Source organism: Streptococcus hyointestinalis, assembly GCF_011039275.1.
GTDB classification, from domain to species: domain Bacteria; phylum Bacillota; class Bacilli; order Lactobacillales; family Streptococcaceae; genus Streptococcus; species Streptococcus hyointestinalis_A.
Genome location: NZ_JAAKGB010000001.1, coordinates 457,941 through 515,611, shown reverse-complemented (window position 1 = coordinate 515,611; position 57,671 = coordinate 457,941). Strand labels below are relative to the sequence as shown.

The following is a 57,671-nucleotide window of genomic DNA, read 5'->3' as shown; positions in this document are numbered from 1 at the left end:
GCAACGACCACGCACTGATTGCCAAACTTTTGCGCACAGTCAGCGATGAGCTGAGGATTGTAGACAGCTGAAGAGTTGATAGCGACCTTGTCAGCGCCAGCCCTCAGCATAGCTTGCATATCCGCCACACTGCGAATGCCGCCGCCCACTGTAAAAGGGATAAAGACTTGACTCGCCACACGCTCCACCACATCCACCATCGTAGCTCGATTATCACTGGTTGCTGTAATATCAAGGAAAACCAGCTCATCACAGCCCGCTTCGTAATAAGCACGAGCGCTGTCCACAGGGTCACCAACGTCGGTCAGATTGACAAAATTAACCCCCTTGACCACACGACCGTCCTTGACATCAAGGCAGGGAATGATCCGCTTGGCTAACATGACGTCACCTCCTTAAGCTCGTCAAGGCTGATATTGCCGTTATAGTAAGCTTTGCCGACAATAGTCCCAGCGACACCTAGCTGCGCCAGCTTATCCAAGTCGCTCTTGGCATGAATGCCACCTGAAGCTATGACACGAGCTGTCGTCAACTTATCCACAAGCTGCGTGTAGTGTTCAAAGTTTGGACCTGTCAGCGTGCCATCTCTATCCACATCTGTGTAGACAAACAAGGTCACGCCCAGCTTTTCCATCTCAAGGGCAAGGTCAATAAAATGCACTTGACTGGTCTCAAGCCAGCCTTCCGTTGCCACACGACCAGCTTTAGCGTCAATGCCCACCACAATCTTGTCAGCACCAAAGGTCTCAAGCGCCTGCTTGACAAAATCTGGGCTTTTCACCGCCATAGAACCAATGATGACACGATCAATCCCCACCGCCAGATAATCCTCAATCTGCGACAGCGTGCGAATGCCACCGCCAACCTCGATACCTAGCCCCGTCTCACGCTTGATTTGCGCAATCAAGTCACGATTAGTCGCACGACCGTCCACAGCACCGTCCAAGTCCACCATATGGATAAACTGGATACCTGCTTCCTTAAAGGTCTGTGCCTGCGCTAAAACATCTTGATTGACCACGGTTTCTTGGGCGAAGTCTCCCTTGACCAAGCGCACCGCACGCCCTCCTCTAATATCAATCGCTGGTAAAATTTGCATCCACAACCTCCTTAAATCGCTTCAAAATCATCAAGCCAACCTCGCCAGATTTTTCTGGGTGAAATTGTGCCCCGTAAACCTTACCACGTGAAATCATGGCTGGTACTTCCATGCTGTACTGGCTAGTGGCATTTAAAAACTCGGGCGCCACATCAGTATAGTAACTGTGGACAAAGTAAACCGACTGACCGTCCAAATCTCTAGTCAATGCATTATCCTGCTGAATAGCCAGCTGGTTCCAGCCCATGTGAGGAACAGGATAGCCTGCTTTTTCAGGAATGAGGCGGCAAGTGCCCGCAATCAAGCCCAAGCCCTTAGTTGGTCTGTGCTCCAAGCTCTCATCTAGTAGCAACTGCATGCCTAGACAAATGCCCAGAAGCGGTGTGCCTTGTGCGACAGCCTGCTTGATGACCTCCACCAAGACCCAGTCACTCAAGCGCTCCATTGCCGCTGGAAAAGCACCAACCCCTGGTAAAATCAAACCATCCGCCTGCAAAATGTCTTCTTTGTCTCTTGAGAGCTTGGCTGAAACACCCACCTTATCTAAAGCTCGCAGGACATTTGCGGTATTGCCCGCATCGTAGTCAATGACAATCATCACAGCATTCCTTTCGTTGAGTTGACCCCATGTATCTCTGGGTTGATCGTGACGGCTTCTCTTAGCGCACGCCCTGTGGCTTTAAAAAGGCTTTCTGACTTGTGGTGGTTGTTCTTACCGTGCAAGATTTTCAAGTGCAGGTTCATTTGCAGATTAAAGGCTAGCGCTTGGAAAAATTCCTCCACCAGCTCAGTATCAAAATTACCCAGCCGTGGATTGGTAAACTCACAGTCAAAGACCAGATAGCTGCGCCCAGACAGGTCAAGACTTGTCATGCCCAAGGTCTCATCCATCGGTACAAAACTGGTACCATAGCGGTTAATGCCTGCCTTGTCGCCCAGCGCTTCTCTTAGCGCCTGCCCTAGGACAATGCCCACATCCTCAACAGTGTGGTGACTGTCCACCCAAAGGTCGCCATCCACTGCCACCTCCAGGCTCAGACGCCCATGACGGGCAAACAGCGTCAGCATATGGTCAAAAAAACCGACACCTGTCTGAATATCCACAGGCTCTTGGCTGTCTAGATTGACCTTGAGTTTGATTTTAGTTTCTGCAGTGTTGCGTTCGATACTGGCTTGTCTCATGATGTCTCCTTTTCTTGTCTGATTTCAATGGCTCGTGCATGAGCGGCTAAGCCCTCAGCGTAGGCTAGTAGGGTGATGTCGGTGCTGGCTTTTCTGACAGCTTCCTTACTGTACTGGGTGTATTGCATGCGCTTGACAAAGTCATGCACTCCAAGCGCTGAGTAGAAGCGAGCGGTGCCTGATGTCGGCAGGACATGATTGGTCCCCGCATAGTAGTCCCCAATCGGCTCACTGGTGTAGTGACCAAGGAAAATGGAACCCGCATGCTCAATCAAGTCCAGATAATCGTAAGCATCGTCCAGTGCCACCTCCAAGTGCTCTGGCGCCACCTCATTCATGAGGGCAAACATCTCCTCTACCGTTTCTGTGATGATGATACAGCCGTGATTGTCCAGCGCTTTTTGGGCAATGTCCCTGCGTGGCAGAGTGGCTAGCTGCCTCTCCAGCTCTTTTTCCACCGCATCCGCAAAGGTTTCAGAATTGGTCACTAAAATGGCACGCGCTAGCACATCATGCTCCGCTTGAGACAGCAAGTCTGCTGCGACAAATCGAGCATTGGCTGAATCGTCCGCAATAACGCCAATCTCAGACGGACCAGCAATCATGTCAATCCCGACCAGACCAAAGACCTGCTTTTTAGCGGTCGCTACAAAGATATTTCCAGGACCTGTGATTTTATCAACCTTGGGAATCGTCTCCGTCCCAAAGGCAAGCGCTGCGATACCTTGCGCCCCACCGACTTGGAAAATCTTGTCCACACCAGCTAGACTCGCTGCCACCAAGATAGCAGGATTAAAGTGCTTTTGCGGTGGTGTAATCATGATAATCTCCTTGACACCTGCAATCTTGGCTGGCAGGACATTCATGAGGACAGACGATGGATAGGCAGCCGTACCACCTGGGACGTAAACACCCACACGTGATAGTGGACGCACCAGCTGACCACGGATAACACCGTCACTTGGGCGGTCCTCAAAGCCTGTCTCAAGCTGCTGTCTGTGATAGCTTTCGATATTAGCTTTGGCGTTTTTGAGAGCGCCTAGAACCGCTGGGGCAACTTCGTCAAAAGCTTGTTGGATTTGCTTTTCTCCTACCTCAAGACTGGTCAAAGTCATCTTGTCAAACTGCTGGCTGTAGGCATAGAGCGCCTCATCTCCCTTTTCACGCACAGAGGCAAGGATGTCTGCCACAGCTTCATCCACTTTTGTCTGATTTTCTTGACTTTTGAGGCGGTCTGCTACCAACTGCGCTACAATGTCATCTTGTTTTCCGACTAAACGTTTCATCAAATGCTTGCTCCTTTCTGCCAACGATACTTTCAATCTTCTTGATAAATGCAATCACTTCTGGCTTGTTTTTGATAGCCGCTTGATTGGCAATCAACCGTGCGGAGATACGGCAAATGTCCTCAAACTCCACCAAGCCATTTGCCACAAGGGTCGAGCCCGTCTCCACAATATCCACAATAGCATCTGCAAGACCTAGAACAGGGGCAATTTCCACCGACCCTTGAATGGCGATGATTTCCACATCTTCTCCTTTTTTATGGAAATGCTGGCGCGCCACCTGTGGATATTTGGTAGCAATGCGCTTGCGCTTATGGTCTTGCGGATTGTAGCTAGGCACTGAAGCTACTGCAAATTTACACAATCCAAAGTTGAGATCCAGCACTTCTAGCACCCCTGTCGCATACTCAATCAGCAAGTCCTTGCCCACAATGCCCAAATCCGCCACCCCGTGGCGCACATAAGTCGCCACATCAGGCGCTTTGACCAAAAGAAAGCGAAAGGCTTGATCAGGGCTTTCAAAGATGAGGTGCCGTCCCTTATCTTGCATAAAAGACATGTCAAAGCCCACCTGAGTCAGCAAATCCACCGTACTTTTTTCAATCCGCCCTTTCGTCAGAGCAATCGTAATCGTCATCTCAATCTCCTTTCTCAAAAGTCAGCTGGTCATGAATGGCTTGATAAACAGCGTCAATGTCAATCGCCCAGCCCACCGCTGTTAGCTCTGTCGCCCCAAAGCGCTCAAAGAGATGGTCATACCTCCCACCAGACAAAAAAGCATGGGGCACATGAGCGTCAAAGACCCGAAACATCAAGCCATTATAGTAAGGCATGCTAGCCACCTGCGCCAAATCAAGCGCCACACTTGCTAAGTCGTCCTCCTGCCTTAAAACCTGCTCCAGCTCATCAAAGACAGCAAGCAAGGTCTCATCGTCTGTCAACTGTCGTGCCGTCTCAAGCACCACATGGCCTTTTCCAAACAGATAAGGCAACTCACGGATAAAAGCGTCAAAAGGACTAGGATTGTCCACTGTAAAACCATAAAGCCCTGTGATATTTTTATTGGCAATCAAGTTTTTTAGTTCAGCCGTCTTTACCTCATCTAATTGCAAAGTGGTAAAAAGGTGTTGTAAAATCTTAGCATGTGAAAATTCAAATGTGTAGTTAGTGACACCTGTAGCACGCAGAGCTGCGTTGGCGGTCTCAATCGCCTCACGCACCGCTAAGCTCGCCTCGTAGCCCACAAGCTCAATCCCTGCCTGCGTGCTTTCATTTTCAAGCCCACGCAAATCCTCATGACGTCTGAAAACCTTGCCCGAATAAGAAAACTTAATCGGTGGCTTAACCTGTGTCGAAGCAATGAGGCGCCCAATCTGACTGGTCACATCAGGACGAAGCGTTAGAAGCGCCCCATCTGCACCAAAAAAGTTGTACTGGTCTGTCGCCACACGGTCAGAAAACACCTCAAAATGCTCAATCGTCGGCGTCTCAATCCGATTGAACCCACGACCAATCAGCAAATCACTAATGGTTCGCTCAATCTCATAAGACGCTCGTGCCCGCTTGAAAAGCTTATCATGCATGCCTATCGGCAAAGTTGTCTTATTCATTCCGTCCTCCTTCTAGCGCATTAAGTACCGCAAGCACCTGCTTCATCTCCTTGTCCGTCCCGATAGAAATCCGCAAGTAATCCCTGATACGCTCCACTTTTGGAAAATAGCGCACATAGATATGCTTACGCTCTAGCGCTTCAAAAACTTCTTTTGCGACTTGCCTTGGCTTTGCGAGGACAAAATTTGCTTGACTAGGCACCACTTTCCAGCCCAAGTCCGCTAAACTTCTGCTAAACCAGTCCCTAGTTCTTGCTATCTGTTGACAAGTCTTTTCATAGTAGCCCCAGTCCTCCACCGCAGCTGTTGCCAAAGCTTCTGCCAAACTATCCACCGCATAAGGATTAACCGAATTTTTGACCGCCTCCATGACGGCTATCAATCGACGACTCCCAATACCATAGCCCACACGAAGCCCTGCTAGACTAGCGTCCTTTGAAAACGTCCGTGTGATAAAGAGATTGTCGTACTTATCCAGTAAGGAAATCGCTGTCTGCCCACCAAAGTTGATATAAGCCTCATCCACAATCACCACCACATCTGGGTGCGCTCTTAGCAAACTCTCTAGCTCATCAAGACCTTTAAACCGTCCAGTCGGAGCATTGGGATTAGCAATGATAACACCGCCACATTCTCCAACATAGTCTGAAAAATCAATCTCAAAGTCATCCGTCAACGGCACTTCTTCATAAGGCACATGATAGAGCTCCCCCCAAACCTTGTAAAAACCATAGGTCAAGTCTGGAAATTTGACAGGCAGGCTACTATTGAAAAAAGACAGGAAAGCTTGCGACAAGATATCATCAGAGCCATTTCCCACGATGAGTTGCTCGCTTGACACCCCCAACTGCTGTGCTAAAGCCCCCTTAAGCTCTGCCTGATCTAAACTAGAATAGCGAGCTAAAGACTTAGCGTCAAAAGCCTGCAAGCTCTCTATTACCCTTGGGCTAGGGGGATAGGCATTTTCATTGGTATTCAGCTTTATCATCTTTTGGTCAGCAGGTTGTTTTCCCGCCACGTAAGGCGCTATCTGTCGTAATCCTCTTATCTCTGTCATAGCCAGCTCCTCTTTCTTCTCTTCATTCAGCGATAGTTTGAAAAAACAAACAAAAACGCCCTCGCAAAAAAACTTTTGCAAGGACGTTTCCACGTGGTCCCACCTCGATTTAGCCAACTGTCACCAGCTGACCCTCTGGAAGTCTATCAACTTCTAGCGTGATAACGACCGCCAACCGTCAAACACTACTCGTATTCTTTCGCATCTGCACTCAAGAATGTGTATCTAAGACTCACATGCACTCTCAGCAACCATGCACTCTCTGTCCAAATCGTCTCAGACGTTTTTCTCTCTTCGCTTTGATTTAGATAATATTTTACCGAAATTTCTGAAAAATGCAAGCTAAAAACAGAATTTTCTCAAAAAATATTATATTTAACAAATGCGTAACTAAAAAACCAAGACTACGAAAGTCCTGGTTTGCCTATCTTTTCTTTAGAGAATATTGCTAAATTTCTCAACAACATCTTTTGGCCACACACTTGATTGCACTTCACCAATGTGTTTTTTACGGAGTAAGAACATCGCCAAACGAGATTGACCGATACCACCACCGATAGTTAGCGGGAAGAACCCTCTAAGGAGTGTACGGTGCCATTCCAACTCTAGTCTGTCCTCATCACCTGTTATAGCGACTTGACGACGAAGTGCGTCCTCATCAACACGGATTCCCATTGAAGAAATCTCAAAAGCAGCTCCTAAGGCATCATTCCATACAAGAATATCACCGTTCAACCCTTTATAACCATTTTCAGATTCACTGGTCCAGTCATCGTAGTCCGGTGCACGACCGTCATGAGGTTTGCCATCAGCAAGCTCACCACCGATACCAATCAAGAAGACAGCTCCGTACTCTTTACAAATAGCATTTTCACGCTCTTTAGGAGTAAGCTCAGGATAGCGCTCTACAAGCTCCTCAGTGTGGATAAAAGTGATTTGTTTTGGCAATACAGACTCAATATCAAAGCGGGCTTCCACAGCCAACTCTGTCAAACGAATAGCTTTGTAAATCTTTTCAACCGTTTCTTTCAAGTAAGTAATATCACGTCTACCATCAGGAATAACCTTTTCCCAATCCCATTGATCAACATAGACAGAGTGCGTTTGGTCAAGAGAATCCTCATCTGGACGAAGCGCCTTCATGTGTACAAAGAGCCCTTCTCCCTCATTAAAACCAAAACGAGCTAAGGTATGACGTTTCCACTTTGCTAGTGAATGCACGACTTCAAACTCAGCATCTGGGATTTGTAAAACCTTGACAGATACTGGATGTTCAACACCTGAAAGATTATCTTGCATACCATCCCCGACTTGGCTGAGAATTGGTCCTTGAACTTCGACCAACTCAAGCTTATCAATCAAATACTGCGTGAACGTATTTTTGACAAAAGAAATCTCCTGTTGTTGATGAATGAAACTTTTTTTCATGCTTTCTGCTCCTTTTCTATCAAGATTCTTAAAGTATTACTAAAATAAGATAAAGCTATTATACACCTATTTGCATAAAATGAAAAGCTATTTTTGGAATTTTTTTGAAAATGACGCAAAAACTAGCGAATATTCTCTAACATCCTAGTTGTCACTACTCAAGAAAACCTTTGAAAACAGCTGCCAAATCCCCTGTCATATGCCGAATGCTGCGCACACTCTTGACACCTTTACTTTGTAAAAAAGCTAAACTATACTCATCATCAGAAAATTGTTTTACCAATTTCAAAGTCAGACAAGAAAGATGATTATCCATCTCTTCTCTAGCAACAACACGGCAAAGATAGCGCAGCGACTTTATAGGAGCAGTCATATAAATCCCAACAATATCACCAACATCAAGCTTGTTTTTTACAGTCCAGTCAATTTGACCCGTTTTTGAAAAATCAGAATCAATGTCATACACTTTAGGATTAGCTGGAATAAGCCAAAATCTATCGTTTCCACAATCCTCCCCGTGCCTAGGCATTACCAATTGACGACTAGCATCTAGAAGCTCAAAAAGCACATCATCTTCTAAACTATCATCCAAAACAATGGAAACCCAACTTTTCTTAGACATATGATAAGCAGGATAAACGCCATTTTTATTGAGGAGGTGCGACATCTGATTAGTAGGGACCTTGATGTTCACAACCTCGACCAGTTTATCTCCTCCTTCACTATCTAATTTGCTAAATGCTAAAGGCAAGAACAAGGCATACCATTTCCCACCAACACGAAACGAAATGTAATCTGGATATTTCTCAAAAGGACAATCAAATACATCACCATAAGTAGAACTTAAATAATCTAAAATACGATTTGCCTGTGCGCTCATAAATAACTCATCCACAAAGCAAGTATCCGCAATCTTTTGTAAAATACCTTGATAATCTTGACGTACCTGACCGACAAATGTCGTATTCTCACTAGCCACACGCAAAGGAAGATAGTCCTCACCTAATTCTAAGTCAAACACCCGCCCACTAACATGCCCACTCCTATCTACTATAACCTGAGCCTCAAACATGTCATCCATAAAGCGTTCGCTATAAATAAAGTCTCCTTCATCCATTTTCACAAACCCTTTATCCACAAGTTTATCAAAGCAAACCTTCTTTTTTGCAAAAACTATATCTTCTATCATTTACTTGTCCTACCTTACTCTCTCCATAATAACATAAAATCATCAATACACAAAAAACGAAGCCAATGTGACTTCGTTTTTTCCTCTATATAGTCCGTACGGGATTCGAACCCGTGTTACCGCCGTGAAAAGGCGGTGTCTTAACCCCTTGACCAACGGACCACAATAACATCGAACGCAAGGTGATGTTCTACCACTGAACTACGTTCGCAAATGCCGGCTACATGACTTGAACACGCGACCCTCTGATTACAAATCAGATGCTCTACCAACTGAGCTAAGCCGGCTACTCTTTCTAATGCGGGTGAAGGGACTTGAACCCCCACGCCGTTAAGCGCCAGATCCTAAATCTGGTGCGTCTGCCAATTCCGCCACACCCGCATATCATGACCCGTACTGGGCTCGAACCAGTGACCCTCTGATTAAAAGTCAGATGCTCTACCAACTGAGCTAACGAGTCTTTTCTCTACGGTCCCGACGGGAATCGAACCCGCGATCTTCGCCGTGACAGGGCGACGTGATAACCGCTACACCACGGGACCTACTTATGGGAGTTAACGGGATCGAACCGCTGACCCTCTGCTTGTAAGGCAGATGCTCTCCCAGCTGAGCTAAACTCCCTATAGCCAAGCGACTACCATATCTAACAGGGGGCAACCCCCAACTACATCAGGCGTTCTAGGGCTTAACTACTGTGTTCGGCATGGGAACAGGTGTATCTCCTAGGCTATCGTCACTTAACTATTGAATAGATCTCTTGTCTACTCAAAATTGAATAACTATCTAAACAAGTTAACCTTACGCTACTTCTTTATGACTCTTTGGATAAGTCCTCGAGCTATTAGTATTAGTCCGCTACATGTGTCACCACACTTACACTCCTAACCTATCTACCTGATCATCTCTCAGGGCTCTTACTGATATAAAATCATGGGAAATCTCATCTTGAGGTGGGCTTCACACTTAGATGCTTTCAGCGTTTATCCCTTCCCTACATAGCTACCCAGCGATGCCCTTGGCAGGACAACTGGTACACCAGCGGTAAGTCCACTCTGGTCCTCTCGTACTAGGAGCAGATCCTCTCAAATTTCCTACGCCCGCGACGGATAGGGACCGAACTGTCTCACGACGTTCTGAACCCAGCTCGCGTGCCGCTTTAATGGGCGAACAGCCCAACCCTTGGGACCGACTACAGCCCCAGGATGCGACGAGCCGACATCGAGGTGCCAAACCTCCCCGTCGATGTGAACTCTTGGGGGAGATAAGCCTGTTATCCCCAGGGTAGCTTTTATCCGTTGAGCGATGGCCCTTCCATACGGAACCACCGGATCACTAAGCCCGACTTTCGTCCCTGCTCGAGTTGTAGCTCTCGCAGTCAAGCTCCCTTATACCTTTACACTCTGCGAATGATTTCCAACCATTCTGAGGGAACCTTTGGGCGCCTCCGTTACCTTTTAGGAGGCGACCGCCCCAGTCAAACTGCCCGTCAGACACTGTCTCCGATAGGGATAACCTATCTAGGTTAGAGTAGCCATAACACAAGGGTAGTATCCCAACAACGCCTCCATTGAGACTGGCGTCCCAATTTCATAGGCTCCTACCTATCCTGTACATGTGGTACAGATACTCAATATCAAACTGCAGTAAAGCTCCATGGGGTCTTTCCGTCCTGTCGCGGGTAACCTGCATCTTCACAGGTACTAAAATTTCACCGAGTCTCTCGTTGAGACAGTGCCCAAATCATTACGCCTTTCGTGCGGGTCGGAACTTACCCGACAAGGAATTTCGCTACCTTAGGACCGTTATAGTTACGGCCGCCGTTTACTGGGGCTTCAATTCAGATCTTCGCTAAAAGCTAAACCCTCCTCTTAACCTTCCAGCACCGGGCAGGCGTCACCCCCTATACATCATCTTACGATTTAGCAGAGAGCTGTGTTTTTGATAAACAGTTGCTTGGGCCTATTCACTGCGGCTGACTTAAAGCCAGCGCCCCTTCTCCCGAAGTTACGGGGCCATTTTGCCGAGTTCCTTAACGAGAGTTCTCTCGCTCACCTGAGGCTACTCGCCTCGACTACCTGTGTCGGTTTGCGGTACGGGTAGTGTATGATTAACGCTAGAAGCTTTTCTTGGCAGTGTGACATCACTCACTTCGCTACTAAACTTCGCTCCCCATCACAGCTTGGTGTTATAGATATAAGCATTTGACTCATATCACACCTCACTGCTTAGCCCAGCACTTCCAATCGCTGGGACAAGTTAGCCTACTGCGTCCCTCCATCACTTCATACACTAGTACAGGAATATCAACCTGTTGGCCATCGGATACACCTTTCGGTCTCTCCTTAGGTCCCGACTAACCCAGGGCGGACGAGCCTTCCCCTGGAAACCTTAGTCTTACGGTGGATGGGATTCTCACCCATCTTTCGCTACTCATACCGGCATTCTCACTTCTATGCGTTCCAGCGCTCCTCACGGTACACCTTCAACACACATAGAACGCTCTCCTACCATCCCCTAAGGGATCCACAGCTTCGGTAAATTGTTTTAGCCCCGGTACATTTTCGGCGCAGGGTCACTCGACTAGTGAGCTATTACGCACTCTTTGAATGAATAGCTGCTTCTAAGCTAACATCCTAGTTGTCTGTGCAACCCCACATCCTTTTCCACTTAACAATTATTTTGGGACCTTAGCTGGTGGTCTGGGCTGTTTCCCTTTCGACTACGGATCTTAGCACTCGCAGTCTGACTGCCGATTATATCTCATTGGCATTCGGAGTTTATCTGAGATTGGTAATCCGGGATGGACCCCTCACCCAAACAGTGCTCTACCTCCAAGAGACTTAACATCGACGCTAGCCCTAAAGCTATTTCGGAGAGAACCAGCTATCTCCAAGTTCGTTTGGAATTTCTCCGCTACCCACAAGTCATCCAAGCACTTTTCAACGTGCCCTGGTTCGGGCCTCCAGTGAGTTTTACCTCACCTTCACCCTGCTCATGGGTAGGTCACATGGTTTCGGGTCTACGACATGATACTAAGTCGCCCTATTAAGACTCGGTTTCCCTACGGCTCCGTCTCTTCAACTTAACCTCGCATCATATCGTAACTCGCCGGTTCATTCTACAAAAGGCACGCTCTCACCCATTAACGGGCTCGAACTTGTTGTAGGCACACGGTTTCAGGTTCTATTTCACTCCCCTTCCGGGGTACTTTTCACCTTTCCCTCACGGTACTGGTTCACTATCGGTCACTAGAGAGTATTTAGGGTTAGGAGATGGTCCTCCCAGATTCCGACGGGATTTCTCGTGTCCCGCCGTACTCAGGATACTGCTAGGTATAATCACTATTTCGACTACGAGGCTTTTACTCTCTTTGGCTCATCTTTCCAGATGACTCGTCTATAATCATTAAGTCCACATTGCAGTCCTACAACCCCAAAGAGTAAACTCTTTGGTTTGCCCTCTTACCGTTTCGCTCGCCGCTACTAAGGCAATCGCTTTTGCTTTCTCTTCCTGCAGCTACTTAGATGTTTCAGTTCACTGCGTCTTCCCTCCTACACCTTAACAGTGTAGGATACTAACCATTAGTTAGTGGGTTCCCCCATTCGGACATCCCTGGATCAGCGCTTACTTACAGCTCCCCAAAGCATTTCGTCGTTAGTCACGTCCTTCATCGGCTTCTAGTGCCAAGGCATCCACCGTGCGCCCTTATTAACTTAACCTTATTTGGTCTATTGACCTTAAACTCATTAAATCACAGCGTTTCGGTTTATTTTCTTGTTGCTATTTGATAGTTATTCAATTTTCAATGGACAATCTAGAATCTTACGATTCTATGGAGCCTAGCGGGATCGAACCGCTGACCTCCTGCGTGCAAAGCAGGCGCTCTCCCAGCTGAGCTAAGGCCCCACAAGACCTCTCAAAACTAAACAAGACAATGTACAGTTCCGTTTTTTCCTTAGAAAGGAGGTGATCCAGCCGCACCTTCCGATACGGCTACCTTGTTACGACTTCACCCCAATCATCTATCCCACCTTAGGCGGCTGGCTCCTAAAAGGTTACCTCACCGACTTCGGGTGTTACAAACTCTCGTGGTGTGACGGGCGGTGTGTACAAGGCCCGGGAACGTATTCACCGCGGCGTGCTGATCCGCGATTACTAGCGATTCCGACTTCATGTAGGCGAGTTGCAGCCTACAATCCGAACTGAGACTGGCTTTAAGAGATTAGCTTGCCGTCACCGACTTGCGACTCGTTGTACCAGCCATTGTAGCACGTGTGTAGCCCAGGTCATAAGGGGCATGATGATTTGACGTCATCCCCACCTTCCTCCGGTTTATTACCGGCAGTCTCGCTAGAGTGCCCAACTGAATGATGGCAACTAACAATAAGGGTTGCGCTCGTTGCGGGACTTAACCCAACATCTCACGACACGAGCTGACGACAACCATGCACCACCTGTCACCGGTGTGCCGAAGCAAAATCCTATCTCTAGGACGGGCACCGGGATGTCAAGACCTGGTAAGGTTCTTCGCGTTGCTTCGAATTAAACCACATGCTCCACCGCTTGTGCGGGCCCCCGTCAATTCCTTTGAGTTTCAACCTTGCGGTCGTACTCCCCAGGCGGAGTGCTTAATGCGTTAGCTGCGGCACTGAGTCCCGGAAAGGACCCAACACCTAGCACTCATCGTTTACGGCGTGGACTACCAGGGTATCTAATCCTGTTTGCTCCCCACGCTTTCGAGCCTCAGCGTCAGTTACAGACCAGAGAGCCGCTTTCGCCACCGGTGTTCCTCCATATATCTACGCATTTCACCGCTACACATGGAATTCCACTCTCCCCTTCTGCACTCAAGTCTCACAGTTTCCAAAGCGTACAATGGTTAAGCCACTGCCTTTAACTTCAGACTTATGAAACCGCCTGCGCTCGCTTTACGCCCAATAAATCCGGACAACGCTCGGGACCTACGTATTACCGCGGCTGCTGGCACGTAGTTAGCCGTCCCTTTCTGGTAAGATACCGTCACGACATGGATTTTCCACTCCCACATCCGTTCTTCTCTTACAACAGAGCTTTACGATCCGAAAACCTTCTTCACTCACGCGGCGTTGCTCGGTCAGGGTTGCCCCCATTGCCGAAGATTCCCTACTGCTGCCTCCCGTAGGAGTCTGGGCCGTGTCTCAGTCCCAGTGTGGCCGATCACCCTCTCAGGTCGGCTATGTATCGTCGCCTTGGTAAGCCGTTACCTTACCAACTAGCTAATACAACGCAGGTCCATCTGATAGTGGAGCAATTGCCCCTTTTAAACTAATAACATGTGTTATTACCTCTTATGCGGTATTAGCTATCGTTTCCAATAGTTATCCCCCGCTATCAGGCAGGTTACCTACGCGTTACTCACCCGTTCGCAACTCATCCAGAAGAAGCAAGCTTCTCCCTTCAGCGTTCTACTTGCATGTATTAGGCACGCCGCCAGCGTTCGTCCTGAGCCAGGATCAAACTCTCATTTAAATCATGATTTGTTTGAGTCTTCACTCATTCTGTTCTCTGACAGATTTATTTTTGACTTCTTTAAGAAGCCCTGCACATCGTCTTGTTCAGTTCTCAAAGGTCTTTGTCTCTCAAGAGACAACTTCTATATTCTATCAAACTTTTAATAGCTTGTCAACACTTTTTTTGAAGTTTTTTCAACCTCTCGTGTTAACGTCCTCTCGTTTGACAGCTATATTAGTTTATCAAACTTCATCTACACTGTCAATAACTTTTTTAATCTTTTTTATAAAAAAATGAAAAAAGGCCCTAAGGTCTTTTCTCTTAGTCTATCGCGATATAGCGGCGAGCCCCAGAATAACTGATATAGGAAAGCCACTCATAGCCGTCTGAGATGACCGTTTTATCATAGCGGACACTGCTGCCGGCATCGTAATAGGCGATATCGCTGCTGGATTGTTGGGGTGCGTTCTTGATCCCGTGGCGGCTAGTGAAGGTGTAGGTGCCGCTGGTTGAGAGTGTACTTGATGGTGATGGGGTTGACTGCACAGATGGGGATGAGGTTACGGTGCTTGCCCCCAGGTCCTTGAAGTGGATGTAGCCGGACACTTGGCTTTTATGGAAGCTGCGGCGGTAGTATTTCTCGGGACCTTGGCCGCAATCGTAGTTGTACTCCTCAATGGTGACAGTATCGCCATTGACTTCTGCCACCCAGGCCACATGTCCATAGCCTCCTGCGCCGTTAACGCCAGCTGAGAACCAAGCGACGGAACCGACAGCGGGAGTCATGTCTACGCGGTAGCCTTGGCTTCTAGCCACACTGCCCCAACTGATGGCATTGCCATACCCGCCAGGGAGGCTAAAGCCATTAGCGCTGCTTAGTCTGAAGGCGACGAAGGATGTACACTGTCTTAGGTACATGCCCCAGCTATCGGCGCCGTAGCCACTCTTCCACTGGTTCGGGTAGTTATCACCAAGTACTGCGGCTTCGCTAGTAGTGTTTAGGGCTAGGCTACTGCCTAGCAGGCTTAGTAATAATAGGCTTTTGTATTTTGCTTTCATATATCCTCCTCGTATTACTTATTCGAAAAGGAATAGGAAACATAAAGGAAAACACATAAAAAAGCCAACCTAGAGGGTGGCTTTTGGGGGTTAGTCGCTAACAGTGAAACGATTTGTCATTAGGTTGCTAGAGTCAAACAAGACTTTATTTAACAGCTTTTGCGTTTCTTCTTGAATATAGTCGCTCATTGCTTGGTTTTCTGCTTCAAAGTCAACTGTTTCACCTGCAGCTAGCGCAGCATCTACTTTACCAATCATAGCATGACCTTGTGCCATAGTCTTTTCAATATAGTCGTCAAGCTGCCCTTCATGCTGATGGAAGTGAGCGTCTGCTAGACCTGCAATCAAACGGCTTGTCCAGTAAAAGCTATCTGTTGAGACATTTTCACTTGTATTGGCAAAGTAATCTGGCGTTTTAGTGACCTGCGTGAAGAAAGGAACTGAGGTCGCAAATGGCATTGATCCGTAGGAAAGCCATTGGATACCTGTTGTTTCGTGAGGTTGATTGGGACGCAGCTGTAAAATCGCTGTCTGGCTGGTACGATTGATACCAATTGGACGAAAAGCTTTTTGACTAACAGTATCTCCTTCTGGTCCATAAGGATCAAAAATCGTGTCTTGATAGTGGTTGCTGAGCACATACTTGACATCTTCAACGGTCACCTTACGATACGGTTTTTGACACCAAGGAATGAAAAAGCTCTTAGGATCTTGCTCTATTTCTGGGTTCAAAAAGCGCTGAATTGCCCAGCTTCTTGGGGTATTGTAATGTCTGTCTTTGTCACGTTGGCTACCAAAAGCGTAGCGTGGATTAAAGTGCTCATTTGAATAGGTCAAGTCTAAGTGATGTTTGGCAATAAAATCACGAAGATCACTAGAATGAAGGTAGTCGTTAGGATTATTAAACTCAAAATAGTCTATGCCGAGTTGGTTAGAGTTGGTCACATAGGCGTCATCTGGGACACGTCTAGCAATCCAGTGATGTCCACCAATCGTCTCAAGCCACCAAATCTCATCACAATCTGAAAAGGCAATCCCATTACTCTCATAGGTTCCATATTTTTCCAAAATAGAACCAAGAAGCTCAACGCCCTCACGTGCACTATGAATATATGGAAGAACCAGTGTCAGCATATCTTCCTCACCAATTCCTGATGGCACCAAGGGGTCAGCGCCAAGCACTCTAGCATTTGTCGTGATGGTCTCAGTGGCACTCATAGCAACATTCACAGCGTTAATCCCTGCTTCTCCCCAAATACCGTCTTTGCCTAGGGCGTCTGGTACGGAGGTATAGCGCATAGGATTGTCTGGTAAATCCATCTCAAAAGTGGATAAGACTGATTTGTAGTGGCGAGGTTGGTCCTCTGGATTGACTACAATAAATTTTTTAGGCGTAAATTCGCCGTTTTGCGAATCTTCTGTTCTAGCGATAAGGGTTGAGCCGTCATAAGACGCTTTTTTCCCAACTAAAATCGTCGTACAAGCCATACATATATCCTTTCTGTTCTACAATTCTTCTGCAATTTTGTTGATTTTACGCAAGCGGTGATTGACACCACTCTTGGTAATCGCTATGTCCAAGCTATCTGCAATCTGCTGGATGGAGTAATCTGGATGCGCCACCCGCACTTGTGCGACTTGACGCAAATCACTAGGCAAGCTATCAAAACCAATCGTATCCATGATTTTGATGATGTTATTGATGGTTTTCATACTAGCTGTCACCGTTCTAGCGATATTGGCAGTTTCAGCATTATTGGCACGGTTGAGGTCATTTCGTGTTTCACGTAAAATTTTGACTTCCTCAAAAGATTCCTTTGCCTGAAGGGCGCCAACTACCAAGAAAAAATCCATAATGTCCTCAGCTTTTTGAAGATAAGTCACAGCTCCGCTTTTATGGGCAATGACCTTGGCGTCGAGCATGAACTTTTGCATGAGAGAGGCTAAATCCTCCGCATGGTCTTGGTAAACGGAGAAAATCTCCAGCTGATATTTTCCCGAGTCGGGGTCACGCACTGTTCCTGTCGCTAGAAAAGCACCTTTCAAATAACTCCGACCGCTATCATCATCCTCTAAAATATGCGCCTCAATCCCAGTCTCTAAGCCAAAGAAAGAATCCGCCAGCTGCAAATCCGCCAAAATCGTCTCCACATCCTTATCCACAAAAACCGTGTAGACACGATTCTTACGCAAATTGGTCTTGTAGTGGTACTTAATCTCTGGCTGGCTGGTGTAATAATGCTCTAGTAGCTGATAAATATGTCTTGCAATTTTAGCATTTTCACTGGTGATGGATAAGGTCAAGCCCTTGCTAGTCAAGCCAAGGCTTCCTGAAAGCTTGATAATGGCTGAAAGTTCACTTTTATCTTGGATAGGAAGGCTGAGCAATTCTTCTTTGACTGTCGTTGTAAAACTCATAGCTTTTTCCCTACCAAACTCATCAATTCTTCAACCACCAAGTCTCCGTGGTGAAAGGCTCCGCCCTTTTCTAACCGCAAGAAGTTAGAAGAGATAATGCGCTTTGCCTGTTTTTGAAGCCCTGCAAAATCATGGTCTACTTGAACCAAGTACTCATCAAAACTGTTTGAAACCATATAGGCTTCTGGTACTTTTTCGATATTAACCAAAACAGTGTCAATCACATCACGCCCCAAATGACGATTGAGCACCTCAACGTGATTGGCATCTGTGAAATGCTCTGTCTCACCTCTTTGGGTCATGATATTACAAACATAAGCCACCTCAGCAGGTGTCGCAAGAAGTGCTTCCTTAATTTCTGGGATGACGAGATTAGGTAAAATCGAGGTAAATAGCGACCCTGGTCCAAGGACAATCATATCACTTTCCATGATGGCTTTGACCACCTTACGGCTGGCTTTAGGACGCTCATTATTGTAGGTATTGGTGACAAAAACATGGTCAATCATGCCTTGATAATCAGCAATGCGACTCTCACCAACCACCTCATGCCCATCTTGGAAAATAGCGTGAAGCGTCAAAGGTTGCTCACTTGAGGGGTAAATTTTGCCAGAAATGTGGAAAAACTTGGTTAAAATCTGCATGGCGTTATAAGTAGAACCCTGCATTTCTGAAATGCCAGCAATAATGAGATTACCAAGTGGGTGTCCAGCAAAATCACCATCTCCATCTGCAAAGCGGTATTGAAAAATCTTTTCATAGAAACGTGGCATATCACTCATAGCAACAAGCACATTGCGCAAATCACCTGGTGGAGTCAGGCGCATGCTGCCTCGCAATTTACCAGAAGAGCCACCATCGTCAGCAACTGTCACCACTGCTGTAATGTCCGCATCCTCTAACCGCAGGCTGTTCAAGATGACAGGAATACCAGTTCCTCCACCAATCACTGTAATTTTGGGTTTTCTCATGAACGGTTTACCGTCTCCTTCCTACGGTCTTTGTCACGATGACTTTCATTCACAGACCAGTGGGCTTTCAAATCCTCTGCTAAACGATGGGCAAAAGCTGTACTTCGATGCTGACCACCTGTGCAGCCCACAGCAATAGTCAAAATAGCCTTACCTTCCTTTTGATAACCTGGTAAAATCGGCTCAATCAAATCAAGGAGGTGCTGATAAAAGCTTTCTGACTCCTCAAAGCCCATGACATAGTCATAAACATCCTTGTCTAATCCTGTTTTATCTCTTAGTTCTGGCTTGTAGTAGGGATTTGGCAGAAAACGCACATCAAAGACCAAGTCAGCATCCAGCGGCAAGCCGTACTTGAAACCAAAGCTCACCACTTCAATGCGGAAAGAACTTTTATTGTCATCCGATGAAAACTGTTCTGACAAGACTTGGCGCAATTGACGTGGCGTCAGTTCTGTCGTGTCTACGACATTTTGACTCAAACTCTTTAGCGGCGCTAGCAATTCACGCTCTAAAGTAATGCCATCAAGAACACGCCCGTCTGAAGCCAATGGGTGGCTACGTCTGGTCTCTTTGTAGCGTGACACCAGCTCGCCATCAGTCGCATCCAAAAAGAGAATCTTCACCTTGACACGTTCATTTGTCTCAATCTTGTCCAAAATCGCATTGATTTCATTGAAAAAAAGACGACTACGCATGTCCACAACCAAAGCGACCTTGTTTGTCTCGCCCGACTGCTCAACCAGCTTGATAAATTTTGGCAACAAGGTCGGTGGCATATTATCAATGGTAAAATAACCTAAATCCTCAAAGGACTGAATGGCAACGGTTTTCCCAGCTCCACTCATTCCTGTCACGATCACTAACTCAATTGGTTTTGTCATTTTCATCATCCTTTCTCTCAAGCAGCTCTAGGCGAGTTAAGAGTTCTTGATTTCTCTTTTGCAAATCATCCAACTGCTCTGTCATTGACAAAAGCATTTCGGTTTGTAATTTTTGAATAGCCAATAAATCTGACTGGTCTTGCTGCACCAAGTGGTCAAGCTTTTCATGTAAAAGCCTGATTTCTTCTTCAGATTTTTGATTGACCAAAAAGTCATTTCGAGCCTGCAAGCGGTCATAATCTGAAGCACGGTTTTGACTCATCATAATCAAAGGCGCTTGAATCGCTGCAATGGTAGATAAAGCTAAATTCAACAAAATAAAGGGATAAGCATCAAAAACAATGCCAAACGGTTTGATAACATTTAACGCCATCCAGATAATCATCAAGAGCACAAAGCAGATGATAAAGGTCCAAGAACCACCAAAGCGAGCCACAGCATCTGCGATTTTTTGACCAAAGGTCACCTTAGCATTCCACTGCTCACCAACGTCCATCTTGTCTGAGAGTTGGTTTTTACTGACATTGACCACTAGCTCACGGATATTATCATTTTTAGTGTTGGCATTGTCAATAATAGCATTTAGGTAGCGCAAGCGATAGTTGGCTAAGGTTTCATTACTGATAAAAGCATCTGGGCTTAGATTGGGATGGTCTTCTTGAATTAAGTTGATTAAGGGACGCTCTAAATCTTTCAAAAAAACACCTTGATCTTTTGAGAAGTCGTCACCTGTTATTGCATCTTGATAGATTGCATTATTACTCACTGTATCACTCCTTTAGATTATTATACCACATCCACCTCTAAGCGACACTTGAAAGCTAAAGAAAAAGGGCATAGCCCTTTTTAGTCCGCTAGATAAGCAATGACTTCGATTTCTACCTTGACATCCTTAGGAAGACGTGCCACTTCTACACAAGAACGTGCTGGAAAAGTTTCTTTAAAAGCTGTCTCATAGACAGCATTAAAGACTGCAAAGTCATTGATATCACTTAGAAAACAGGTTGTCTTAACCACTTTATCAAAGTCAGCACCAGCTTCTTTTAAAATGGCTTTGACGTTTGATAGCACTTGCTTTGTTTGTTCCTCAATCGTCTCTCCGACAATGTCGCCTGTCTCTGGTGAGAGAGGAACTTGTCCACTTGCAAATAAGAAATCACCGACAACTTTGCCTTGAACGTAAGGTCCGATAGCCTTTGGCGCTTGCTTAGTTTGAATTGTTTTTACCATAATATACCTCCAAAAGATACTAATAGTTTAGCATATTTTTCAGAAAATTAACACAACTTTTTACCATTCTAAAAAACAAGCAGGCAAATGCCCACTTGTTTGTCTTCTATTATTCAAAACCTTCTTGAAGAGCTTCTGCAAAGTTCGCTTCGACAATCTCTGCACAGTGGTCACAGATAGTGGCCTTGTAAGAGCGTTCTTTGACTGTTTCGTCCACACGACGGCAACGGTCACACACCTCACCAGAAGCATGCGCCACGCTAAAGGCAACATCATCAAAGCGAATCACATCACTAGGTGCAGCCTCGTCTGTGATGGTCAATTCTGACACAATCAACAGTTGTGCAATATCGCTATCAAGAGCAGAGAGCAGCATTTTGATTTCTTCAGAAGCATAAACAGTGAGATGAGCTTCTAGAGATTTTCCGATGATTTTAGCATTACGGGCTTCTTCTAAAGCTTTTTGAGCTTGCGTACGGAAGGTCATGAAGGCTTCCCACTCTTCTAAAATCGCTTCTTGACCAGCAAAGTTTTGATAATTTGGCAACTCGGCTAATTGTACAAATTCTTCTGCTTCATGTTCAAGGTAAGACCAGATTTCCTCAGCTGTGTGTGGAAGGATTGGTGTTAATAATTTTGTCAATTTGACAAGGATGTCATAAAAGACTGTTTGCATTTGACGGCGTTCTAAGCTGTTTGCAGCTTCAATATAGACGACATCTTTGGCAAAATCAAGATAAAAGGCAGACAGGTCAACCGTGATAAAATTGATGACTGCTTTGTAAATGCCCATAAAGTCATAAGCTTCATAAGCGTCACGAATTGTTTTAACCAATTGGTTAAATCTGATGGTCATGTATTTATCAACAGGACGAAGGTCTTCGTAAGCCACCGTATCACACTCAGGTTTGAAATCAGAAGTATTTGCAATCAAGAAGCGAAGGGTGTTTCTGATTTTACGGTAGGTTTCAGAGGTTTGCTTGAGGATGTCCATAGAGATACGCACGTCATTACTTGTATCGACACTTGTCACCCAGAGACGTAGAATTTCAGCACCAAATTGTTTTTCCACATCGCTTGGTAAAATCGTATTTCCTAGTGACTTAGACATCTTCTCACCTTTACCATCAAGCGTGAAGCCTTGAGATAAGATAGCCTTGTAAGGAGCATGACCGTTGACAGCGACAGAAGTAATCAGTGATGAGTTAAACCAACCACGGTATTGGTCGCTTCCTTCCAGATAGAGATCAGCTGGGTAAGAAAGTTCCTCACGAGCGTTCATGACACCATTCCAAGAAGATCCTGAGTCAAACCAAACGTCCATGATATCTGTTTCTTTAGTAAAGAGACCGTTTGGTGAACCTGGATGCGTGAAGCCTTCCGGCAAGAGGTCTTTTGCCTCACGTTCCCACCAGATGATTGAGCCGTGTTCTTCAAAGAGGTCTGCGACATGGTCTGTTACTTCTTTAGTCATGATAGCTGTGCCATCCTCAGCGTAGAAGATAGGAAGTGGCACACCCCAAGCACGTTGACGTGAAATGACCCAGTCACCACGGTCACGAATCATGTTGTAGAGACGTTTTTGTCCCCATGCTGGATTAAAGCTTGTCTTTTCAATCTCATCCAAAATATCTTGGCGGAATTTAGAAACAGAAGCAAACCATTGTGGAACGGCACGCCAGATGATTGGTTTTTTAGTACGCCAGTCAAATGGGTAAGAGTGGTTGATGACTTCGCTAGCAAGTAGTAAATCACCTAGTTTTTCTTGAACCAGTGGTGTTACCTTGTCATAAAATTGTCCTTCAAAGTCGCTACCAGCGTTTTCCATCATGAGACCACGCTCATTGACCGTAACAGCAACTTCAAGACCGTATTTGATACCAACATTGTAGTCATCCTCACCAAAACCTGGAGCGGTGTGGACGATACCTGTACCAGAGTCTAGTGTTACGTGGTCACCAAGGATAACAAGCTCATCTACTTCGCTATCCCATGGGTGCTCTGTGACGATCATCTCAAGCTCAGCACCTTTATGACGAGAGATAACCTCTGGATTGTCCCAACCAAATTTCTCACTAAGACTGTCAAAAAGTCCTTCTGCAACAAGGTATTTACGCTCGCTGCCTTCTGGTTTCACGACAACATAATCCATATCAGGTCCTACTGTCAAACCACGTGAAGCAGTAACGGTAAATGGAGTTGTCGTCCAGACAACAATATAAGTATCTTCATCAAGGATACCTTTGCCATCCTTGACTTTGTTGGCGTAGTAGAGAGATGTTGAGTCGATATCGTGATACTCAATTTCGGCTTCAGCAAGAGCTGACTCAGATGACCATGACCAGTAAACTGGTTTTGCCCCACGGTAGATATAGCCCTTGTCTGCCATTGCACCAAAGACACGGATTTGTGCGGCTTCATAAGCTGGCACAAGTGTGATGTATGGATTTTCCCAATCTGCTGAAACACCTAGACGCTTGAAGTCTTCGCGTTGTTTATCAACCTGTGTCAAAGCGTAGTCACGACAGAGTTTGAGATAGTCAACGATGTCCATCTCCTTACGTTTGACACCTTGTTTGGCCAGGACTTGCTCGATTGGCAAACCATGTGTGTCCCAACCAGGTACATAAGGTGCACGAAAACCAGACATAGATTTGGAACGTACGATGATGTCTTTTGAGATTTTGTTCATGGCATGCCCAACGTGGATATTCCCGTTAGCATAGGGAGGTCCATCGTGGAGGTTGAAAGAAGGCTTGCCTTCGTTTAGTTCTTGACGTTTTTTATAAATCTCTGCTTTTTCCCATTCAGCCTGCCATTTGGGCTCTTTGTTAGGAAGCCCGGCACGCATCGGAAAAGCTGTTTTTCCAAGATTGAGGGTATCTTTAAGTTTCATTGCTAACTCCTTTATAATATAAAAAGCTTTCATCGCAAAAGGACGAAAGCTCGTGGTACCACCTTAATTTAGAATAGGAAAACAGATAGAGTCCTCCTACTCCCTTGACGACTGATAAGGTTAGTCAAGCCTTTCATCTTACTTGATTCAGATGAAATCAAAGAAAATGATAACATGGAACTGAGAAAATATAGACCTCTCACCATCGCCTACTCGCTGGAACTATCAAGTACCATGCCTTGTTTTTCTTATTCGCTGATATTCAATTTGAATGTTTGGGTTTCGTTTAATGAGTCTTCTTCACTTGATTGTGCCAACATGTCTGCTGGAGAGATAGACTCTGGCTCTGAAGTTGATTCCATTTTTTGCTTAACAGACTCTAACTCATCAACCATTTTATTGCTTTCTTCAACACGACGTTGCAATTCATCCATTTCTTCTGGTGTGAACTGGCGTGTCACATCAAAAGTTGCTGCCTCACTTGTTGCTGGCAAGTGCTCGTCTAAAACTTTTTCCACAACTTCTTTGAAAGTTTCATCAGAATCTTGCACATAGACAGCTGTTGGTTTCAACAATTCATCCCAATCAGGTGAATTAGCAAGGCTCAATTGTCCTTCGATAGAAGCCACCAAACGTTGATGGAAGACACGAGCTTGACGTTTCAAATCTTCTGTCTCAACAGCCACACGTTTGGCATCATCTGAAGCATCACGAATGATTTGGTTTGCTTTGATTTTAGCTTCATCTAAAAGTTGTTGTGATTCAATATTAGCGCGTGCTAAGAGATTACTTGCTTCGTCATTGGCTGATGTTTTAACCTTTTCAGCTGTTTCTTGAGCAAGAATAACAGACTGACTAAGTGACTCTTTCATTTCATCAAAATACGCTACTTTTTCTTCTAAGGCTTTAACCTTTTCTTCCAAGTCACGGTTTTGACGAATGAGACTTTCATAATCATCAACGATAATATCCAAAAACTCATCTACTTCTTCTTCATTGTAGCCACGAAAACCACTCTTAAATGTCTTGTCCTTAATGTCTAATGCAGTCAGCGCCATATTAGCCTCCTTAAATAAAATTCAATTCGTTTGTTCTTTATAATACTATTTATGCTTTAACTTTTCAATAGTCAGTTTATGTTTACCAGATTTTGTAAACCCTTGTTCATCGACTAGCCTAATGCGCCCAAAGCCACGAACACTCACCATATCACCCAGCTCTAGCTGTTCAGATGTCTTTTCAACAGTCCTGTAGTTGACCTTTACTTTCCCAGCTTCAATGAGCTTAACGGCTTGAAGGCGTGACAATTTAAAACTACTGGCTAAAATCTTATCTAGCCTAAGGCTAGACACCTGAAGAAAAAGACTCGTAACCTCTTCTTGACGTTTCATCAATTGACTAAAGGGAATCTCCTCTAGCGTCACGCCAGCTCGTCCAATCTTGGTCATCTGCTGTATGGCTTGGTCTGCCATGGTACTTGTTAAAAAAAGCTGTGCTTTTTCTTTGTTTAGGCGAATATCACCAATCAAATGGCGTTCAATGCCTAGTTGGTTGAGAAAAGCCCCTAAAATCTGCGCATGTGTGAGATGGTTGAACTTACTATTGTAGTGAATTTCTAAAAGTGAAAGTTCAAAATCCGCTTCATCAAACTGATAATAGTCAGGAGCAATGATTGCTTTTCCATACTCTGTATCAAAGTAATCATTGGACGAGTAGAAGAGAAGATTGTGATTCGCAACCAAGCTCTCAACTATCGCTAGCTCTCTAGGATTTAAAAAATCGGTTACAAAGATAGTGTAAGTATCTTCGACACGGTTGATGATGTCCATCATCTTTTCCACAAAGACAAACTCATCCTTGTGAAAATGCTGTAAAACGGCTTTAGAAACCATTAGAGAACCAACCCTACTAGCCTCAACAAAAGCCCACTCAGTACGTTAAGAGCAATCATCACTGCCCATATGGTAAAATCCAAACCACCAATCTGTAAGTGAAAACGTCTAAAAGGTTGGATGACTGGCTCTACAAAATAGGCAATTAAACGACCAAGTCCGCTGTTATAGGCTCCAGGAAACCATGATAATAAAGCATAAACAAGTAAAAGATAAGAATAAACTTGAATGACTCTCAATAAAATATCAATAATTAACAGCAACATCTCAACGTCTCTTCATATCAAAATCAAAATTGGCTTCTTGAGGAATGGCATGAATAGCCTCTTCAAGATTAACAGAAACAATCGCAGGAGCTAATAGATAAATAGAACTTCCTACTTTTTGGAGAGAACCTCCAAGAACTTTACTTGCTCCATCAATAAAATCTAAACAACGTCTTGCTTGTGCGTCCAACATGTATTGGAAATCAATCAAGACACAAACATCTTTGTTTAGCAAATCAACAATATCTTGTGCATCATCGTATTGCTTTGGATATTTTAGTGAGATAGTCAATTGTGGAACTGGCTGGCTGCCACTATATTGCTGTTGTGTATTGTGATAACCTGCCATAGTTGACTCTCTACGCTGTGTTGCACTTGGTTGACTAGACTGGTGAGACTGCGTGCGCTCTGGTCTTTGCTGACGTGTTTGACGGCTTTGTACCTGAGTTTGTCTCACTCTTTCTTGACTAGGAGCTACTTGCGGAGTAACCCTTGGTTCTTTTTGAGTTTGAACTGGTTTTTCTTCTACTTGATGAGATGATTCAACAGTTTCTTCAACATCTGTCACATCATCTGTATCAAAATAAGCAACAAGCTTATCAATGCGATCTCTAAACGCCATAAGTCCTCCTATTCTTCAAAAAATGCTGAACCTATTCTTACAAAAGTTGCACCCTTTTGAATGGCTATATCATAGTCACCACTCATGCCCATACTTAACTCTGTAAAAGGCATACGTGGCAAATGCAAGTGATGTAAGTGGTGATTAAGCTCTTGTGTTTGATTAAAGATGTCCGCTATCTCCTCTTTTGTAGCAGCTAGCGGCGCCATCGTCATCAGACCCACAAGCTCAATCTTATCAAAAGCAGCTATCTCAGAAAGAGCAGCCTCAACTTCGCTTGCCTTGAAGCCATGCTTCGTTTCTTCTTCTGAGATATTAACTTGTAAAAAACACTTTATGGGATGCTCTGCACGCTTTTGAATTTCAGCAGCTAATTTTACAGAATCTAATGCATGAAAATAATCGACATAGTTGATAACATCCTTCACCTTACGGCGTTGAAGCGTTCCAATCAGATGCCAAGTCAGATTTTCTTCTTTGAGAGCTTGGTACTTATCCAAGAATTTATCGACACGGTTTTCAGCGATATGCTCAATCCCTGTCTCACAAAGTTCCTTAGCAACTTGAGCATCCACATACTTGGTCACAGCAATAATATGAACACTATCTTCAGGTCGATGTGCTGCTTTTGTAGCTTGTCTAACATGCTCAAATACAGCTTCTTTGTTCTTTTTTAGAATCATCATTAACGGTTTTTAAAGAATGGTGGTGTTTCAAGCTCATCATCAGCGTCGTCTGTATCAGAGAATGTTGACATAGACAGCTGACTATCGAGTTCACCTTCTGTTGGACGTGAAATATCGTTGCGGCGCAAATCCCAGTTACCAAAAGCATTTGTTTGTTGATTTTGGGGAGTTGCTTGCTGAGGTGTTGGCATCTCACGTTGCATTGGCATATCAAAGTTTTGTTGACGGTCAAAGGTTGAATTTTGACGTGTCTCCTGTGCATACTTTGCACCTGCTGCTTGTTGAGGATTTTGGCGACTAGCACTTTGCGGTGCTTTTGCCTTATCTTTACGAACACCAGTAGCAACTACAGTAACACGAATTTCATCTTTCATGTCCATATCAATAGACGTACCAAGCCAGATATTAACACCTTTACCTGCTGCTTGTCCGACAATTTCAGATGCTTCTTCAGCTTCAGTAAGCGTCATGTCCATACCACCTGTGACGTTAACGATAACATCCTCCGCACCATCAATAGTTGTCTCAAGAAGTGGTGAGTAGATCGCTTTACGGGCTGCTTCTGTGATACGCTCTTCACCAGAGCCGATACCAATACCCATAAGGGCGTTCCCTTTGTTTGCCATAACAGTCTTAACGTCTGCAAAGTCAAGATTGATAAGCCCTGGATTTGTAATCAAGTCTGTAATCCCTTGGACACCTTGACGAAGGACATTATCCGCTTCGCTAAGCGCTTCAAGAAGCGGTGTCTTTTTATCAACAATCTCAAGAAGATTATTGTTTGAGATAATCAACAAGGTGTCCACTTGTTCACGAAGCTCATCGATTCCTTCCATAGCAAAGGAACTGCGTTTATTTCCTTCAAAGCCAAATGGTCGTGTCACAACAGCCACTGTCAAAGCACCAAGGCTTTTAGCGATACGAGCGATAACAGGAGCTGCACCAGTACCAGATCCGCCTCCCATACCTGCTGTGATAAAGACCATATCAGCGCCAGTTAAGGCTTCTGTCAATGCTTCTTCACTTTCTTCTGCAGCTTTACGACCAACCTCAGGTTGACCTCCAGCACCTAGACCACGTGTTAATTTTGGTCCAAGCTGAATAACAGTTTCTGCTTTAGAACTTGAAAGTGCTTGAATATCTGTATTTGCAGCGATGAACTCAACGCCTGCCACACCTTCGTCAATCATGCGATTGATGGCGTTTCCGCCACCACCGCCGACACCAATTACTTTTATCACCGCACCCTGAACAGATGCTGAATCAAATGAAAATGCCATTTTTCTCCCTCACTTAATCAATTAGTCAAACATACTTCCAAAAATATTACGAACACGCTCTGATAATTTTGGACGAGCCTCACGTGGTTGTTGCTCTTCTTGTGGTCTCTCTACGGTTGGTAGAGGTTCCATAGCATTTGTGATAGGCTCTTCATTACCAAAAGTTGGTAGAGGCGCTGTCGTTGTATAGCTTGGACGGCTATTATCAAGCCTTGGATTAAAGTCAACTGGTTTACGACGTAGTAGCTCTTCGCCAAATACAGCTGCTTGAGCAATCACATCAACCTCTGACATGGTACGTACATACTCGACAATGCTGATAACATTGGCAAACATTGGGTTACGAATTCCGACTTGATTTGGGACGTGAAGTTTGACAGATACGCCTAAAACTTCTTGAGCCACTTCAACGACTCCAGGCATAATAGCGCCACCGCCAACCAATATAATACCACCCGGTAAATCAAGCAAGCGACCACGCTCTAAATCTTGCTTTACACGGTCAAGAATGTGGCGAATGCGTGCTGAGATAACCTCTGATAAGAAGCGCTCACTGACCTCAATAGGCTCGTCGCTTCCGACAACATCAACCATAACCGTCTCGCTTTCGCTTGATTCTGAGACGTCTGCTTGACCAAAGTTGAACTTGAGCGATTCAGCTGTTTGCATAGAGGTCTTTAACACTTTTGAGATGTCTTTTGTGACATACTCGCCACCTTCTGGATAGGTGTTGGTATATTGGAGTTCTTGGGCACGCATGGAAGCGACAGTTGTCTGTCCACCACCCATGTCAATCACTGTCGTACCAAACTCACGTTCCCCTTCATTAAGAACAGATTTTGCCATAGCTAATGGCGTAATGATGATGTTTTCAGTTTCGATACCAGCACGCTCTACTGTTTTACGTAGGTTATGTAAAATAGTTGTTGGACCGGTATAGATAAGTCCTCTCATCTCAAGGCGAATCCCCATCATACCTCGTGGGTCTCGTATGCCTTGGAAACCATCAACGATGAATTCCTCTGGAATCAAAGAGATAACCTCACGCTCAGGCGTGATACTCTTTGTCAAGGCTGACTTGACAACACTCTCAACATCTTCATCTTTAATTTCTTTTGACTCGCTTGGTACAGGAATCATCCCTTGAGTGGGTTCGATTTGCAAAAGATTTGCCGGTAAGCCAACATTGACCTTTTCAATCTTGATACCTGCTTTTTCTTCTGCTTGCTCAACTGCTGTCTTAATCGCTTCTGCTGCAGCTTCAATGTCAACAATAATGCCATCTTTCACTCCAGTGCTTGTGACATTGCTAACACCGATAACATTCATCTCACCGGAAATTAACTCTGCTACTAAGACTTTTATCGAGCTTGTCCCTATATCCAAACCAGTAAAAAAGCCATTTCTAGCCATTCACTCGACCTCTCTATTCTCTACATTCTATACAATTATCAAAAAATCTGCCTCTAAACAGAATTATTCAGAGAATATTATACCATAAAAGAACGTAAAAAGTTCTTTTTTTACGTTCTTTATTTTATCTTTTTGCAAAAATACTCTCAATTTCCTACAAATCAAGCAAAAGAAAGCTACTGTCCTTCTGTTGTTTGGGCTGTTTCTGTCTGACTTGTTGTGTCTTCCTGATTTTCAGCCGTTGTACTCTCTGGACTTTCTGTTTGCTGTGTTTCAGCAGCTGCTTCTGAGTTTTCAGTCGTTGTTTCTGAACTTTCTGCGGTTGCTTCTGCAGTTGTTGCTGTATTATTTGCCTCAATGTCAGCTGTCGTCGTGTAAATGCCCACTTCCATATCAACAATAGCTGGTGCAGTGAGCTTGTCTTTAATCTTACTATAATATGGTAATTTAGTCGTCATCTCAGACAACGGTACACGCACCGTATTGCCATCACGCATGGTCAAGGTCAATAAATCACTGGTTGAGCTTGAGCCTGCTAAAGCAATCGTCTCAATGCTATCACGAAGCGTTTTATCAAGCGCCATCAAGTCCTTAGCTAACTCTTTTAACATTGTCTTGTCTGTCAAGGTAATCGTGATATAAGTCGTTGGCAGGTCCGTTGCTGCAACGACAGAAGCAGTCTCGCCACTTGAGAGAAGTGGCTGATAACCTGCGTCTGTCTGCACATAACCAACCACCGAGTATTCCTTAACCGTTAGGGTAAAGTGATTGGGAAATTGATAGCTAAGTTTTGCTGACGACACCCAAGGATTAGCTGCTTTTAAGCGGGTTTCATATCTTTTAGGATGTAACAAAAGCGAGAAAATATAATCGGACGATTTGATATTTGCCTCTTTGATAACTGTCTCAGACGCTGTATGAGCACTCCCTTTGACAGTAACTGTTTTTTCCTTACTATAAGGCGAAATCACAAAAAGAGAAATAGCAATCAAAAGAACCGAAACAATCAGAACAGGCAGAGCCTTGATGAGTGCCTTTTGACGTTTGGTCAACTCTTTTTTTTCTTTGACCTTTTTAACCTTAGCTTTCTTGGCTTTCTTTTTAGGTTTGTCTGTGTCACTCTCTTGCTTAGCCGCTTCTTCTTGCTCCTCTTCCTTTGGGACCTTGCCGTAGCGTGCTAGCTTTTCTAAGCGTTCTTCTTTTTTCTGTTGCTCTTTCGCTTCTTTTTCTTGCTTTTTTTTAGCTAAAAACTCTAGATTGCGCTGCTGCCATTCTGTCAGAGGAGCTTTTTGCTCTTTACTCTCAGCATTTTCAGCGCTTTTTTGCTCTTTTGCTTTTTTTTCCTGTTCATGTTTTTTATCAGACATTAGCTTTCCTTTATTGTTTTTGAAATGTCATCTGTCAGCAGTTGGTAAAAATCATCTGGGGTTTTCAGCTCATGGCTTGCCTGCATGTGAGCAATATAATCTTCCTTGTGCTCTAGCACATCAGCTATTGCCTGCTCAAGATTTTCCAAGGTAAAATCCTCCTCCAGCAATTGCTTGGCGTAACCTTTTTTCTCAAAGTAAGCAGCGTTTTCCAGCTGGTCACCACGACTAGCTTCACGCCCTAGTGGCACAATGATATGCAGTTTCTGCATGGCTAACAGTTCAAAAATCGTGTTGGAGCCACCTCGTGTGATAACGACATCTGCCATATCCATCAAGGGCTGGTAGAGGTCAGTTACATAATCCACACGGTAGCAGTTTTCACCTAAAGCATTGAGACTTGAGTCTCCCGTTATGTTGATGACATTAAAATGCTGAGTTAAGGTATCTTCACTGCTAACAAAGTCATTAAACACCTTGGCACCAGCTGAACCACCGATAAACAAAATGGTCTTTAAGTCTGGATTGAAGTGCGCTTTAATCTCCTCTAGTTGAGGTGAGGTTTCATTTTTAGTTGCGGAGACCTTTGTAACGGCACCGACGTGTTTAACCTTGGTTAAGGCTTCATTTTGCTCAAAAGTGCTGTACATGGTCGTAGCAAATTTGTAGGCAATTCTATTAGCTAAGCCCATAGACAAGTCAGACTCATGCACAAAGACGGGGATACCCAGCGTTTTAGCTGCAATAACAGGCGGAACTGCCACAAAGCCACCCTTTGAAAAGAGTGCTTGCGGTCTGATTTTCGCTAAAATCCCAATAGACTGAGCAATCCCAAAGCTCACTTTAAAGACATCTGACATATTTTGCCAAGAGAAATAACGGCGTAATTTTCCAGTCGCTATGGCATGAAAGGTCACATCAAGCCCAGACTGCTTAATCTGCTCATGCTCAATACCACCCTTAGCACCGATATAGTGCACTTCCCAGCCATCTTTGATAAACTTCGGGATGAGAATGAGATTCAAGGTCACATGACCAACAGTTCCTCCACCAGTAAAGACAATTTTTTTAGTCATGCTGCGCTCCCTTTAATCCTTCAAAAGCTGCGATGAACTCATCTCCACGCACCTCAAAGTTTGGATACATATCCCAGCTGGCATTGGCTGGACTGAGAAGGACAACATCTCCTTCACTAGCCAATTCAAAGGCACGAACTGCTGCTTCTTTGACATCACTAGCGTCACAATAATCAACGCCTGCCTTGTCTGCTGCTCTTTTGACACGTGGCGCAGACTCACCGAGGATAACCATATGTTTAAGCCCTTTGATGTCCTCCACCAAGTCGTCAAATTCATTGCCACGGTCAAGACCACCAGCAATCAAGATGACCTTGCTGTTATCAAAACCAGACAAAGCTTTTTGAGTGGCAAGGATATTGGTTGACTTGCTGTCGTTGTAAAAGAGAACACCATCAACGCTACCCAGCTTTTGCAGACGGTGTTTGACACCACCAAAAGCGCTGAGAGTATCTGCAATAACGTTATTTTCAATACCTGATAGTTTAGCAACAGCGATAGTCGCTAAAGCATTTTCAATATTGTGGCTACCTGGAACACCTAGATGACTAGCTTCCATGATTTTCTCACCTTTGAAGCAAAGAAAACCATCCTCAAGATAAGCTCCGTCAACCTTTTCCTTCGTTGAGAAGAAAACAACGGTGGCTTGTGTTTTTTGAGCCAAAGTCTTAGCTAAGTCTTGATTGGCATTTAAAATCAAGTAATCATCTGCTGTCATCTGGTCTTGAATGTGCCACTTAGCAGCAACGTAGTCCTCAAAACTACCATGATAGTCAATGTGTGTTGGCATAAGATTAGTAATCACTGCCATACGAGGATGAAAGGCGCGAACGCCCATCAGCTGAAAGCTTGACAACTCCATAACCAGCGTATCGTCTTTTGTAGCAGTCTTAACCACTTCGCTGGCTGGAAAGCCGATATTGCCAGAGAGAAGGGCGTGTTTGCCACCAGCATTAAGCACATCGGCAATCATAGTCGTTGTGGTGGTTTTGCCATTAGAGCCAGTGATACCGATAATAGGTGCCTCTGACACTAGGTAAGCCAGCTCAACCTCAGTAATAACAGGAATCCCTTTATCCAAAGCTTTTTCAACCATCGGGTTATCATAGCGGATACCCGGATTTTTCACCATGAGGGCAAAATTTTCATCTAACAATTCTAGCGGGTGATTGCCACAGATGACCTTGATACCTTCTTCGAGCAAGGACTGCGCCATTGGGTTTTCATCAAAAGGCTTACTGTCATTCACAGTGACAATAGCTCCTAGCTGACTCAAAAGACGAGCTGCCGCTTCACCAGAGCGTGCCAAGCCTAGGACAAGAACTTTTTGATTTTCAAACTGCGTTATTTTTTTCATTAGTCATTCCAATTCATTCTATAATATCTTTTATTGTACCGTTAATTGCTAGGATTTTCAAGGTATTGCCGTAAGCAAAAAAGAGAACCTTGCGGTTCCCTTTTGAGGCATTTATAAACGATTACTATAAGCTCTTTTGTTGTAAGCGCAACTCCTACACCTTTTGGCTCAATCCCGTGAGAGAAGCAGCGCAATAGGAATTTTTTAGGAAATGGAAAATAATAAGATGAGTTATAGGCTCGTCATACCAAGAGCTATGACTTGTCGTTGCTCCAAAAAAGTTTCAAGATAACCTTTCAAAATGCCCCGCAACTAGCTTCTGTGTTCATGCTCATTTGTATTATAATTATATATATATATATATATATTTGTCAAGTATTTTTTATAAAATCTTGACTTTTTTGCTTGCATGAAAAGCTAGGAAATCCTAGCTTTTTCACTCTATAAAGTCTTTTGATTGTTTTTGCTTTTTCGTTGGCATTTTGAGCATATCTCGTACCGCCCAAAAACCGAGCAAGGTCATGGCAAGACTGACGTAAAATTCACCCGACATGTCAAAGAAAGTCACAACCCCAAAAACAAGCGCAATCATCAAACACACGACAATCCCTACCATCACAAGCGGATTGAGCGTATTTTTGATTGTCTTTGGAGCCATAAAAAAGTAATACAGCAAAATCAAAATCAAGACGATCAGGTAAAATATCATAGCCATTCCTTTACTAGGGGATTAGCACGCTCATGCTATTAGTCTTCGGCAGCCATTTTTTTCTTTTTAGCCGCTTTAGCACGTGCATTTTTATCCAAGATTTGCTTACGCAAGCGGATAGACTCTGGTGTTACTTCCATGTACTCGTCATCGTTTAGGAACTCAAGCGATTCTTCCAGTGTCAAGATACGTGGTGTTTTAATGACAGCTGTCTGGTCTTTTGTTGCAGAGCGGACATTGGTCATTTGTTTTGCCTTGGTGATGTTTACAGTAAGGTCGTTTTCACGAGAGTTTTCCCCGATAATCATCCCTTCGTAAACTTCTGTACCTGGGTTGACAAAGATTGTTCCACGTTCTTCGATAGACATGATAGAGTAAGTGGTTGCCTTACCAGTATCGATAGAGACAAGAGCACCACGGTGACGTCCACCAATTTCAGCATTGATAACTGGCATGTACTGGTCAAAGGTGTGGTTCATAATCCCGTAACCACGTGTCATAGAAAGAAACTCAGTTGGGTATCCAATCAAACCACGTGCTGGCGCTAGGAAAATCAAACGTGTCTGCCCATTACCAGTTGATTGCATATCAAGCATCTCACCCTTACGCTCAGAAAGCGATTGGATGACCGCCCCTTGATATTCTTCAGGAGTGTCGATTTGGACACGCTCAAACGGCTCCATCTTCACACCATCAATCTCTTTGATGATAACTTCTGGACGAGACACTTGAAGCTCATAGCCTTCACGACGCATAGTCTCAATGAGGATAGACAAGTGCAACTCACCACGACCTGAAACTGTCCATTTATCTGGTGAATCAGTCGCTTCAACACGAAGGGAAACGTCTGTTTGAAGCTCAGCAAGCAAGCGCTCTTCAACTTTACGTGATGTCACGTATTTTCCTTCACGCCCTGCAAATGGAGAGTTGTTGGCAAGGAAGGTCATCTGAAGCGTAGGCTCATCAATACGAAGCACTGGTAGTGGCTCGATAGCGTCTGTTGGGGTAATCGTCTCACCGACAAAGATGTCCTCCATACCAGAGACCGCAATCAAGTCACCTGCTTTTGCTTCTTGGATTTCACGACGCTCAAGACCAAAGAAACCAAAGAGTTTTGTCACACGGAAGTTTTTGGTTGTGCCATCAAGTTTTGAGAGGGTTACTTGGTCACCGACCTTAACTGTCCCACGGAAGACACGTCCGATACCGATACGTCCCACAAAGTCATTGTAGTCAAGAAGAGACACTTGGAACTGTAATGGCTCATCTGAGTTATCCACTGGTGCCGGAATGTGCTCGATGATGGTATCAAAGATAGGTGCCATTGTGTGCTCTTGATCAGCTGGATTGTCTGATAGGGATGATGTTCCGTTGATAGCTGAAGCGTAAACAACTGGGAACTCTAGCTGGTCATCATCAGCACCAAGCTCGATAAAGAGCTCAAGCACTTCGTCAACGACTTCTTCTGGGCGAGCAGATGGTTTGTCGATTTTATTGACCACAACGATAGGTGTCAAGTTTTGCTCAAGGGCTTTTTTCAAGACGAAGCGTGTTTGTGGCATAGTACCTTCGTAGGCATCGACGACGAGGACAACACCGTCTACCATTTTCATGATACGCTCAACCTCACCACCGAAGTCTGCGTGTCCTGGTGTGTCCATGATATTGATACGTGTGCCGTTGTAAGCTACGGCAGTATTTTTCGCCAAAATCGTGATACCACGCTCTTTTTCAAGGTCGTTTGAGTCCATAGCACGCTCTTCGAGCTCTTTACGCTCATCAAGCGTGTGGGATTGTTTTAACAACTCATCAACCAAGGTTGTTTTACCGTGGTCAACGTGGGCAATAATAGCGACATTACGAATGTCTTCTCTTAGTTTTGTCATGATTTCCTCTGTAATCTTAAAGTATTCAACTTATGAATTATACCATAAATTGCGGCAAAAAACAGAACAGGAGCAATTGTAAATGTTTTCAACCTTTGTAAACCGTTTCTTTACCCATTCTCAATCAGGAAGTATAAAAACCTAAATGTTTTTATTATCTTCATCAACAGTCATAAGAGGCACTCTTTTCAAACTATAAAGGAGTAAGAAAGAGGCAGCGAGCAGAAAAATAAGTGCTAACTGATTCACCGTTAACACGAGAATCAAAACAGAAACCAGCAGACGAGAAAAAACAGTCCCTAGCTGAAAATAAGTCATTAAACCGCCCTCAATCGTAGCTAACTGCTCTTCAGGCAGGCGATTATAAATCAAAGCATTGTATTTAGGATTGACTGCTCCTGTAGCGATGCCTGTAAAAACTAAGGACAATAACAGGAGATAAGGCTGATGAAGAAAAAGGCTGACAAACATGAGAAAAACACCCAGTGTTCCCATGCGTAAAAGAGATAAAATACTCATCTTTTTCAACAGATTCATCACCAAGACGCTCCCCACAATCATCCCCACTGTCATTGCAATATTAACCGCAGCAAGTGTGACAGAAGCATTCCCCAGCATAAAAGCCGTATCTTGAGCTATCATCAACACAAGCAAAGAGGGAAGAACAACGAAGATACTATTGATAACAGGAACAATCACCATAGACAGGCGCAATTCTGGAACGCTTGTGAGCTCTCTGACAGCTAGTGAAAGACTTGACCACAAGCGACCAAATCCACCTTTTTCGTCTCCATCCTCTCTATTTTCTGTCATTTTTAAAGGATTTTTTGCTAATAATTTCTTAATAGAAGGTGTCAAAAGCACTAGGATGAGAAAGGACATTAGAAAGGTAGCAGCATTCAAAAAAGCCAACTGACTGTAAGTAAAAAAGCTAATCAGCGCTGCTGAGGTAGTCTGAAAAAGTATGCTAGAAACTGCAAAGACAGACTGACTAAGCGCCATGGAGTCAGCTCTATCCTCATCTGAAACGACTCTGAGACTGATTGGAATGTAGAGACCGTTTTCGTACTGACCTGCAAAATCACCGAAAACATTGAACACACTAGCCAAAATCACAATCCACAAGGCTGGCTCAAAAGTCATGGCACAGCCGATTCCTACATACAAGAGTACCCGAAAAAGCTGGGTGAGTTTAATCGTAGCTAGCTTATTTCTAGTCCGATCAGATAAATAACCCGTCAAAAGAGAGAGAAAAACAGGAAAAATCTCAGAGAAATTGACAACAGACAGGGCTAGCTTGGTATCTGGCAATTGCAAAACATAGTTCATCAGCGCCAAATAATAAACCATGTCTCCAAAATTAGACAAAAGGTCAGCCCCCATCAGGGACATATACAAACGGTTGGACAACAATTTTTTCATCAAAAAAACTCCTTTCACTGACAAGGTCGAGCACAAGATTGACTAGACCTTATATTTAGCTTTATTATAGGAATTTCCCTTTGAAAAACAAGGTCTTTTAAGCAAGTGGTTAGGTAACACATAGTAAGTGGTCAAAAAAGGGCAGTAAAAAAGTAGATGATCGTACTTAATCATCTACTTCATACTAAAGTTTTTCTATTGCTTTTTTTCCTTTATCTTCCCATTCCAATAGTCAAGTCCGTCTTTTAGAACGTAGAGGTCTTGATAACCTGCTTTTTTGAGCATGATGATGGTGCGTGGTAGCGATTGACTGCGAGTGCTATCATAGATAAGTACTGGCTTGTCCTTACGGATAGCAGAAAGGCTATTTTTTAGCTGGCTCGCTGGTAGATTACGAGCTCCTAAGATATGCTTTGTCTGAAAGCTACTTGGCTCACGAATATCAATCAGCTGACCCGTATGTATCTTTTCTTCAAAGCTAGGATTGTCTAGAAAGGTCGCTGCACGACGCACTCGAAAATAGTTCCATGCGGTATAGAGCATGACACAGACCATAATGGCAACTAAAACCCAAATGAGCATGCCTACCTCCTAGTCTGCCATAAACTTGCTAGCAAGGCTAGCTGCTCCGATAATACCTGCGTCATTTCCAAGCTCTGCAATTTTAACCTTAGTTGACTTACGAACTTGTGGGAAAGTATAGCGTGTGAAGTATTTTTCCACACGGCTACGCAAGAACTCACCCGCAGCAGACACTCCACCACCGATAACGATAGAATCAGGGTTTAGGATATTTGAGATGTTAGCTGTTGCTAAACCGAGGTATTGTGATACTTTATCAACAACAATCAATGAAAAAGCATCGCCATCTTTTGCAGCGTCAAAGATGTCTTTACTTGTCACTGCTTCTCCATTGTCAATCGCAGCCTTGATAGGTGAGTCTCCCTCGTACTCTTCTGCAATGCGGCGTGCCACACGCACAACACCTGTTGCTGAAGCCACTGTCTCAAGGCAGCCGATATTGCCACATGTACACTCAAAACCATCCTCAGGCTCGATAACGATATGCCCAATCTCACCACCAGCACCAGCAACACCGTGGATAAGATTGCCATCAGCAATCACTCCACCTCCAACACCAGTACCTAGTGTCACAAAGACAACGTCTGGATTGTTAGCACCAGCACCAACCCAACGCTCACCAAGTGTTGCTACATTGGCGTCATTATCAATAGCAAATGGAATGCCCAATTCCGCTTCGATGACAGAGCCGACCTCTTGAGTCTCTGCCCAGTTTAGGTTAAAGGCACCTGTTACCGTTTTCTTGTCACGGTCAACAGAACCAGGAGACCCCATCCCGATACCGATAAAGTCATCCTTTGTCAAACCGTAAAGACCCATGCGATGTTTCAGGGAAGCAACGATGTCAGGAACGATGTGTTTTCCGTCTTCTAAGATGTTGGTATCAATCGCCCATTTTTCCTGAATGGTGCCATCTTGCGTGAGAATACCAAACTTGATCGTTGTTCCACCAAGGTCAATACCCAGAAGTTTTTTAGTCATTTGCTTTCTCCTCTTCTATACGATGTTCGCGCCTTAATATCAATTCCGCTTTGAGGTAGTCGTCCTTTGTGATGAGCTGATTTTCATAAAGCTTTTCAAGCTCTATTTTCATCATCTCAATGTCGTAAAGACGCTTGCCCACGTAGACATAAATACCAAAACGTTTCAATAACTGCTGCACATCATAAAGTGTTTTCATTCTGTTATTTTATCAAAAATAGAGAGGCTTTTCAATAGCTTTATGCAATCGTTTGCACTTTCTTTGTTTTTGCAAGCAAAAAAGCTAGAGTCACTCTAGCTTTTCATCTTATTTACGAAGACCTGGTGCTTGACCAAGCTCAGCTTGAAGCATCCAGATAGTCTTTTCAACATCAGCTTGCGCATCTGAGAAGAGGTCGTTACTTGGGTTATCGCCTTCTTCATCAGTCACGTCAAGACCTACTTGGTAAAGGTTTGAAAGGTAAGTGTAAACTTCTACCAAACGTGCCAAGTGCTCAGCCATTGGTTTGTCAAAAGAACCTTTTGTTTCACTCAAGCGAGAATTTTCATCAAACTCTTTGAGGGTTGAGTAAGGCGCACCACCAATGGTAATCAAACGCTCGCTCATTTCATCAAGAGTGGCATTTAGACTGTCCATCAATTCATCCATTTTTGGATGGAGGTAGTAAAAACCAGCGCCACGCATGTACCAGTGTACTTGGTGCACGATAGAGTAAGCTTTTGATAGATCAGCAACAGCTTGGTTTAAAACAGCTTTTGTTTTGGCATTTTTTGCACCTGGTGCAGTGACATTATGTGTAACAGCAGTGTAAATAGCTTCTTTGTCTAAAATTTGAGTCATGTTCTCGTCCTCCTGCGTGAGATGGTCATAAGTTATGCTAATCGTTTCTTATTTAGAATGATTATCATTTGTTTATATTACTATTATAACTTTTTAGCGCTGAATTGCAAGAATTTAGCACTTTTTTGCGAATAAAAAGGTATGAACATTCTATTATATTTTAGCCTTGGTGCTTCTATCGCCTCTTTTTTAGGTCTTGTTGTTGACCGTTTTCCCGAACACTCCATTGTCCTTCCTGCCAGTCATTGCGACCATTGTCAAAGCAAGCTTGACATTAGTGAGATGATTCCTATTTTATCGCAAGTTTACTACGGGAGTCGCTGCAAACATTGCAAGCACGCTATTCCAAAGCGCTACATGGTTATCGAAGCCATTTGCGGCATTTTATTTGTTCTTTTTGGGCTTGGGCAAATGCAGTTGACGACACTTCTTCTCCTTTTGATGAGTTTGACGTTAGCCCTTTATGACCTTGACCAGCAGGAGTATCCTGTTTTTGTCTGGTTGGTCTTTACTAGCCTTTTGTTGCCTTTTGCTCACAGCTACAGCCTTTTTTTGGTTTTGTGTCTCTTTGGCATTTTAGCTTATATGTTTCCGCTTAAAATCGGCAGTGGCGACTTTTTCTATCTCGCCACACTTAGTCTTATCATGGACAAGATGAGCATTCTATGGATTATCCAGATTGGCTCTTGGCTAGGGATTATCACTATTTTAAGTCGTAAACAAAAACGAAACCCTATCGCTTTTGTTCCCTTTTTAGCAGCTGGTTTTGTTCTTGTCCTCCTTATGCAACAGCTCGGGCTGTTCCTTTAAGACAAGTCTTTTGGAAAATGATAGAGTTGTGGATACTTGTAACACTCAGGATTTTTAGGATGGCAAATCGCTCGTCCAAAGGAAATCATCGCTTGGTGGGCTTTTAGCCACTCTTCTTTTGGCAGAACATCCATGACACGCTTTTCAATCTCAAGCGGTGTCGCATCTTGCTTACAAATCTGGTGGTGTTTGCAAATACGTGTCACGTGTGTGTCAACGGCAAAAGCAGGAATGCCGTAGCCAACACTAAGCACGACATTTGCAGTCTTTCTACCAACACCCGCTAAACTCTCCAATTCCTCCCGTGTTTTTGGCACCTGACCATCAAAATTTTCGAGCAGTTGAATAGCACACTTGTGGAGAAAACGGGCTTTGTTGCGGTAAAGCCCCAGTCTTGAGATGTAGGGCTCAATCTCTGTTGGTGTTGCCTTGGCAAAGCTTTCTGGATCTGGAAAACGCTCAAACAAGGCAGGTGTGACTTTATTGACCGCAGCGTCCGTCGTCTGTGCCGACAGCATTACTGCCACTAAAAGTTCAAAAACAGAGTTAAAATCTAAACTTGGCTTGGCGTCGGGAAAGAGTTTGATAATCTCACGAATAACATATCTTGATTTAGCTTTTGATAGCATGGTCAACTCCTTTGTTTTTCTCTATTATATCATGTCAAAAGCCAAGCACACTTGTAAAAGCTCGCAAAAAAGCTAGGACTAAGTCCTAGCTTTTTAGTCAACAATCACCAACGACTTAATAGCTGTTCGTGTATCCATCGCTTCATAAGCTTTTGCAATCTCATCTAAGCTGTAAGCATGCGTAAAGACCTTTCCAGGTTGAATATCTCCCCTTAAAACAGCGTTAAGTAAGCGTGATTTGACGTGTGTGGTAACAGCTGCGATACCGCCACGCAATCCAATATTTTTGACAAAGAGCTGGGTGGTGTTGGTCTCTGACTTTTGAGGAACACCGACACGACCGATGATAGCCCCAGGGCGTGTTGCCTGAATGGCAGTCGCTACAGACTGCTCGGTGCCCACACATTCCAAAACAGCGTCCACACCAGAGCCATCTGTCAAATCTAAAAGGTGCTTGACAGCTTCATTGCCGCGCTCTTCGATGATGTCTGTTGCTCCAAAAGCAAGCGCAAGTGACTGACGATTGTGATGACGACTGGTAGCGATGATACGCTTAGCACCAAGTAACTTAGCTGATAGGATACCACAAAGCCCTACAGCACCATCTCCTAAAACCAGAACGGTATCGCCTTTTTTGACCTCGGCAGTTATAGCAGCGTGATAACCTGTCGCCATCACGTCTGAGAGCGTTAAAAGCGAGTTTAGCATGTCTTCGCTATAGTCACTAGGCTGACCAGGGATTTTGACAAGACCGCCATTGGCATTGTAATAGCGGACATACTCCGCCTGATAGCCTATATCATGAGCGCCGGGATTATTTTGACAATTGCCATCAAAGCCCGAACGACAAGCCACACAATAGCCACAACCATGCGTAAAAGGAACCACGACAAAGTCACCGACCGCAACAGAAGTCACTTCACTTCCTACCTCATCGACAATACCGATTGCCTCGTGTCCTGCTAGTGTATCGCTATCTCTCTTAGAAATCCCACGATACCACCACAAGTCAGAGCCGCAAACGCAAGTGCGCAAGACACGAACGATAACGTCTGTTGTACTCTGCAGTTGTGGTTTGTCAACCTCCTTGACCTCTACTCTTCCTGGCTCTATAAAAACCGTTGCTTTCATAATATCCCCCTTGATAGTGTATTCTGTAGTTATTGTAGCATAAGTTTGCCCCTTCGTCACTTAATCGCTGATAAAAAATATGAGGTTGCTTTTGGCAACCTCATGTCTTTCTTATTTGGCTTCGATAAGTCCTAACTCACCGTCTTCACGACGATAAAGAACGTTTGTTGTAGCGTCTTCTGCGTCTGTGTAGATGAAGAAATCATGTCCTAGAAGTTCCATTTGTAGGATAGCTTCTTCAACATCCATTGGTTTTAGGCTGACGTGCTTAGTACGAACAACCTTTGTTTCTGGAACTTGCTCAATAGCTTCTGCTTCAAATTCATCTGTGAAAACTTGTCCAGCTGGTACTTTTTCACGGTGTTTTTTAGCGATTTTTGTTTTATTTTTGCGGATTTGGCGCTCGATTTTGTCAACAACCAAGTCAATAGAGCCATACATGTCTTGAGAAACATCCTCAGCACGAAGTACAACGGCATCCACTAAGATAGTCACTTCAACTTTTGAAGATTTTTCACGGTAAACTTTCAAGTTGACACGTGTGTCTAGTGTTTGATCTTCATTAAAATATTTTTCAATTTTAGCAAGTTTGTTTTCAACATAAGAACGAAGGGCATCTGTAACTTCGATGTTTTCTCCGCGAATACTAAATTTAATCATAAAGTACCTCTTTCTTGCGCTCATCACGCTTTCTTTATTATCATTATAACCGCTTTCATGAAAGTTTGCAAGTTTTTAACGCACTAATGAAAAAGTTCTTATCTGCTTGACACCATTTTCCTTTAGCAAAGAGACGATATCAGCTAGTGTGGCGCCTGTGGTGTAGATGTCATCAACCACTACTATCTTGTCTGGTAATAACGCCCCTGCTACCACAGAAAAAGGATTGTCATGGGAGAGACGCTCCTGCCTTGAGAGGCTTGATTGCTTGGTGATATGGGCTTTTTGAAGAATTTCTTGATAAGACACTTTAGCAGCGTCTAGTAAAGCGGTGACTTGATTGAACTGACGCTCTTGGTAGCGCTCAGGGCTAACAGGTACTGGCACTATCGTGTAGCCTTTAAAGAAGCGTAAATGCGCTTTCAATTCATTTGCAAAAGCATGGCGTAAGAGATAGTCTCCCTCAAACTTAAAGGCAGAAAAATAAGCTTTCATGCTATCGTTGTACTGATAGAGCGCTTGATGATGGACGGTGTAACCTTTTTCTGCCCACTCCTTGCAGTCTTGACACTGCTTGTCTATGTGTGATTTAAAACAGGTCGGGCAGTGACTTTTTGAAACTTTATCAAAGCCTTGATAGCAGTCTGGGCAAAGGCGATGTTGGCTAGGTTTTAGACTTAGAATATCTGAAAAACGCAAAGGTTCTTCACAGTAACTTCCACAGAGCAAACAGGTCATTAAAAACCTCCTTTTTTGTTCATATCTTTGATTTCGGCTATGGATTGTTTGATGGCTTTGGTGAGACCAGCGTGGAAAAAGAGAAGCTCGCCTGTTGGCCGCTCCATACTTCTGCCAACCCTTCCTGCAATCTGCACCAGAGCGCTTCTGGTATAGAGCCTGTGGTGGGCTTCAATCACAAAAACATCCACACAAGGAAAGGTCACACCACGCTCTAAGATAGTCGTCGAGACAAGCATGCTAATCTCCTGCTTGCGAAAAGCTTCGACTATCTCTAATCTATTTTCCGTCTGGCTAGAGACAAATCCTATCTTTTCGTCTGGAAAATGACGTTCTAGACACTTGGCAAACTGCTGACCTTCTTTGATATTAGGATAAAAGAGCAAGAGGGGAAAGCCTGTTTGTCGTTGTTTTTTGATATGATGGTGTAAGGTTCTTGGCAAGCGCTGTTTAGCCATATTTTTAAGGACATTTTCCTGCCAAATGGGCTTTGGGACGACAAGTGGATTGGCATGGAAACGCCGTGCCAAGTGAAGTTTTTGCAGCTCTCCTTTTTTGACCATTCTCTCCAGAGCATCTGTCGAGGTTGCAGTTAGGTAGACAGTCACTCCGTCTGCTGTTACGGCCTGCTTAGCCGCATGATAGAGGCTAGAATTGTCCACAAAGGGAAAAGCGTCCACCTCATCAATAATCAGCAAATCAAAAGCCCTATAGAAAGTCATCAGCTGATGTGTCGTTGCAATAACCAAGGGCGAACGCTGGTAGGCTTCTGACTCACCGTGCAAGAGACTAATCGGACAGGAAAAATCCCGTCTCAAGCGCTTATCAAGCTCTATACAGACATCCACCCTAGGACTCGCCACACAAACAGCACCGCCCTTGTCAATGACACTCGCAATAGCCTGATAAATCATCTCAGTCTTTCCGGCACCCGTCACCGCATGCACGAGCAGATTTTGCCCCTTAGCAATGCCATCCACCAAACCATCTGACACCTCTTTTTGAAAAGGCGTTAGCTGACCAGGCCAGTTGAGGCACTGGGTCTTAGGAAAAGCCGCTTGTGGAAAATAGCAGAGCTGGCTGGCGCTAGACAGACGCCCAAAAACGATGCAAGTCCTACAATAAAAATTTCCTGTTGGGAGCACTGTCGCCTTATCAACCTTTTGTCCACAGCGCAGGCAGATGTCGTTACTTCCCTGCTTTTTAAAGACTGGCACGACTTGAGCTTGCTGGACAAACATTTCTGGTACTCTTTCCTTGGGCAAGCGTCGCCCGTAAAAATCTTCTAATGTCTCCATACCTATCTATCCGAAAATCTTTGCTAAACGAGGAGTTTTTGGTACAATTTTGATATGGACTATAAAACAATCAAAGAAGACGGTATTGTCGAGGAAATTATCAAAAAATCACGCTTTATTTGTCATCTAAAGCGTATCACAAGCGAAGAAGAGGGGCGAAACTACATCGCTGCCATCAAAAAGGAACACTACAAAGCCAACCACTCCTGCTCTGCTATGATTATTGGCGAACGTGGAGAGATTAAGCGCTCTAGTGACGATGGTGAGCCTAGCGGAACAGCTGGTGTGCCTATGCTGACTGTACTTGAAAAGCAAGAACTGACCAATGTCGTTGCTGTCGTGACACGTTATTTTGGCGGTATCAAGCTCGGTGCTGGCGGGCTTATTCGTGCTTATGCTGGCAGTGTCGCTCACGCTACCAAAGAAATCGGACTGGTGCACGTCAAAGAGCAGGCTGGACTTCGATTAACGCTAACTTATCCCCAATACCAGGTCTTTTCAAACTTCCTAGAGCAGGAAAATCTCACTGAGCAAAACACACAGTTTTTAGAGCAGGTGACGACTGAACTTTATATGGATCCTGAGGTTCTTGATGTGATACAAGAACACCTCGTTGACTTTTACCAAGGCAAAATCACCATGACTAAAATCGACCCACAAATTATCGAAGTGCCACTTGAGCTAAGTGATAAAGAAGAGCTATCACGGTGATAAAAAATGTGTATTTTACAATCAGGAAAAGGGCGTTTATACTAAGACTACAAACCTAAAAAGCGAGGTAAACCCTATGTCAACGATTTACAACTCTATTACCGAATTGATTGGAAATACACCGATTATCAAACTCAACCGTATCGTCCCTGAAGGCGCAGCTGATGTTTATGTCAAGGTCGAAGCTTTCAACCCTGGCTCTTCTGTCAAAGACCGTATCGCTCTTGCCATGATTGAAGACGCTGAAGAACGTGGTATCATCAAGCCTGGTGACACCATTGTTGAGGCGACTTCTGGAAATACCGGCATTGGACTTTCTTGGGTCGGAAGCGCCAAAGGCTACAAGGTTGTCATCACCATGCCTGATACCATGTCTATTGAACGCCGTAAAATCATCCAAGCTTACGGCGCAGAACTTGTCTTGACACCAGGAAATGAAGGCACAAAAGGCGCTATCATCAAAGCTCAAGAAATCGCTAAAGAGCGTAACGGCTTTATCCCAAGCCAATTTGAAAACCAAGCCAATCCTGCTATCCACGAAAAAACAACAGGTCAAGAAATTCTCAAAGCATTTGGCGAAGACGGCTTAGACGCTTTTGTAGCAGGTGTCGGTACAGGTGGAACGATAACAGGGGTTTCACGTGCTCTCAAAAAAGCAAATCCAAACGTCAAAGTCTACGCTGTTGAAGCAGATGAGTCAGCTGTCCTCTCTGGCGAGCAACCTGGACCACACAAAATCCAAGGTATCTCTGCTGGTTTCATCCCAAACACACTTGATACCAAGGCTTACGACCAAATCATCCGCATTAAGTCTGATGATGCCTTAGCCACTGGGCGCACTATCGGTGTCAAGGAAGGTTTCCTCGCTGGTATCTCTGCTTCAGCTGCTATCACAGCTGCGATCGAGGTCGCAAAAGAACTCGGTCAAGGCAAAAAAGTGCTAGCGCTCCTGCCTGACAACGGTGAGCGTTACCTCTCAACTAGCCTCTATGATTTTGATAATTAAAACTAAAAAGAAGTCTCAATGAGACTTCTTTTTAGTTATGTTTTTGTTGTTTCAAAAAGACTTTTGCTTCTCTTATCCAGATGGGTAATTCCTCGACAAAAGGTTTAAAGCCAATTTTGTAGCGGCTGTTTGAGAAACGGTGGCGATGTGGGAAGTGGTGTTTTTCTTCCTCCAAGGTGCGCATAGATAGGCTTGCCTTTTGGCTAAACTCATCATAGTCCACCACCTGCACCAAAACCTCCTCACCGACAGACAAGGTTTTATAGATATTGTCAATATAGCCCGTCTTAATCTCAGAGATATGGATAAGCCCCGTCGTGCCATTTTCGAGTAAAACAAAGGCGCCATAAGGCTTAATGCCTGTGATGGTTCCTTTGTATTTTTCACCAATTTTCATCTATTCACTAACCTCGATTGTCTCAATAACGACATCCTCAACTGGTCGGTCTTGCGCTCCTGTCTCAACAGTAGCAATCTTATCAAGTGTCTTGTAAGACTCTTCACCAACCAGCTGACCAAAGACAGTGTGTCTGCGGTCTAGGTGGGGTGTACCGCCATTTGCAGCATAGATTTCTGCGATTTCCTCTGGCCAGCCACCACGCACCAGCTCTTTTTTGGCATAAGGAATCTTGCTATTTTGGACAATGAAGAACTGACTGCCGTTGGTGTTTGGACCGGCATTTGCCATAGAGAGTGCCCCACGGACATTGTAGAGTTCTTCAGAGAACTCATCCTCAAAGCTATCGCCATAGATGGACTCACCACCCATACCTGTACCTGTTGGGTCACCCCCTTGAATCATGAACTCTTCAATCACACGGTGGAAAATGATACCATCGTAGTAGCCTTGTTTAGCAAGACCTAGGAAGTTTGCCACTGTTTTTGGCGCATGATCTGGGAAAAGCTTGACGCTCATATCCCCAAGATTGGTCTTGATGGTCGCAACTGGTCCGTCAAAGTTTTCAATATCTACTTGTGGGAAGGATAATTGTTTGTCAATCAAACCAAGAGCCACAAGAGCATCTCGGATACCGTGCTCTTCAAGCGAAGTCGTCACGTAGTCTGCTTTTTCTTTGAGCTCAGGCACACCGTCTCCCATAGCCACAGAAAGCCCAGCATAGTCAAAGAGTTCCATGTCATTTGGTCCATCACCAAAGACAAGGATGTTTTCAGCGCTAATACCGAGTTTGTCAGCCACTTCTTTGACACCAGTAGCTTTTGAGATGTGCGCTTGAACGACATCTGAAGAATTTTCATGCCAGCGTACCAAACGAAGATTTTCTTGCAATTCTTTTGACAATTGCAAGCTGTCTCCAACTTCCTCAAAAGTCCACATTTGATAGACATCGTTAGTCTTGTAGTAGTCTGGCTCAACATCACAGACGCCATAAACTGGCACCATAGCATTGTCAATCAATTCTGAGCGTTCTGAGACAACTGGCTTATCAGCGCCACAAAAACCGTAAGCAATCTTATTTTCCTCTGTCCATGCGATATACTCTTCGATGACTTCTTTTGAAATCGGGTGTTTTTGAATTGGCTTTGCATTCTTATCAAGAATATAAGCACCGTTGATAGTCACAAAATAATCTGGCTTGAGGTCACGAATCTCTGGCACAACACCGTAGTAGGCACGCCCAGAAGCAATCCCAACGGTGATGCCTTTTTTCTTGAGCTCAGCAAAGACAGACGGAATGCTGTCTGGTATGAGACCTGTCGCTTTTCTACGAAGTGTGTCGTCAATATCGAACAAAACAGCCTTGATTTTTTTAGCTTTATACTTTACTTTGGCATCCATGATAGACTCCTTTAGTTCTTAAATTGTTTATATACTCTTTATTATACCATTTAATAGTCATCTTGTGGAACCAGATGATGTTGAAAGGCATAAACAACAGCTTGTGTGCGGTCAGCGACTTCTAACTTAGCAAGGATATTAGACACGTGGGTCTTGACAGTCTTTAGCGAAATAAAAAGTTCGTCAGCAATGGTTTGATTGTCATAGCCTTTTGCAAGCAGCGCTAAGATGTCACGCTCTCTAGCCGTCAATTCCTCATAGAGCTCTGGCTGGCTGTCGTGGGCTTTTATCTTTTTGTCCACCTCGGTTTCAATGGCTAGTTCATTTCTTGCAACCTTGCGAATGGCATGTAAAATCTCAGAAGCACTAGACGTTTTGAGCATATAGCCTTTAGCCCCAGCCTTGATAACTGGATAAATCTTGCTGTTATCTAGATAGGAGGTCAAGACCAAGATTTTCACATCTTCCCATTCCTTTAGTAGCGCTAGTGTCGCTTCAACGCCGTCCATCTCAGGCATGACCAGATCCATCACCACCACATCTGGACGCTTCTCAAGAGCAAGGCGAATGCCTTCTTCTCCATTGACCGCCTCGCCAACGACCTCGACGTCCTCTTGCAAATCTAAAAAACTCTTTAAGCCAAGTCTGACCATCTCGTGGTCATCTACTAAAATCACCTTAATCATCATCGTTCTCACTTTCTTGCGTCTCTTCTACATCCTCAGCTATCAAGGGCAAGCGAATATCAAGACTCGTGCCCTTTCCTGCTTGACTGAGCAATTGAATGGTTCCTGCCAAATCATCCACTCGGTCTCTGATATTTTTTAGCCCATAGCTCAGCTCATGGTGCTCGTCAATATCAAAACCAACACCGTTATCCACCATTTTGAGCTGCAGGCTGTTGTCTGTCTGGTGGAGGTAAACCTCAAGCCGTGTAGCTTTGGCATGTTTTAGGGTGTTGCTGATAAATTCCTGACCAATCCGAAAGACATTGTCCTCGACCTTTTTAGGCAGCGTGGTCACGTTATTTTCATAGACTACTTGGATGTTGCTCTTGTCGGTCAGCTCTTTTAAGATAAGGTCAAAACCTTCAGACAGCGTGCGATTTTCAAGCTCAATAGGGCGCAGGTGCAAAAGCAAAATCCGCAAATCATTCTGCGCTTTCTCAAGCGTATCTTCGACCACTTGGAGTTGCTTGGTCATCTTTTCGCTGTCAATATGGCTGGCGTTTTGGATGAGCCCTGATAAAATCATGGTCGCTGCAAACAAATCTTGACTCACCGTGTCATGCAAATCACGGGCAATACGTCCTCGTTCTTTTTTGACGATTTCCTCACCGTTTAAAAGACCTGTGTTTTCTGTGTTTTGCAGGCTCGTTGTCAGCTGTGCCATTTTTTTAGACAAGCGCTTCAAATTGGTGTTGAGTTCTGTGTCTTCCTCAAGTTTTAGCGGTGTATTGGTAAGGATACGGCGCAGATTGCGATTAATCTGACGCTTACTCAAATCATCCAAAATCACCCAAAACAAGAGGAGTAAAACCGTCAGAGACACCGTGATGAAAAAGACTGAAAAGACAAAGCGCTCCGCTAGCCAGATATTTTTAAAGGAATGCAACAAGTCAATCTTGAGACTATCCAGCGTCACAAAGACAATGGCAGACACCGTCAGAAGGGCGTAGAAGAGTAGAAGCAGATAATATTGCTTTTTCATTGGCGTCTCACCTCCACATCTCCTGCCAAGGTATTGACCACTAGCTTAACCCGCTTGACCTTTTTGCTATCACTGTCTTTAAAAAGGCTAATGGTTTCATTGCGCAAATCATACTGGTCAAAGTCCAGATAACGAATGCTACCGTAAATCGAGCTCACCTCTGCCTTGATCGCCACGTCAATAGGAACGATAATGGTCGTTGGACCAAACACCTTGCGGATGAGAATGACATTATCTCGTCCCTCGACAATGACCTGTGTCAAATCAATCGTATCACTGCCCACCATTCGGATGATATTGATGTCATCAAAGGCATAGCTGTCACTCTCATGCACGTTACTGCCAATCCACTGATTGCGCTCATGTTTGGCTGTGAGAAAGGCATCCTGAAATTGCACAAGAGCGTAGCGGTTTTTCTTTTTGACTTGAGAAAAATGATTGATAACCACATAAATCACTGCAAATACCACCATGAGGACAATGTAGGGATTGAGCATAAAGATAAAGAGCAAGAGCAAAAGGCTTGCGCTCAAGAGAAAATCCCCTCGGTTATCTTGATTGTAAAAGCGTACCACCATCAAAAGCGCTGCAACGATGAGAATAAAACGGGATAAATCCTCTTTTAAAATCGTCAGCAAACCCAGTGTCAGCAAAACGACCTCGACAATCACAAAAAATTGAAACTTTCGCATAGCCTGCCTTTCTTTTCTAAACTAAAAATGAGGATGAGACAAATGTCCCAGCCTCATTCATCCTATTTCTGCTTTCTAACTTTCTAGTCAGAAGAATCTTGTGACTCTGTGCTACTGCTTGCTTCTGTTGAGGCTTCAGACTCACTGCTATCGCTAGTTGAGCTTGTTTGCGTACTACTTTGACTGCTTTGTGTAGACTCTTGTGAGGATGAGCTTTGCGTGCTTGACTCACGGCTACTTGCGCTACCAAAGTAGAGGATAATCTCGTCAGAAGAAAGATCGATACGACTACCTGCATACGGCTCTTGTGCCATGACAATATCAGATTGGCTGACGCTGCCTGACACATAGCTAGCTGTACTGCTATTGTAGATGTATGTCCTAATACGGCTAGTCTTTACCCCTAGGCTCTTCAACTGAGCAAGCGCATCTGCATAGGTCATCTGATAGAGATTAGGCATCTCAACGCTGTTATTTTTAGCGACAGTAAAGGTAATCTTGCTTGTACTGCCGACAGTGAAGCTCTCACCCGAGCTAGGAGTTTGGCTGATAATGGTGCCATTTTCATACTCGGTGGTAGACACTGTTTTCTTTGTAATTTGCGAGCTCTTGATACCGTAACTACTCTTTAGCGTAGCGACAGCAGAAGAATAGCTATCACCTACAAAGTCTTGCATAGTAATGGTCTTGGTCGCTGAGGCAACATAGATGTTAATCTTTGAGCCTTGCTTTCTAGTGGTACCTGCGACTGGGTCGGTTCTGACCACCTGACCACTATCAACATCTGAGCTTTCTATCTCCTTGACGTCACCTACTTTAAGCTCCTTATCCGTAATGGCAGTCTTAGCTTGCGCTAAGCTCATTCCTGCGACATTAGGCACTTCGACATTAGTTGGGGAGGTGAATGTGAGATAAGCAATCACTACGATGATAACAGCTAATAAAGCAATGAAAGCCTTCACCGCTCCACCTAACCAACGCCTACGCAAGGACTTTTTCTTTTTGCTCTTGCCAGCTGACTTGGTCTGCGTAGCCTTGCTTGCTGCTTGTGATGAGGTCTGCTCCTCACGCTCTCTGGCAGCTTTTTGCTTTTCTAAAAGCTGTGCTGTTGAGAGATTGGTCTGCGTTTGAGAGACCTTTGGCAAGGTTTTAGTTGTCTCATTGTCTCCAAAGACGAGCTTTGGTTCATTTTTTCGGCTATCGCTAAGAGCTGTCGCCAAGTCACGACTCATCTCAATAGTTGAAGTGTAGCGGTCGGTCAACTTTTTAGCTGTCGCCTTGATGACAACATTCTCTAAAGCCTGCGGAACAGCCTTATTTTCTGCAATGATAGAAGGCAAGGGCTGCTGAAAATGCTGCAGGGCAATCGTAACGGCGCTATCGCCATCATAAGGAATGTGCCCTGTCAACATCTCAAAGAGCATAATCCCCATAGCGTAGATATCACTCTGCACCGTCGCTTTTGAGCCACGAGCCTGCTCTGGTGAGAGATAATGTACAGACCCTAACATGGAGTTGGTCTGCGTGAGACTAGTCTCAGCAAAGGCGACAGCAATCCCAAAGTCCGTCACCTTGACCGTCCCGTCACGGGTTAGAAGAATGTTTTGCGGCTTCAAGTCACGGTGGATAATCCCCTGCTGGTGAGCGAGTGTCATAGCAGAGAGGACTTCCTCCATAATACGCACCACAAGTGGATTTGGCAGTGGAGCATGCGCTTGAATATAGCGCTTGAGGTCAGGACCATCAATATACTCCATGACCAAGAACTGCTGCCCATCCTCCTCACCGATGTCACGAATGGCAACGATATTGGGATGGTTAAGCTCTGCCATGGCACGTGCTTCACGCTGAAAACGTGCCACCGCAATCTGGTCTGTCTGGTAATTGGTACGCAGCACTTTGATAGCGACTTCTTCATTGTCTAAGATTAAGTCACGTGCCAGATAGACATCTGCCATGCCGCCTCGTCCAATGGATTTTAAAATCCGATAACGACCAGCAAACAACTTTCCAATTTGTATCATGTGCTTGCCTCACTTTCAAAATGAACCAAAGCGACAGAAATATTATCTAGCCCCCCACGCTCATTTGCAAGTGCAATCAAAGCTCTACTCTTATCATCTAAGGACATATCCTCTGCTAAAATAGCTGTGATATCCTCTTTTGAAATCATGTTGGTAAGACCATCACTATTGATGACCAGATAATCACCTGCTTCAAGGACATGAGCCGCTAAGTCTGGCTCTACAGGGTTTGCTTGTCCGATAGACTGGGTGATGATATTTTTCTTTGGATGCATTTCTGCTTCTTCTTCGGTGATTTCACCAGCTTGTACCAAGGCATTGACCAAAGAGTGGTCGCTGGTTAATAGCTGATAGTCATTTCCTCGAACAAGACCAATCCTAGAGTCACCAACATGGGCAAAAATAATATTATTGTCAACAATAGCTACGGCTTCAACAGTTGTCCCCATACCACGATATTCTTCTTGCTGTCCCATGTCATGAATCTTTTGATTTTCCTCTTCGATGACATGAAGCAGCCAATCACGGATGTCCACTAGCTCCGTAAAGCTAGTCTCCTCCCAAAGTCTACCAAGGTCTAGGACTGTCATTTCGCTAGCAACATTTCCAGCACGGTGTCCTCCCATGCCATCAGCTAAGACCACAAGAGTAATCCCATTTTGATTTTCAAAATGGCTCACATAATCTTGATTGCTTGATCGACGTTGCCCAACGTCCGTTAACAGTGATAATTCCATAGTTTTTTCTTCCGACTGTTGTCTATTCTTTCTAAACACTCATGCCATGCGTTTGAGCTGCGCAATGAAAAAGCCATCGCAGCCATATTGCTCTGGAGTGATGGTGATACAACCATCTTCGACAAGCTCCTGGCAAGGGTGTGTCAATTTTACTTGTGTAAAATGAGGATGTTCTTTTAGGAACTGTTTAATGACTTGACGGTTTTCAGTCTCAAAAATCGTGCAAGTACTATATGTTATTATACCACCTTTACGTATGGTTTGACAAACACTATCTAAGATTTCGAGCTGGACTTTGGCTAAAGCTTCAAAATCTTGGTTGGCTTTGTTGTATTTGATGTCTGGTTTACGTCTGATAAGCCCAATCCCTGAACAGGGAGCATCAACCAAGGCTTTATCAAAACTGTTTTTTGGAAAGACTTGGTGGACTTTTGTGGCGTCTAGCTTTTTGGTTGTGATTTTATCGGCAACATGTAAGCGTTTAGCATTTCCCTCTACAAGTGCTAGCTTGTGGTCGTAAAGGTCAAGCGCTGTGATATGTCCTGTGTCAAGATAAGACGCCATGTGGCTGGTCTTGCCACCAGGGGCGCTACAAGCGTCAAGAATAGTCTCATCTCCTTCTATGTCTAATGTCGGTGCTACCAACTGACTAGACTCATCTTGAATGGTGATTTGTCCTTCTTGGAAATAGCGTGACGCTGAAAAGTGCCCTGTCGCAGACACCAAAGCAGACTCTGCAACAAGCGAGTCCTCAAGACCAAGAGCCTCTTTGATTGCCTCTTTGTCCTCTAAGTTTGTGACACGCACACTGGCTTTATTGCGGACAAAAAGGCTAGCTAAAATCGCCTCAGCACGCTTCTCTCCGTACTCATCTATCAGTTTTTTGACTAGCCAGACTGGTGTGGAGTAGGTGATAGACAAGCGTTTATTTTTACGCTTAATGCTAGCCAGGTCTGGTAAGCCCTCTCTAAGAATGCGACGTAGCACGGCATTGACTAGCTTACTGCTTTTAGGGTGTGCCACTTGTTTAGCAAGATTGACCGCTTCATTGACCACCGCATGCTCTGGAATCTTATCCAGATAGACTAGCTGATAAAGGCTCATCATCAAAAGCAAATAAATCTTTTTATCAAGCGTCTCACGGTCTGCGATGTAGTGAGACAGATACCACTCAAGCGTTAGCTTTCTTGCCACCGTACCGTAGACAATTTCTGTGACCAGCCCCTTGTCTTTTGCAGTGAGCTGGTTTTTTCTGAGCTGTTTATCAAGAGCGATGTTTGAGTAAGCCCCCTCGGTAAAGACATCTTCCAAGGTTTCAAGTGCCACCAAGCGTGCCTGTTTTGTTTTAGTTTCCAAAGTAATCTCCTACTTGTAAATTGCGACCGACACCGTTTAGAAAGTCAGCAATTGCCATTTTCGGCTTGCCTGCTGGCTGAACGACATCAAGTGCTAGAGCACCGTCTCCTGTTGCTACGATCAGCTCTTTCTTGCCTTTTTGGATAATCTCACCAGGTTTTCCGCTGCCTGCAACCTCGTGAACTTGATAGAGTTTGAAGCGTTCTCCATCAAGCAGTGTATGCGCTACAGGCCAAGGGTTCATCCCACGCACATGATTGAAAATCGCGCGAGCGGACTTTGTCCAGTCGATACGCTCTTCTTCTGGTGTGATATTGGGTGAGAAAGTCGCTTGGCTAGCGTCCTGTGGGACAGGTTTTAATTGACCAGAGAGATAATCTGGCAGGCTATCAAGCAATAAATCACGTCCAATAACGGCTAACTTTTCAAACATGGTGCCGACATTGTCCTCATCTGTAATCGCTGTTTTGCGAGTTGCTACCATATCACCAGCGTCCATCTCCTTGACCATCTCCATCAAGGTCACGCCAGCCTCCTCATCCCCATTGATAATAGCATAATGAATCGGTGCTCCGCCACGGTATTTTGGCAGCAGCGAAGCATGAACGTTGAGCGCAAAGTCAACACTGTCTAAGAGCTTACTTGGCAAGAATTGCCCAAAGGCTGCTGTGATGATACCATCTGCACCTAGTGCCATAATTTCCGCTAGCTCCTGACTGCCTGAGAGTTTTTCAGGCTGGTAGATAGGCAAGTTATGTTCAAGCGCTACTTCCTTGACTGGTGTCATGCGGATTTCTTTTTTACGTCCAACCGCTCGGTCTGGCTGCGTGACAACAGCTATCACTTCGTAGCGATTATCCGCTAATAAGCCCTTAAGCACCGTCGCTGAAAAGTCTGGTGTTCCCATAAAAATCAGTTTTGTCATAATCTCTCTTTTCTATATGTTTTGTGGTTCATTATCAATCTGCACCCGCAGTTTTTTGTTGTCCTTTTCCTGCGTCCAATCAAGGATACGATTGAGAACCGTCTCTAGATTGTCCTCAAAGCGGTATTTGATAATGATGTGATAGTGGTATAAGTTATGTGTTCTGGCAATTGGTTTTGGTGTTGGACCAAGGAGTTTTGCTTCAGGGCTCAGCGTTTCTTTTAGCATGGCTAAGACCTGATAGGCTTTTCTGGTCAGCTCAAGCTCATCTGCTAGCGAAAGTGTAATGCCCACCGTGTAATAATAAGGCGGATAAGACATCTGCTTACGCACATTCATCTCATAGCGGTAAAAGGTCTCGTAGTCCTGCTTTTTAGCTAGCTGAATGGCGTAGTGGTCTGGGTTGTAGGTCTGGATGACCACCTCACCAGACTTGTCTCCTCGCCCTGCACGCCCTGCCACTTGCGTCAGCAATTGAAAGGTGCGCTCTGAGCTGCGAAAGTCTGGGAGATTGAGCGACGTGTCCGCATTCAAGACACCAACCAAGGTCACATTTGGAAAATCAAGCCCCTTGGCAATCATCTGAGTGCCAAGCAATATGTCAGCTTCGCCATTACCAAAAGCCCTTAAAATCTTTTCATGTGCGCCTTTTTTACGTGTCGTGTCCACATCCATCCGCAAAATCCGAGCCTGTGGAAACACCTCCTGCAACTCATCATAAGCCTTCTGCGTCCCTGTTCCATAGTAGGCAATGCTGCGACTATTACAATTAGGACAGGTCCTTGGAATCGCCTTTGTAAAGCCACAGTAATGGCAATTCATGGTCTTTGTATCCATGTGCAGCGTCAGAGAAATATCACAGTTGGGACAGTTATCCACATAAGCACACTCCCGACACATGATAAAGCTGGAATAGCCCCTGCGGTTGAGCATAAGAACACTCTGCTCACCCCTCTCGAGACGATTGGCAATCTTCTCTAAGAGCAGTGGTGTGTAGTTGCTTGGGCTTTTTTGCCCCAGATAATCTCTAAAATCTGCAATCTCTACTTGAGGCAGGCTAGCTTTGGGGTTAGCTCGATTAGTCAACTGCAGAAAATGGTAGACCTTGCGACTAGCTCGTGCTCTACTCTCGATACTAGGCGTTGCAGAGCCCAGCACCACAACAGCCTTGTGGTATTTGGCACGAAGAATAGCAACGTCTCTAGCATGGTAGCGAGGATTGGACTCTTGCTTATAGCTTGCTTCATGCTCCTCATCGATGATAATG

52 protein-coding genes, 7 tRNA genes, 3 rRNA genes and 1 pseudogene (2 of these 63 cut by a window edge) are annotated in these 57,671 nt (G+C 44.5%); 3 read left to right on the top strand and 60 right to left on the bottom strand.

What is annotated here, in order from left to right; genetic code table 11:
• From hisF to G5B60_RS02520, 45 genes and pseudogenes are all read right to left on the bottom strand, one after another.
• Positions 1-383, bottom strand: the 5' portion of a protein-coding gene (gene hisF, locus G5B60_RS02740) for an imidazole glycerol phosphate synthase subunit HisF (RefSeq protein ID WP_164682507.1). The gene continues 376 nt to the left of window position 1, outside the view; 383 of the gene's 759 nt are visible here — the first part of the coding sequence; the start codon lies at positions 381-383; its stop codon lies off the left edge, out of view.
• Positions 377-1,099, bottom strand: a complete 723-nt coding sequence (gene hisA / locus G5B60_RS02735) for a 1-(5-phosphoribosyl)-5-[(5-phosphoribosylamino)methylideneamino]imidazole-4-carboxamide isomerase (protein ID WP_164682505.1) — start codon at positions 1,097-1,099, stop codon at positions 377-379. Before hisA ends, hisF begins: the two co-directional genes overlap by 7 nt.
• On the bottom strand, positions 1,077-1,700 hold the full coding sequence (gene hisH, locus G5B60_RS02730) for an imidazole glycerol phosphate synthase subunit HisH (protein WP_164682503.1): 624 nt from the start codon (positions 1,698-1,700) through the stop codon (positions 1,077-1,079). The genes hisA and hisH overlap by 23 nt, the downstream gene beginning before the upstream one ends.
• On the bottom strand, positions 1,697-2,281 hold the full coding sequence (gene hisB / locus G5B60_RS02725; RefSeq protein WP_164682501.1) for an imidazoleglycerol-phosphate dehydratase HisB: 585 nt from the start codon (positions 2,279-2,281) through the stop codon (positions 1,697-1,699). Before hisB ends, hisH begins: the two co-directional genes overlap by 4 nt.
• Positions 2,278-3,567, bottom strand: coding sequence for a histidinol dehydrogenase (hisD, locus tag G5B60_RS02720; protein ID WP_164684116.1), 1,290 nt, complete (start codon positions 3,565-3,567; stop codon positions 2,278-2,280). The genes hisB and hisD overlap by 4 nt, the downstream gene beginning before the upstream one ends.
• Entirely contained in the window at positions 3,539-4,204 is a 666-nt protein-coding gene (hisG, locus tag G5B60_RS02715; protein WP_421038683.1) for an ATP phosphoribosyltransferase, read from the bottom strand. The genes hisD and hisG overlap by 29 nt, the downstream gene beginning before the upstream one ends.
• Position 4,205: 1 nt before the next feature.
• The gene (locus G5B60_RS02710) at positions 4,206-5,177 is read right to left on the bottom strand and encodes an ATP phosphoribosyltransferase regulatory subunit (RefSeq protein ID WP_164682499.1); all 972 of its coding nucleotides are present in this window, start codon (positions 5,175-5,177) and stop codon (positions 4,206-4,208) included.
• Positions 5,170-6,234 (bottom strand): histidinol-phosphate transaminase, encoded by a 1,065-nt coding sequence (gene hisC / locus G5B60_RS02705; protein ID WP_164682497.1) that lies wholly within the window; start codon positions 6,232-6,234, stop codon positions 5,170-5,172. The genes G5B60_RS02710 and hisC overlap by 8 nt, the downstream gene beginning before the upstream one ends.
• A 435-nt stretch (positions 6,235-6,669) precedes the next feature.
• Positions 6,670-7,662 (bottom strand): aspartate--ammonia ligase, encoded by a 993-nt coding sequence (gene asnA, locus G5B60_RS02700; RefSeq protein WP_164682495.1) that lies wholly within the window; start codon positions 7,660-7,662, stop codon positions 6,670-6,672.
• 154 nt (positions 7,663-7,816) lie between these two features.
• Positions 7,817-8,851 (bottom strand): MmcQ/YjbR family DNA-binding protein, encoded by a 1,035-nt coding sequence (locus tag G5B60_RS02695; protein WP_164682493.1) that lies wholly within the window; start codon positions 8,849-8,851, stop codon positions 7,817-7,819.
• 90 nt (positions 8,852-8,941) lie between these two features.
• Positions 8,942-9,013: transfer RNA gene (locus tag G5B60_RS02690), tRNA-Glu, on the bottom strand.
• A gap of 52 nt (positions 9,014-9,065) precedes the next feature.
• A tRNA-Thr gene (locus tag G5B60_RS02685) sits at positions 9,066-9,138 on the bottom strand.
• 12 nt (positions 9,139-9,150) lie between these two features.
• A tRNA-Leu gene (locus G5B60_RS02680) sits at positions 9,151-9,232 on the bottom strand.
• Positions 9,233-9,238: 6 nt separating this feature from the next.
• Positions 9,239-9,311, bottom strand: a tRNA-Lys gene (locus G5B60_RS02675).
• Between the two features lie 9 nt (positions 9,312-9,320).
• A tRNA-Asp gene (locus G5B60_RS02670) sits at positions 9,321-9,393 on the bottom strand.
• Between the two features lie 6 nt (positions 9,394-9,399).
• Positions 9,400-9,472 (bottom strand) — tRNA-Val (locus tag G5B60_RS02665).
• 4 nt (positions 9,473-9,476) lie between these two features.
• A 5S ribosomal RNA gene (gene rrf / locus G5B60_RS02660) occupies positions 9,477-9,592 on the bottom strand.
• An 80-nt stretch (positions 9,593-9,672) separates the two neighbouring features.
• Positions 9,673-12,570 (bottom strand): 23S ribosomal RNA (locus G5B60_RS02655).
• Positions 12,571-12,684: 114 nt separating this feature from the next.
• Positions 12,685-12,757, bottom strand: a tRNA-Ala gene (locus tag G5B60_RS02650).
• Positions 12,758-12,810: 53 nt separating this feature from the next.
• Positions 12,811-14,359 (bottom strand): 16S ribosomal RNA (locus G5B60_RS02645).
• Together the 16S, 23S and 5S rRNA genes with 7 tRNA genes alongside form the textbook arrangement of a ribosomal RNA operon.
• Positions 14,360-14,668: 309 nt before the next feature.
• Positions 14,669-15,400, bottom strand: a pseudogene (locus tag G5B60_RS02640) (CHAP domain-containing protein); the annotation flags it as partial.
• 90 nt (positions 15,401-15,490) lie between these two features.
• Complete coding sequence (locus G5B60_RS02635; protein ID WP_164682489.1) at positions 15,491-16,888, bottom strand: C69 family dipeptidase; 1,398 nt, start codon at positions 16,886-16,888, stop codon at positions 15,491-15,493.
• 18 nt (positions 16,889-16,906) lie between these two features.
• A complete protein-coding gene (gene whiA, locus G5B60_RS02630) occupies positions 16,907-17,818 on the bottom strand; it encodes a DNA-binding protein WhiA (protein WP_164682487.1) in 912 nt (303 codons plus the stop codon).
• Entirely contained in the window at positions 17,815-18,789 is a 975-nt protein-coding gene (locus G5B60_RS02625) for a YvcK family protein (protein ID WP_115270635.1), read from the bottom strand. Before G5B60_RS02625 ends, whiA begins: the two co-directional genes overlap by 4 nt.
• Positions 18,786-19,673, bottom strand: coding sequence for an RNase adapter RapZ (rapZ, locus tag G5B60_RS02620; RefSeq protein ID WP_164682485.1), 888 nt, complete (start codon positions 19,671-19,673; stop codon positions 18,786-18,788). The genes G5B60_RS02625 and rapZ overlap by 4 nt, the downstream gene beginning before the upstream one ends.
• Complete coding sequence (locus G5B60_RS02615) at positions 19,657-20,439, bottom strand: DUF1003 domain-containing protein (protein WP_164682484.1); 783 nt, start codon at positions 20,437-20,439, stop codon at positions 19,657-19,659. Before G5B60_RS02615 ends, rapZ begins: the two co-directional genes overlap by 17 nt.
• Before the next feature lie 80 nt (positions 20,440-20,519).
• Positions 20,520-20,903: a RidA family protein gene (locus G5B60_RS02610; RefSeq protein WP_164682482.1), complete on the bottom strand. Its 384-nt coding sequence runs from the start codon at positions 20,901-20,903 to the stop codon at positions 20,520-20,522.
• A gap of 109 nt (positions 20,904-21,012) precedes the next feature.
• Positions 21,013-23,799 (bottom strand): isoleucine--tRNA ligase, encoded by a 2,787-nt coding sequence (gene ileS / locus G5B60_RS02605; protein ID WP_164682480.1) that lies wholly within the window; start codon positions 23,797-23,799, stop codon positions 21,013-21,015.
• A 248-nt stretch (positions 23,800-24,047) separates the two neighbouring features.
• Positions 24,048-24,857, bottom strand: coding sequence for a DivIVA domain-containing protein (locus G5B60_RS02600; protein WP_164682478.1), 810 nt, complete (start codon positions 24,855-24,857; stop codon positions 24,048-24,050).
• A 45-nt stretch (positions 24,858-24,902) separates the two neighbouring features.
• Positions 24,903-25,691: an RNA-binding protein gene (locus G5B60_RS02595; RefSeq protein ID WP_164682476.1), complete on the bottom strand. Its 789-nt coding sequence runs from the start codon at positions 25,689-25,691 to the stop codon at positions 24,903-24,905.
• Complete coding sequence (locus G5B60_RS02590; RefSeq protein WP_172605608.1) at positions 25,691-25,954, bottom strand: YggT family protein; 264 nt, start codon at positions 25,952-25,954, stop codon at positions 25,691-25,693. The genes G5B60_RS02595 and G5B60_RS02590 overlap by 1 nt, the downstream gene beginning before the upstream one ends.
• 4 nt (positions 25,955-25,958) lie before the next feature.
• A complete protein-coding gene (locus tag G5B60_RS02585; RefSeq protein ID WP_164682474.1) occupies positions 25,959-26,579 on the bottom strand; it encodes a cell division protein SepF in 621 nt (206 codons plus the stop codon).
• Positions 26,580-26,587: 8 nt separating this feature from the next.
• On the bottom strand, positions 26,588-27,265 hold the full coding sequence (locus G5B60_RS02580) for a YggS family pyridoxal phosphate-dependent enzyme (protein ID WP_206225082.1): 678 nt from the start codon (positions 27,263-27,265) through the stop codon (positions 26,588-26,590).
• Positions 27,265-28,545, bottom strand: coding sequence for a cell division protein FtsZ (ftsZ, locus tag G5B60_RS02575; RefSeq protein WP_164682472.1), 1,281 nt, complete (start codon positions 28,543-28,545; stop codon positions 27,265-27,267). The genes G5B60_RS02580 and ftsZ overlap by 1 nt, the downstream gene beginning before the upstream one ends.
• A 21-nt stretch (positions 28,546-28,566) precedes the next feature.
• Positions 28,567-29,958 (bottom strand): cell division protein FtsA, encoded by a 1,392-nt coding sequence (gene ftsA, locus G5B60_RS02570; RefSeq protein WP_164682469.1) that lies wholly within the window; start codon positions 29,956-29,958, stop codon positions 28,567-28,569.
• Positions 29,959-30,134: 176 nt separating this feature from the next.
• On the bottom strand, positions 30,135-31,325 hold the full coding sequence (locus G5B60_RS02565) for a cell division protein FtsQ/DivIB (RefSeq protein WP_164682467.1): 1,191 nt from the start codon (positions 31,323-31,325) through the stop codon (positions 30,135-30,137).
• Positions 31,325-32,401 carry a UDP-N-acetylglucosamine--N-acetylmuramyl-(pentapeptide) pyrophosphoryl-undecaprenol N-acetylglucosamine transferase gene (locus G5B60_RS02560; protein ID WP_164682465.1) on the bottom strand — a complete coding sequence of 359 codons (1,077 nt, stop codon included), beginning with the start codon at positions 32,399-32,401 and terminating at the stop codon, positions 31,325-31,327. Before G5B60_RS02560 ends, G5B60_RS02565 begins: the two co-directional genes overlap by 1 nt.
• Entirely contained in the window at positions 32,394-33,758 is a 1,365-nt protein-coding gene (gene murD, locus G5B60_RS02555) for a UDP-N-acetylmuramoyl-L-alanine--D-glutamate ligase (RefSeq protein ID WP_164682463.1), read from the bottom strand. Before murD ends, G5B60_RS02560 begins: the two co-directional genes overlap by 8 nt.
• A 436-nt stretch (positions 33,759-34,194) precedes the next feature.
• Complete coding sequence (locus tag G5B60_RS02550; protein ID WP_164682461.1) at positions 34,195-34,467, bottom strand: DUF3165 family protein; 273 nt, start codon at positions 34,465-34,467, stop codon at positions 34,195-34,197.
• 38 nt (positions 34,468-34,505) lie between these two features.
• A complete protein-coding gene (gene typA / locus G5B60_RS02545; RefSeq protein WP_115270669.1) occupies positions 34,506-36,353 on the bottom strand; it encodes a translational GTPase TypA in 1,848 nt (615 codons plus the stop codon).
• A 141-nt stretch (positions 36,354-36,494) separates the two neighbouring features.
• Entirely contained in the window at positions 36,495-37,775 is a 1,281-nt protein-coding gene (locus G5B60_RS02540) for an MFS transporter (RefSeq protein ID WP_241154471.1), read from the bottom strand.
• Between the two features lie 195 nt (positions 37,776-37,970).
• A complete protein-coding gene (locus G5B60_RS02535) occupies positions 37,971-38,357 on the bottom strand; it encodes a rhodanese-like domain-containing protein (RefSeq protein ID WP_115270677.1) in 387 nt (128 codons plus the stop codon).
• Positions 38,358-38,366: 9 nt separating this feature from the next.
• The gene (locus tag G5B60_RS02530; RefSeq protein ID WP_164682459.1) at positions 38,367-39,338 is read right to left on the bottom strand and encodes an ROK family glucokinase; all 972 of its coding nucleotides are present in this window, start codon (positions 39,336-39,338) and stop codon (positions 38,367-38,369) included.
• Entirely contained in the window at positions 39,331-39,537 is a 207-nt protein-coding gene (locus G5B60_RS02525) for a YqgQ family protein (RefSeq protein WP_164682457.1), read from the bottom strand. The genes G5B60_RS02530 and G5B60_RS02525 overlap by 8 nt, the downstream gene beginning before the upstream one ends.
• 108 nt (positions 39,538-39,645) lie before the next feature.
• Entirely contained in the window at positions 39,646-40,179 is a 534-nt protein-coding gene (locus G5B60_RS02520) for a Dps family protein (protein WP_164682455.1), read from the bottom strand.
• Between the two features lie 141 nt (positions 40,180-40,320).
• Between G5B60_RS02520 and G5B60_RS02515 the strand changes: the two genes are divergently transcribed.
• Entirely contained in the window at positions 40,321-40,989 is a 669-nt protein-coding gene (locus tag G5B60_RS02515; protein WP_164682453.1) for a prepilin peptidase, read from the top strand.
• Here G5B60_RS02515 and nth read toward each other — a convergent pair.
• The 5 genes from nth to G5B60_RS02490 form a co-directional block, all read right to left on the bottom strand.
• A complete protein-coding gene (gene nth, locus G5B60_RS02510; RefSeq protein ID WP_164682451.1) occupies positions 40,986-41,618 on the bottom strand; it encodes an endonuclease III in 633 nt (210 codons plus the stop codon). The genes G5B60_RS02515 and nth overlap by 4 nt on opposite strands.
• A 93-nt stretch (positions 41,619-41,711) precedes the next feature.
• A complete protein-coding gene (locus tag G5B60_RS02505) occupies positions 41,712-42,749 on the bottom strand; it encodes a zinc-binding dehydrogenase (protein ID WP_164682449.1) in 1,038 nt (345 codons plus the stop codon).
• Between the two features lie 111 nt (positions 42,750-42,860).
• On the bottom strand, positions 42,861-43,409 hold the full coding sequence (hpf, locus tag G5B60_RS02500) for a ribosome hibernation-promoting factor, HPF/YfiA family (protein WP_164682447.1): 549 nt from the start codon (positions 43,407-43,409) through the stop codon (positions 42,861-42,863).
• Between the two features lie 75 nt (positions 43,410-43,484).
• Positions 43,485-44,147 (bottom strand): ComF family protein, encoded by a 663-nt coding sequence (locus tag G5B60_RS02495; protein WP_164682445.1) that lies wholly within the window; start codon positions 44,145-44,147, stop codon positions 43,485-43,487.
• Positions 44,147-45,445: a DEAD/DEAH box helicase gene (locus G5B60_RS02490; protein WP_164682443.1), complete on the bottom strand. Its 1,299-nt coding sequence runs from the start codon at positions 45,443-45,445 to the stop codon at positions 44,147-44,149. Before G5B60_RS02490 ends, G5B60_RS02495 begins: the two co-directional genes overlap by 1 nt.
• Before the next feature lie 54 nt (positions 45,446-45,499).
• On the opposite strand from G5B60_RS02490, the gene G5B60_RS02485 reads away from it, so the two are divergent.
• Both G5B60_RS02485 and cysK read left to right on the top strand, forming a co-directional pair.
• Positions 45,500-46,156 (top strand): YigZ family protein, encoded by a 657-nt coding sequence (locus G5B60_RS02485; RefSeq protein WP_164682441.1) that lies wholly within the window; start codon positions 45,500-45,502, stop codon positions 46,154-46,156.
• A gap of 76 nt (positions 46,157-46,232) precedes the next feature.
• Positions 46,233-47,162, top strand: a complete 930-nt coding sequence (cysK, locus tag G5B60_RS02480; RefSeq protein WP_164682439.1) for a cysteine synthase A — start codon at positions 46,233-46,235, stop codon at positions 47,160-47,162.
• Between the two features lie 31 nt (positions 47,163-47,193).
• On the opposite strand, the gene G5B60_RS02475 is transcribed toward cysK, so the two are convergent.
• From G5B60_RS02475 to G5B60_RS02430, 10 genes are all read right to left on the bottom strand, one after another.
• Entirely contained in the window at positions 47,194-47,559 is a 366-nt protein-coding gene (locus tag G5B60_RS02475) for a S1 RNA-binding domain-containing protein (protein WP_115268507.1), read from the bottom strand.
• Positions 47,560-48,960 (bottom strand): Cof-type HAD-IIB family hydrolase, encoded by a 1,401-nt coding sequence (locus G5B60_RS02470; RefSeq protein WP_164682436.1) that lies wholly within the window; start codon positions 48,958-48,960, stop codon positions 47,560-47,562.
• A 50-nt stretch (positions 48,961-49,010) separates the two neighbouring features.
• On the bottom strand, positions 49,011-49,649 hold the full coding sequence (locus G5B60_RS02465) for a response regulator (RefSeq protein WP_421038677.1): 639 nt from the start codon (positions 49,647-49,649) through the stop codon (positions 49,011-49,013).
• Positions 49,639-50,670: a sensor histidine kinase gene (locus tag G5B60_RS02460; RefSeq protein ID WP_164682435.1), complete on the bottom strand. Its 1,032-nt coding sequence runs from the start codon at positions 50,668-50,670 to the stop codon at positions 49,639-49,641. The genes G5B60_RS02465 and G5B60_RS02460 overlap by 11 nt, the downstream gene beginning before the upstream one ends.
• Positions 50,667-51,362 carry a cell wall-active antibiotics response protein LiaF gene (gene liaF, locus G5B60_RS02455; protein ID WP_164682433.1) on the bottom strand — a complete coding sequence of 232 codons (696 nt, stop codon included), beginning with the start codon at positions 51,360-51,362 and terminating at the stop codon, positions 50,667-50,669. The genes G5B60_RS02460 and liaF overlap by 4 nt, the downstream gene beginning before the upstream one ends.
• A gap of 83 nt (positions 51,363-51,445) precedes the next feature.
• A complete protein-coding gene (pknB, locus tag G5B60_RS02450) occupies positions 51,446-53,386 on the bottom strand; it encodes a Stk1 family PASTA domain-containing Ser/Thr kinase (RefSeq protein ID WP_164682431.1) in 1,941 nt (646 codons plus the stop codon).
• A complete protein-coding gene (locus G5B60_RS02445) occupies positions 53,383-54,123 on the bottom strand; it encodes a Stp1/IreP family PP2C-type Ser/Thr phosphatase (protein ID WP_164682429.1) in 741 nt (246 codons plus the stop codon). Before G5B60_RS02445 ends, pknB begins: the two co-directional genes overlap by 4 nt.
• Before the next feature lie 39 nt (positions 54,124-54,162).
• Entirely contained in the window at positions 54,163-55,479 is a 1,317-nt protein-coding gene (gene rsmB / locus G5B60_RS02440; RefSeq protein ID WP_164682427.1) for a 16S rRNA (cytosine(967)-C(5))-methyltransferase RsmB, read from the bottom strand.
• Positions 55,469-56,404 (bottom strand): methionyl-tRNA formyltransferase, encoded by a 936-nt coding sequence (fmt, locus tag G5B60_RS02435; RefSeq protein ID WP_164682425.1) that lies wholly within the window; start codon positions 56,402-56,404, stop codon positions 55,469-55,471. The genes rsmB and fmt overlap by 11 nt, the downstream gene beginning before the upstream one ends.
• A gap of 12 nt (positions 56,405-56,416) precedes the next feature.
• Positions 56,417-57,671, bottom strand: the 3' portion of a protein-coding gene (locus tag G5B60_RS02430; RefSeq protein ID WP_241154545.1) for a primosomal protein N'. The gene runs 1,091 nt beyond the window's last position; the window shows 1,255 of its 2,346 coding nt (coding positions 1,092-2,346); the start codon falls outside the window, past its right edge — the gene reads right to left on this strand; its stop codon occupies positions 56,417-56,419.

What these genes read in the sequence shown, in the direction of transcription:
- hisA (WP_164682505.1), bottom strand. Translation starts at nt 1,099, where the DNA reads ATGCAAATTTTACCAGCGATTGATATTAGAGGAGGGCGTGCGGTGCGC.
- hisB (WP_164682501.1), bottom strand. Translation starts at nt 2,281, where the DNA reads ATGAGACAAGCCAGTATCGAACGCAACACTGCAGAAACTAAAATCAAA.
- hisD (WP_164684116.1), bottom strand. Translation starts at nt 3,567, where the DNA reads ATGAAACGTTTAGTCGGAAAACAAGATGACATTGTAGCGCAGTTGGTA.
- hisG (WP_421038683.1), bottom strand. Translation starts at nt 4,204, where the DNA reads ATGACGATTACGATTGCTCTGACGAAAGGGCGGATTGAAAAAAGTACG.
- G5B60_RS02710 (WP_164682499.1), bottom strand. Translation starts at nt 5,177, where the DNA reads ATGAATAAGACAACTTTGCCGATAGGCATGCATGATAAGCTTTTCAAG.
- hisC (WP_164682497.1), bottom strand. Translation starts at nt 6,234, where the DNA reads ATGACAGAGATAAGAGGATTACGACAGATAGCGCCTTACGTGGCGGGA.
- asnA (WP_164682495.1), bottom strand. Translation starts at nt 7,662, where the DNA reads ATGAAAAAAAGTTTCATTCATCAACAACAGGAGATTTCTTTTGTCAAA.
- G5B60_RS02695 (WP_164682493.1), bottom strand. Translation starts at nt 8,851, where the DNA reads ATGATAGAAGATATAGTTTTTGCAAAAAAGAAGGTTTGCTTTGATAAA.
- G5B60_RS02635 (WP_164682489.1), bottom strand. Translation starts at nt 16,888, where the DNA reads ATGGCTTGTACGACGATTTTAGTTGGGAAAAAAGCGTCTTATGACGGC.
- whiA (WP_164682487.1), bottom strand. Translation starts at nt 17,818, where the DNA reads ATGAGTTTTACAACGACAGTCAAAGAAGAATTGCTCAGCCTTCCTATC.
- G5B60_RS02625 (WP_115270635.1), bottom strand. Translation starts at nt 18,789, where the DNA reads ATGAGAAAACCCAAAATTACAGTGATTGGTGGAGGAACTGGTATTCCT.
- rapZ (WP_164682485.1), bottom strand. Translation starts at nt 19,673, where the DNA reads ATGACAAAACCAATTGAGTTAGTGATCGTGACAGGAATGAGTGGAGCT.
- G5B60_RS02610 (WP_164682482.1), bottom strand. Translation starts at nt 20,903, where the DNA reads ATGGTAAAAACAATTCAAACTAAGCAAGCGCCAAAGGCTATCGGACCT.
- ileS (WP_164682480.1), bottom strand. Translation starts at nt 23,799, where the DNA reads ATGAAACTTAAAGATACCCTCAATCTTGGAAAAACAGCTTTTCCGATG.
- G5B60_RS02600 (WP_164682478.1), bottom strand. Translation starts at nt 24,857, where the DNA reads ATGGCGCTGACTGCATTAGACATTAAGGACAAGACATTTAAGAGTGGT.
- G5B60_RS02595 (WP_164682476.1), bottom strand. Translation starts at nt 25,691, where the DNA reads ATGGTTTCTAAAGCCGTTTTACAGCATTTTCACAAGGATGAGTTTGTC.
- G5B60_RS02585 (WP_164682474.1), bottom strand. Translation starts at nt 26,579, where the DNA reads ATGGCGTTTAGAGATCGCATTGATAAGCTTGTTGCTTATTTTGATACA.
- G5B60_RS02580 (WP_206225082.1), bottom strand. Translation starts at nt 27,265, where the DNA reads ATGATGATTCTAAAAAAGAACAAAGAAGCTGTATTTGAGCATGTTAGA.
- ftsZ (WP_164682472.1), bottom strand. Translation starts at nt 28,545, where the DNA reads ATGGCATTTTCATTTGATTCAGCATCTGTTCAGGGTGCGGTGATAAAA.
- ftsA (WP_164682469.1), bottom strand. Translation starts at nt 29,958, where the DNA reads ATGGCTAGAAATGGCTTTTTTACTGGTTTGGATATAGGGACAAGCTCG.
- G5B60_RS02565 (WP_164682467.1), bottom strand. Translation starts at nt 31,325, where the DNA reads ATGTCTGATAAAAAACATGAACAGGAAAAAAAAGCAAAAGAGCAAAAA.
- G5B60_RS02560 (WP_164682465.1), bottom strand. Translation starts at nt 32,401, where the DNA reads ATGACTAAAAAAATTGTCTTTACTGGTGGAGGAACTGTTGGTCATGTG.
- murD (WP_164682463.1), bottom strand. Translation starts at nt 33,758, where the DNA reads ATGAAAAAAATAACGCAGTTTGAAAATCAAAAAGTTCTTGTCCTAGGC.
- G5B60_RS02550 (WP_164682461.1), bottom strand. Translation starts at nt 34,467, where the DNA reads ATGATATTTTACCTGATCGTCTTGATTTTGATTTTGCTGTATTACTTT.
- typA (WP_115270669.1), bottom strand. Translation starts at nt 36,353, where the DNA reads ATGACAAAACTAAGAGAAGACATTCGTAATGTCGCTATTATTGCCCAC.
- G5B60_RS02540 (WP_241154471.1), bottom strand. Translation starts at nt 37,775, where the DNA reads ATGAAAAAATTGTTGTCCAACCGTTTGTATATGTCCCTGATGGGGGCT.
- G5B60_RS02535 (WP_115270677.1), bottom strand. Translation starts at nt 38,357, where the DNA reads ATGCTCATTTGGGTTTTAGTTGCCATTATGGTCTGTGTCATGCTCTAT.
- G5B60_RS02530 (WP_164682459.1), bottom strand. Translation starts at nt 39,338, where the DNA reads ATGACTAAAAAACTTCTGGGTATTGACCTTGGTGGAACAACGATCAAG.
- G5B60_RS02525 (WP_164682457.1), bottom strand. Translation starts at nt 39,537, where the DNA reads ATGAAAACACTTTATGATGTGCAGCAGTTATTGAAACGTTTTGGTATT.
- G5B60_RS02520 (WP_164682455.1), bottom strand. Translation starts at nt 40,179, where the DNA reads ATGACTCAAATTTTAGACAAAGAAGCTATTTACACTGCTGTTACACAT.
- G5B60_RS02515 (WP_164682453.1), top strand. Translation starts at nt 40,321, where the DNA reads ATGAACATTCTATTATATTTTAGCCTTGGTGCTTCTATCGCCTCTTTT.
- nth (WP_164682451.1), bottom strand. Translation starts at nt 41,618, where the DNA reads ATGCTATCAAAAGCTAAATCAAGATATGTTATTCGTGAGATTATCAAA.
- G5B60_RS02505 (WP_164682449.1), bottom strand. Translation starts at nt 42,749, where the DNA reads ATGAAAGCAACGGTTTTTATAGAGCCAGGAAGAGTAGAGGTCAAGGAG.
- hpf (WP_164682447.1), bottom strand. Translation starts at nt 43,409, where the DNA reads ATGATTAAATTTAGTATTCGCGGAGAAAACATCGAAGTTACAGATGCC.
- G5B60_RS02495 (WP_164682445.1), bottom strand. Translation starts at nt 44,147, where the DNA reads ATGACCTGTTTGCTCTGTGGAAGTTACTGTGAAGAACCTTTGCGTTTT.
- G5B60_RS02490 (WP_164682443.1), bottom strand. Translation starts at nt 45,445, where the DNA reads ATGGAGACATTAGAAGATTTTTACGGGCGACGCTTGCCCAAGGAAAGA.
- G5B60_RS02485 (WP_164682441.1), top strand. Translation starts at nt 45,500, where the DNA reads ATGGACTATAAAACAATCAAAGAAGACGGTATTGTCGAGGAAATTATC.
- cysK (WP_164682439.1), top strand. Translation starts at nt 46,233, where the DNA reads ATGTCAACGATTTACAACTCTATTACCGAATTGATTGGAAATACACCG.
- G5B60_RS02475 (WP_115268507.1), bottom strand. Translation starts at nt 47,559, where the DNA reads ATGAAAATTGGTGAAAAATACAAAGGAACCATCACAGGCATTAAGCCT.
- G5B60_RS02470 (WP_164682436.1), bottom strand. Translation starts at nt 48,960, where the DNA reads ATGGATGCCAAAGTAAAGTATAAAGCTAAAAAAATCAAGGCTGTTTTG.
- G5B60_RS02465 (WP_421038677.1), bottom strand. Translation starts at nt 49,649, where the DNA reads ATGATGATTAAGGTGATTTTAGTAGATGACCACGAGATGGTCAGACTT.
- G5B60_RS02460 (WP_164682435.1), bottom strand. Translation starts at nt 50,670, where the DNA reads ATGAAAAAGCAATATTATCTGCTTCTACTCTTCTACGCCCTTCTGACG.
- liaF (WP_164682433.1), bottom strand. Translation starts at nt 51,362, where the DNA reads ATGCGAAAGTTTCAATTTTTTGTGATTGTCGAGGTCGTTTTGCTGACA.
- pknB (WP_164682431.1), bottom strand. Translation starts at nt 53,386, where the DNA reads ATGATACAAATTGGAAAGTTGTTTGCTGGTCGTTATCGGATTTTAAAA.
- G5B60_RS02445 (WP_164682429.1), bottom strand. Translation starts at nt 54,123, where the DNA reads ATGGAATTATCACTGTTAACGGACGTTGGGCAACGTCGATCAAGCAAT.
- fmt (WP_164682425.1), bottom strand. Translation starts at nt 56,404, where the DNA reads ATGACAAAACTGATTTTTATGGGAACACCAGACTTTTCAGCGACGGTG.